Raw genomic sequence first — 49540 nt, forward strand, 5'->3', positions numbered from 1 at the left:
CACCGCCGCCACCATCGTCGACCGCCTCGTCGCCCGCGCCGCCGAACCCGCCCCATCGAAGACCACCGAAGACGCCACTGCCGGCGAACCGGCGTGCCCGACGCGCGGGTGGGACGAGACCGCCGGACCGCTGGCCTCACGCACCCGCCGGCTCGTGACCCGCCACGCCCCCGACGTCGCCGCGACCCGCAGGAAGCAGGCGGTGAAGGACCGGTGCCTGACCCGGCGCGCGATCTCCGAAGCCGCGGACCAGTGGCACGGACTCGTTCCGGTCGAACAGTCGCTGGTCATGTGGCAGGCCGTGGACTCCCTCGCCCGCACCCTCCAAGCAGCCGACCCCGCCCTCACCCTCGACCAGGCCCGCGTCGACGCGATGCAGCAGCTCATCCTCCAGCAGGCCGACGTCACCATCCACCTGCACGCCACCCACCCCGCCGCCCCCGACGCAGCCGGCGCAGCAACCGCCCCTGAGCCGGCCCGCGCCACCACCACCGCGGGACGGGCAGGCGCAACCACCACCTTCGACCCCGCGACGACACGGGCCGACGCCCGCTCGGCCACCGCAACCGCAGCAACCGCTGCCCCTACACCCCCGGATGGGGCGACCGCTGCTTCTGCCGACAGCCGCTCCGCCGCTGCGCCGGCGCCCGTCGGAGCGGACACGCCCACCAACCCGGTGCACCGGCCTCGGACCGGACTGGCCGAGCGGGCCGTCCGCGGGGTCGTCGAGCTCGGCGGGCTCAACCGGCCCGGCACCACCACCGTCGACCTCGACCGGCTCCCCGCCAGCGTGCGCCTGACCGACTCGACCACCTTGGCCTGCCACCCCGACACCGGCGCCCTCCTCACCGGGCACGTGCCGAAGGGCCTCGCACCCACCAGCCGCCGCAACCAGACCGGCGACCCCAAGCAACCGAAGCCGCCAGGAGAGGACGGCGTGGAGCGCTACCGGCCCTCCCCCGCACTGCAACGCCTCGTCCGCCTCCGCGACGGACACTGCCGCTTCCCCGGATGCCGCGTCGCCGCACGCTCCTGCGACCTCGACCACGTCATCGCCTGGCCCACCGGCCCCACCACCGCCACCAACCTCATCTGCCTCTGCCGACGCCACCACCGCGTCAAACAACGACTCGGCTGGACCGTCCGCCTCGACCCCGACGGGGTCGCGCACTGGACCGACCCCGGAGGCCGCCGCACGGCAAGCGCACCCGTCGACCACCTCGACCGCGTCCACCACGACGACGTCCGCACCGCGCCGATGACAGCAGCGGACCTCGGCGCCCTACTGTCGACCCCACCGGCATCGCCGCACTCTCTGGCCGAGCTGACCCTCGCCCGGCTCCTCGAGCTCGCCTCGGTTCCCGTCATCCCGGGCGAGCGGGGGCACGCTCCTTCCCACCCGGCCGCTGTCGGCGCGGTCGAGTGCCACTTCGGACCTTGGAAGGCGGTTGTGGAGGTCGGCATGATCCCGCCGGAACCACCGAGACCGAACCCACCGCCCCCGCCCTTCTGACGTTCGGTCCCTGCCGTGCCGGCGTCTCGACGGCGTCCGACGGCTGCGACGTGCACGGGCGGATGTGAGACCGTGGCGCCGTGCGTGAGACTGCTGCCCGCGAGGCCCTTCAGGCGATGGGCCTGCTGCGAGAGCGGGACGGGCGCGCGTGGCTGGAGCTGAGGACGTCGGGCACGAGCGCCGTCGCCCGCACCGTCGTGCGGTCGCTGGCGTCGTGGGAGGACAGCTTCGACCACGTGAGCCGACTGACCGGCATCACGACCGACGACACGGTCCTCGTGCCGGCGCCGCCGAGCGGGTCGATGTTCGCCTTTGCCCATGCCCACGCAGCCCACGTCGGCGCCGACGTCGTCGCTCTCGACCGCTGGAGTCCTGCCTCGGCGGTCGAGGCCACGACGACCTGCACCGCCGCCCACCTCACCCCGGCCATGCTCGCGACCCTCCTCGACCGCGGCACCGGTCGGCTGCGGACGGTCGTCTGCGCCGGCGCCTCGCTCCCCGAGTCCACGCGGCTCCGGGCGCGAGAAGCGGGCGTCCGGGTCGTCGACTACTACGGTGCGGCGGAGCTGAGCTTCGTCGCCATGCGTGTGGGAGCTCGCCTCGAACCCTTCCCCGAGGTCGACGTCGACGTGCGCGACGGCGTCATCTGGGCGCGCAGCCCCTGGCTCGCCGACGGCTACGCGCCGGGACAGTCCGGCCCGCTGCGCCGCGACGAGGACGGTTTCGCCACCGTCGGCGACCTCGGCCGGTGGGACGCGACGTCCGGGCTCGTCGTCCTCGGTCGCGGCGACGACGTCGTCACCACCGGTGGCGCCACCGTCGTCTGCGCCGACGTCGAGGCAGCGCTGCTGTCGCTGCCGGGCGTCCCCGCGGTCGCCGTCGTCGGCACGCCGCACCCCGACCTCGGCGAGGTCGTCGAGGCCGTCGTCGTCGGGGACAGCCGCCTCGACCCCGCGCACCTCGATCCGGCACACCTGCGCGGGTGCGCTGCCGACCTGCTCGACCGGACCCAGCTGCCTCGACGGTGGCACGTCTGGTCCGACCTCCCCCTCACCGCAGTCGGCAAGATCGACCGAACCGAGGTGCGTGCCCGCCTCCTCTCTACCAGGACGGAGGTCACGACGTGAACGACGACACGCCCGTCATCGTCGCCGCGCGTCGCACCCCCATCGGCACGTCCGGTCTCGCGCTCCGCGCCGTCGACACGACCGGTCTCGCAGCCCCGGTGCTCGAGGCCCTGACGGCAGACACCGACCTCCGGGCGCCGGACCACGTCGTCCTCGGCAACTGCATGGGCGCCGGCGGCAACGTCGCCCGTGTCAGTGCCCTCGCCGCCGGCCTCGGCACGGACGTCCCGGCTCTCACCGTCGACCTCCAGTGTGGCAGCGGGCTCGCCGCGATCACGACAGCCGCGGCGTTCGTGCGCTCCGGCGCCGCTGAGACCGCCTTCGCCGGCGGTGTCGAGAGCGCGAGCACCGCACCGTGGCGCCTCTGGCCACCGCGCGACGGCGTCGAGCCGCAGCGCTACACGCGAGCACCGTTCTCCCCGGCTGAGATCGGCGACCCGGACATGGGCGCGGCCGCCGACGCCGTCGCCGCACGCTGGGGCATCACCCGCGAACGACAGGACGCGTATGCCGTCCGCTCCCACGCGCGCGCCGCCGCCGCTCGCGCACGCGGGGCCTTCGACGACGAGCTCGTCCGCCTCCCCCGGCTCGACCACGACGAACGGGTCCGCGACAACCTCCGCGCGAGCACCCTCTCCCGCCTCCCAGCCGCCTTCACCGACGGCGGCACCGTCACCGTCGGCAACGCCTGCGGCATCAACGACGGCGCGGCCGCTGTCGCGGTGGTGAGCGAGGCGCGGAGGCGGGCGGACGGCATACCGGGTCTGGCCTTGCTCGACTGGACGACGGTCGGGGTGGACCCCAACCTGCCGGGCGTCGGACCGGTCCCCGCAGTCCAAGCGTTGCTGCGGCGCAACGGGATTACCCTCGACGACATAGGCGTCGTCGAGATCAACGAGGCGTTCGCGGCACAGGTCCTCGCGTGCTGCGACGAGCTCGGTCTCGACGAGGAGCGCGTGTGCGTCGAAGGAGGAGCCCTCGCCCTCGGCCACCCATGGGGCGCGTCCGGCGCCGTGCTGGCCGTGCGCCTCTTCAGCCAGATGGTGCGTCGTGACGGACCCGAGCTCGGTCTCGCGGCCATCGCCGTCGGCGGCGGGCAGGGCGTCGCCATGCTCGTCCAGCGCGTCGGCTGAGACCCGGGCTAGCGGACGAGCCAGTAGCCCTGCCCCGGCTCCGTGACGAGGTGCCGTGGGTGGGAGGGATCGGGCTCGAGCTTGCGCCGCAGCTGGTTGGCATAGACCCGGAGGTCGTTCGACTCCCGCCCGTAGGCCGGACCCCACACATCGCGCAGGAGGTCGCGGTGGAGGACGAGGTGCCCCGGCCGACGCGCCAGGACCTCGAGCAGGCTCCACTCGGTCGGCGTGAGCCGCACCTCCTCGCCGGCCACGAGCGCGCGACGCTCGGCGAAGTCGAGGTGGAAGTGCCGGCCGAGCCCGAGGAGAGCCGCCGTCCGGTGCTCCACGTCGGCGGCTGACCGCGCCGTAGGGCCGCGCCGAAAGCGCCGTGCCGGAGCGCTGCGGCGGCCCGTGGCAACTCACGGCAACCGCTGACGTCGAGACGCTCCGCCTTCCTACCGTCATGGGAAAGGTCCGCCCGACCGGCGGCCGACGATCGTGGTAGACAGCGGTGCACGCACTCGACTGGATGGTGGTGGGCCTGTTCTTCCTCGGCATGGTCGCCATCGGCGTCTGGAGCAAGAGGAAGAGCTCGGACTCGGGCGACTTCTTCGTCGGCCGCGGCAAGGTGCCCTGGTGGCTCTCGGGCGTCTCGCACCACGTCTGGGGTCACGACGGAGGCGTGGGAGCGCGCCACGGTGTGACCGCCGCCGTGATGGGTACCTTCGGTCCATGGACCCTACCCCCCGCGACACCGAGCGCGACGACACCGAGCGCGACGAGACCGCGACGGAACGGTTCGACCGCAACTGGGACGAGCTGCTCCAGGAGCTGAGGGTCACCCAGACGGGCGTCCAGATCCTCGCCGGCTTCCTCCTCACGATCCCGTTCCAGCAGAGGTTCGCCGACCTCACGGACGGTCAGCGGACGGCATACCTCGTCGCCCTCGCGACAGCGGTCCTCGCGACGACGCTCCTCGTGGCGCCGGTGAGTGCCCACCGGCTGCTCTTCCGCAAGCGCGCCAAGCAGGAGCTCGTCCGGCTCGCCGACGCGTCCGCGCAGGCAGGGCTCGTGGCGCTCGCCGCCACGATCGTCACCGTCACGTGGCTCATCCTCGACGTCGTCGTCGGCAAAGGGCCCGCACTCGTCGCCGCAGGCCTCGCCCTGCTGCTCTTCCTCGTCAACTGGCTGCTCGTGCCGCTCCTCGTCCGCAGCAGGCTCGACAGGACCTAGGACCCTGTGTCCGTCCCCGGCGCGTCGGAACGATGGGGCCATGGACACCGACACCCGACCCGACCCCGTGCCACTGCCGGAGGGAGGCATGCGCGCGCTGACGACGGAGGAGTCGTGGGACCTCCTGCGGCAAGCGGTCATCGGTCGACTGGCCGTCGTGCACGACGACGCCCCGGACATCTTCCCGGTCAACTACACCGTCGACCACGGGACGATCGTGCTGCGCACCGCAGGCGGCACGAAGTACGAGGCCGCCCGCAACCGCCCGGTCGCCTTCGAGGTGGACGGATACGACCTCGACCGGGCCGAAGCCTGGAGCGTCGTCGCCCGGGGGAAGGCCGTCGAGGTGCGCGACGTCGACGACTCGATCGCCGTGATGTCGCTGCCGCTCATGCCGTGGGCCGAAGGGTCGAAGCCGCACCTCATGCGGCTCGTGCCGGACACCGTCACGGGGCGCCGGATCCGGGTGGTCGGCGGGGCCCGGCGGCCGTGACGCGCTCGACGACCGCGGCCGTCGCGGCTGCCCTGCGGCTCGCCGCCCGCCGCCACGACCGGCCCCTGCGCATCGTCGCCGGAGGCAACGCCTCCGTGCCGTGGACGCTGCTCCGGATCCTCGAGGAGAACGTCGACGAGGTCGAGCTCTTCATGCTCAACGCACCCCACGGCATACCCTCCCGCCCCGGCATCACCTACGTCACGCCGTTCGTCGGACCCGGCATGCGCGGCGCCGCCGGCCTCTCCTACCTGCCCGCACGGCTCTCGCACGTGCCCACCCTGCTGCGGTGGAGCTTCGTGCCGGACGTCGTCCTCGTCACCGTCTCGGCGCCACGTGGTGCCGGGTCGCTGTCGCTCGGCGCGGAGGTCAACATCCTCCCGGCCGCCATCGACGTATGCCGTGCCGCCGGCGGTCTCGTCGTGGCCGAGTCGCGCGACGACGTGCCCTTCACGTTCGGCGACGCCGAGCTCGCCGCCCATGACGTCGACCTCGTGGTCGACGCTCCGGCGGGGTCCGCCACCATGCATGCGCCTCGTAGGCCCTCGCCCGGGGTCGAGCGGATCGGGGCGCACGTCGCCGCACGGGTGGGGTCCGGCGCGACCCTCCAGCTGGGCATCGGCATGATCCCCGACGCCGTCGTACCGCGGCTCACGTCGCTGCGACGGCTCGGCATCTGGAGCGAGATGGTCTCGGACGGCGTCCTCGACCTCGCCGACGCCGGGGCCCTCGACCCCGACCGACCGGTGGTGGCGTCCTTCGCCGCCGGCAGCCCGCGGCTCATGGCGTGGCTGCACGAGAACCGGCGGGTGCAGATGCTGCGCACCGACACCGTCAACGACCCCGGCCGGATCGCGGCGAACCCGGCGATGACGAGCATCAACACCGCGCTCGCCGTCGACCTCTACGACCAGGCGAACGCGACCCACGTGGGCTCGCGGCTGCACTCGGGGTTCGGCGGGCAGTGCGACTTCGTCACCGGCGCGATGGACTCGGTCGGTGGACAGTCGCTCATGGCGCTGCTGTCGTGGCACCCACGCGCGGACGTGTCGTCCATCGTCGGGCTGCTCGAGGGACCGGTGACGTCGTTCCAGCACACCGCGGTGATCACCGAGCAGGGCACCGCCGAGATCACCGGGTGGGACGCGCCGGCCCAGGCACGCCACCTCATCGACGACGCGGCGCACCCGTCGGTGCGCGGCGAACTGTGGGAGGAGGCCGAGGCGCTCGGTCTCGGCCGCGACCGGGGCGCCCCTCGGCCGACGGGACGAAGGGCCTTGTCCCGGCAGGCGTGAACCCAGCAGGCTGGGCACACCTGCCCACACCACACCTGCCCACGGCACCATCCGCCCACGGCACCATCCGCCCATGGCACAGCCCCGCCCACAGGAAGAGGCCCAGATGCTCGTCTCCGAGGTCATGACCTCCCCCGCGAAGTCGCTGTCGCGCGACGCCACCCTTGACGACGCCGTCGAGCTCCTCGGGGGCTCCGGCATCAGCGCGGTCCCGGTGGTCGACGACGACGGTCGCTGCGTGGGCATCGTCTCCGAGGCCGATGTCCTGCACGAGCCCCTGCCCAGGGACCCGCGCGCCCACCTCTGGTCGACGGCGGCGTCGAACACGGCCTCACGCACCCTCGCCGACGTCATGACCCCGGACCCGCAGTGCGTCGGACCGAGCGACGACGCGTCGGAGGTCGCCGCCCTCTTCGCCCGGACGGGGTTCAAGAGCCTGCCCGTCGTCGAGGACGACCGCCTCGTGGGCGTCGTGAGCCGCAGCGACATCCTGCGCGCCATGTCCGTCTCGAACTCGGCGCTCACCGACGCCGTGGGACAGGCGTTCGCCTCGGCGGGTCTGCCGGCGCGTGCGTTCCTCGTGCAGTCCGGCCACGTCACGGTGACGCCGACCGACGACGGCCTCGACGACGCGGCCGTCGCCGTCGTGGCCACCGTCCCCGGCGTGCGGAGCGTCCGGCTCGGGTGAGACCGTCGGGCCCCGAGCCGGACGCGACCGCTCCCCGGTCAGGCGGGGAGCAGCTCCCGGCCGGTGATCGCGTCCGGGCGGATCCGGATCCAGACCGACGTCGCCGGGTCGCCCACCGTCCAGGGCACCCGGTCGTCGGCCTCCAGCGCGGCCTCGACGTCGGCGTCGTAGACCACCGAGGCGATACCCGTCACCGTGACGCTCCACCCCGCGCGGCTCGACACGTCGTAGTCGTCGACCTCGTAGCTCATCGGGTCGTGGTCGGCGGCAGCCTCGATCTTGCTGTTGCCGCTCGTCCTGAAGCAGATGTCGGTGCCGTGCAGCACGTGGTGGACCGGCAGGAGCACGATCTCACCGTCGTGGACGAAGGCCACCCGGCCGATGACCGCACCGCCCAGACGCTCGAGGCACTCGTCGGTGCCCATGACCCGCAGTCCCGTGTGGTCGGTCACGGAGCCGTTGGCGTCGGTGGCGGTCATGACTCCTCCTTCGCGCCGTGCACGACGACGAGCGGGCACGGGCGGTCGCGGTGGATGAGGCCCTGGCTCACCGAGCCGATGAGCAGGCCGACGAACCCTCCGTGCCCCCGGCTGCCGACGACGATGAGCTGCGCGCCCTCCGCCCTGGCCAGGACCGCCTCCACGGGGAGGTTGCGACGCAGCACCGTGGTGACCTCGACCTCGGGGTGCTTGGCGGCCCACGGAGCCACCGTGTCCTCGAGCAGCTTCTGGTGGTGCCGCTCGAGCTCGACGACGTGCTCCTGGCTGAGCCATGCCGTGTCGAAGGCGTCGGGCACGTCGAGGGTCCACGCGTGGACGGCGACGAGCGGGGCGGACAGCGCGGCGGCCCGCTCGACGGCGAAGGCGAGGGCGGCCTCGTTGGCCGGGGAGCCGTCGACGGCGACGACGACGGGCGCGTGCGGGTCGCTCGAACCGGGACGGTCGGCGACGACGACCGGGCACCGTGCGTGCGCGGCGACCTGGGCGGAGGTCGAGCCCGAGACGAGCTCGCCGAGCACGCTGTGCCGGTGGCGCCCGACGACGACGAGCTCGGCGCCCTCCGACGCTTCCACGAGGGTGGCGGCCGGCGTTCCGACCACCGACTCGGTGACGACCTCGCACTCCGACGAGAGCTCGGCGACACGGGCCCGTGCCCGTTCGACGACCTCGTTGTCGAGGTCCTCGGGCCAGGGCGCGGCGGGTCCGAAGCCGGGGGACGTCGACCAGAGCATGCCGCGAGCGACGACGACCTTGAGCGGCCGGCCCAGGCGGTCCGCCTCGCGGACGGCCCACTCCAGGGCGATGTCGCCGTCGGGCGAGTCGTCGAAGCCGACGACGACGGGGCGGACGGTCTCGGTGCTCATGGTTCCTCCTGCGCTGGGTGCGGTGTCCTGCACCTCCAGCGTGGTGAACCCGGCGTCGCCGTCACAGGGCCCTAGGTCCCGTGCCCGCGGTGACGCTCGGCTCAGGACCCGGCGGAACCGTGCTTCGTCACGTAGATGGCCGCCTGCGTCCGGCGCTCCATCCCCATCTTGGCGAGCACCGAGGTGACGTAGTTCTTCACCGTCTTCTCCGCGAGCGACATCGTCTCGCCGATCTGCCGGTTGGTGAGGCCTTCGGCGATGTGCTCGAGGATCCGCCGCTCCTGCGGTGACAGCTCGGCCAGGCGCGGGTCCTCGACGTCATGCCCCCACTGCTTGCGCAGGCGCGCCACGACGCCGTCGTCGAGCAGGGACTCCCCCGACGCGACCCGGCGGATCGAGTCGACGAGCTGCGTGCCGCGGATGTCCTTGAGCAGGTAGCCCGAGGCGCCCGCCATCACCGCTGCACGGAGCGCGTCGTCGTCGTCGAAAGACGTGAGGATGATGCCCGCGACCGACGGGTCGACCGAGCGCACGTCGCGGCACACGTCGATGCCGGAGCCGTCGGGCAGGCGGGCGTCGAGCACCATGACGTCGGGGCGCAGGGCCGGGATCCTCCGCGTCGCCTCTGCCGCCGTCGACGACTCCCCGACGACGTCGAGGTCCTCCTCGACCTCGAGCAGCTCGCGCAGCCCTCGACGCACGACCTCGTGGTCGTCCAGCAGATAGACACGGATCATCGACACCCTCCTCGCGGTTGGCGTCATCGTAGGACGCCGAGCGTCAGAGCGCACCGCTCCTGACGACCGCCACGGGCAGGTCGGCCCGTCGCAGGACCCCCCGGCTCACCGATCCGAGCAGCAGCCCGGCGAAGCCACCTCCACCCCGCGCACCGACGACGAGGAGACCCGCCTCCTGCGACTCGGCGAGGAGCGCGTCGGTCTCGTGCGCCCGAGGCGTGCGTCGCGTCGTCCGTATGCCGGGGTGGGACTGCCGCACGAACCGCTCCGCCTCGTCGACCGCCCACGTCGCGCGCTCGAGCTCCGCCTCGACCCGGTCGGGGCCGTGGCCGAGGCCGCCCCAGAGCTCGTCGAGCCACGGCACGACGTCACGACCCGACCACGCCGAGACGAGGACGAGGTCGGTGCGGGCGGCTGTTGCTGCCGCCGCCGCGAAGGCCACGGCACGCATCGAGGGTCGCGAGGCGTCGACCCCCACGACGACGGGACGCCCCTGCCCCAGCCGGCGCTGGCCCTGGACGACGACGACGGGGCAGCGGGCGTGGGCGCTCAGGGCGAAGGACACCGAGCCCACGCTCGCCGCGGGGTTCTCCAGACGGGTTCGTCGGCCGACGACGACGAGGTCGGCCTCGCCCGAGAGGGCGACGAGCTCGGCCGAGGGGTGCCCCACCGCACCGATGCTGCGGACGTCGAGTCCCGGGTGGGCCGGACGCACATGCTCGACTCCCTGGCTGGCGACCCGGTCGACGGCTCGACGCAACGTCGGGACGTCGGGCCCAGAGGCAGACCCCGGTCCTGCCGACAGCACGGGATCGACCGCGCACGCGACCATGAGCCGGCTCCTGTGCAGCTCGGCCCAGTCCGCCGCCCAGTCCAGCGCGAGACCCGCCTCCGGGGTCGCGTCGTAGCCGACGACGACGGTGCCCGTCGTGGCGCCGGGCACGTCCCGTGGTGGGAGGACGCCGGGGTCGGTCCTGAGATCAGCCATGCGGCCAGCCTGCGGTCGCGCGAACCCTCCCGACAGGGTCCTAGGTCCCGGGCCCGTCGCCGCTGGCCAGCGGCACGCGCCAGTGAACCCGCGTGCCGGCACCGTCGCCCGGCTCGACCGAGAAGGAGCCGCCGCGTCCCTCGGCGCGCCGGGCGAGGTTGCCGAGGCCGGAGCGCGAGACGCCCTCGGGCAGCCCGCGTCCGTCGTCGGTGACGACGACGCTCACGTCGTCGGCCACCTCGACGACGACGTTGACCATCGAGGCGGCCGCGTGACGGGCGGCGTTGCTCAACGCCTCGCGCACGACCGCCAGGAGCTCCGCGGCGACGTCCTCGGGGACGTCGGCGAGCGGCCCGGTCATGCGGAGCTCCGGCGAGAACCCGAGGGTGACGGCGGCGTCACCGCACACCGTCGCGATCTCGGCGCTGAGAGGGCGCCCACCGGGCACCCGGTGGAGGGCGAAGATCGTGTGCCGGATGTCGCTGATGGCGGCGTCGAGCTCGTCGACGGCCCGGTCGAGCTTGGCCCGCACCTCCGGCGTGCTCATCGGCGCCGCCGACTGCAGCGACATGCCCGTCGCGAAGAGGCGCTGGATGACGTTGTCGTGCATGTCGCGCGCGATCCGGTCGCGGTCCTCGAGGAGCTCGGAGCGGGCGCGGTCGGTCCGGGCACTGGCCGCGCCGAGCGACACCGCGAGGCTGCGGCCGAGCAGCTCGAGGTGCGGCACGTGGTCGGTCGGCTCCTCGCGGGCCCACTCGGCGACGAGGACCCCGAGAGGGCTCTCACCGAGTGCGAGCGGCAGCATCGCCCGTGTGCCGCCCTCCGCGCCGGGCTCAATGTGCGCCGGTCCGAGCATGGCCGCGCGGATCCTCGGCTCCCTGAGGACCTCGCCCGGCGCCTCCGCCGGGTCGCCCTCACCCGACGCGGCCGCGACGACGACGTCGGAGCCCTGCCGCAGCGCGACGAAACACGCGTCGGCGCGGGCGAGACGGCATACGGCGTCGGTGACGTCCGCGAGCACCACCTCCTGCGCGGCGCCCTCGAGGAGCGCCTGGGTCGCGTCGCCCAGCACCTCGCCCCAGAGCTGCTGGGTGCGGGAGTGCTCGTAGAGGCGCGCGTTCTCGATCGCCACACCGGCCGCTGCGGCGAGGGCGGAGAGGACCGCCTCGTCGTCACCGCTGAACTCGGGTGCCGACCGCTTGTCGGTGAGGTAGAGGTTGCCGAAGACCTGGTCGCGGATCCGCACCGGCGCACCGAGGAAGCTCGTCATCGGCGGGTGGTTGGGCGGGAAGCCGTAGGAGTCGGGGTGCTGCCCGATGTTGGGCACACGCTGCGCCCGCGGGCTGGCGATGACCATGCCGAGCAGGCCGTGCCCGCGCGGCAACGGACCGATCGCGGCGCGCTGTTCCTCGGTGATTCCGTGCGTGACGAACTCGACGAGCTCCTCACCGCTCGGACCGAGGACACCCAGGGCGCCGTAGGTCGCGTCGACGAGCTCGCAGGCGGCGACGACGATGCGGCGGAGCACCTCGGCGAGCTCGAGGTCCGAGCTCACGGCGATGACCGCGTCGAGGAGCGACCCCAGCCGCTCCTGGGAGACGCGCGCGCTGTCGGCACGAGCCCGCAGCTCCTCGACGAGGTCGTCGAGCTCCAGCGACGAGAGCGGCCAACGCTGCCCCCCGTTCGGGGCGCCCCCGCCGGTCGGTGGCCGCCTCGGCCGTGCTGAACCCGTCACCCGGTGATCGTATGGGGTACGGCGGGTGGCCGTGCCGGATCCACGCCGGAGCGCCCGATGCCGGTGCCGTCCGTCCGCTGGGCCTCAGCCCGCCGCGGGTTCGGGACCTCCGGCCCTGACGGGACGGTCGCCGACTCCGTGGACTGGTGGTGCGGCACTCCGCCGCACCCCAGGAAGGAGCACGACCATGAAGGCACTCGTCTACCACGGGCCCGGACAGAAGGCCTGGGAGGACGTCCCGGACCCCGCGATCACCGACGACACGGACGCCATCGTCCGGGTCGACGCCGTGACCATCTGCGGCACCGACCTGCACATCCTCAAGGGTGACGTGCCCGACGTCACCGACGGTCGCATCCTCGGGCACGAGGCCGTGGGTACGGTCCTCGAGGTCGGGTCCGCCGTGACCCGGGTGAGGCCGGGTGACCGCGTCCTCGTCTCGTGCATCTCCTCCTGCGGGTCCTGCCGCTTCTGCCGCCAGAGCCGCTACGGACAGTGCCTCGGTGGTGGCGGCTGGATCCTCGGCCACCTCGTCGACGGCACCCAGGCCGAGCTCGTCCGCGTGCCCTTCGCCGACACCTCGACCCACCCGATCCCGGACGGCGTGAGCGACGAGGAGGTCCTCATGCTCGCGGACATCGGTCCGACGGGCTACGAGGTCGGCGTGCTCAACGGGCGCGTCTCCCCCGGCGACACCGTCGTCGTGGTGGGCGCAGGGCCGATCGGGCTGTCGGTCATCATGGGCGCCCGGCTCGTCAGCCCGGCGCACATCGTCGCCGTCGACCTCGCCGACTCCCGGCTGGAGGCGGCCAAGCAGTTCGGGGCCGACGTCACGGTCAACCCCTCGCGCGAGGACGCGCTCGAGGTCGTCCGGTCGCTGACCGACGGACTCGGCGCCGACACCGCCGTCGAGGCAGTGGGCGTCCCGGAGTCCTTCGAGCAGTGCTGCGCCCTCGTCCGCCCCGGCGGCACGGTCGCCAACGTCGGCGTCCACGGCTCCCCCGCGGTGCTCCACCTCGAGGACCTCTGGATCAAGGATGTGACGATCACGACCGGTCTCGTCGACACCTTCTCGACGCCGACGCTCCTCCGGCTCGTCGCCGGCCACCAGGTCGACCTCGCGCGGTTCGTCACCCACCGGTTCACGATGGACGAGTTCGAGAAGGCCTACGAGGTCTTCGCCGCGGCCGCCGACACCCGCGCCCTCAAGGTGGTCCTCACCCGCTGACCGGGTGCGGACCACGGCCGACGGGGCACCAGTGGTGGACCGGACCGCGTCCTCGCGGCGGAGGGCGCACCCAGCCCGCGCGGCGCTGCGTCACGCGACGCTCGCCGTGCCGCGCACGACGCCGGACGAGCGGGTCGACGACCTGCTCGCCCGGTTGCGTGGCGACCCCGTGGCGCGTGCCGAGTACGTCGCCGTCTTCGACGCCGAGCGCCTCGTCGGCGTGGTGAGCACGGGCGCCCTCGTCGCGGCCGGTCCGTGTTCCTCCGTCGCCGACGTCATGGACCCGAACCCTCCGACCGTGTCGCCGACGACCGACAGTGAGCCCGCCGCATGGCGGGCGGTCGAGGCGGGCTGGTCGACGGTGGCCGTCGTCGACGAGCGTGGCCGGTTCCTCGGGCTCGTCCCCTCGCAGACGCTGCTCGCCCTCGTGCACTCCGAGCACGACGAGGACCTCGCCCGCCTCGGTGGATTCGGGGGCACCGCCGCGGCCGCTCGCTCGACGAGCCTCGAGCCGGTCTCGCGCCGGTTGCGCCACCGGCTGCCGTGGCTCGTCGTCGGACTGCTGGGAGCCCTGCTCGCCGCCGGTGTCGTGGGTGGCTTCGAGGAGACGCTGCGCGTCAACGTCCTCGTCGCCTCGTTCCTGCCCGGGGTCGTCTACCTCGCCGACGCGGTCGGCACGCAGACCGAGGCCCTCGTCATCCGCGGGCTGTCACTGGGTGTCGGCATCCGACGGGTCGTGCGGCGAGAGGCCCTCACCGGTGCGCTCCTCGGCGCCTTCCTCGGGGCCATCGCACTCGGGGTCGTGGCCGCCATCTGGCGCGACTCCGGCGTGGCGATCGCCGTCGCCCTCGCCATCCTTCTCGCGTCGGTCATCGCCACCGGGGTCGCCATGGCGCTCCCGTGGGTCTTCCACCGCCTCGGCACGGACCCGGCGTTCGGGTCGGGACCACTGGCGACGGTCGTGCAGGACATCATCACGGTCGCGGTCTACTTCCAGCTCGCGACCTGGATCGTCCGCTGACCCCGCGGGAGGCGCCGCGGAGAAGCCGAGGCAGCGCGAGGCCGGTCACGACCGCGACCGCCGTGGCCATGGCGAGGGCCCCCAGCAGTCCCACCGCCACCGAGACGGGCAAGGGCTGGCCGGGTCGCCACAGCGGGGTCGCGAGGAGCATGAAGACGGCGAGCCCGCACGACCATGCGACCGCCGTCCACGGCACCCAGAACCCCGCACGGTCGACGTGCCGTCTCAGCTCGAGCCACTGCGCCGTCCCCAGCGACGCGAGAAGGACCGCAGCGAGGGCCGCCGCGACGAGTGCGAGCACGGCAACCGGCAGCTCGCCGAGCGTCACCGCCGCCGCCATCGGCACCATGACCACGACGTAGGCCAGGGCCGCCGCCACCGACGTCAGCCCGGAGAAGCGCCACACGTCGAGCCTCGGCACCACCGACCGCAGGACGTGCCCCTGCGCTGCTCCCAGCAGCAGCCCTTCCACCGCACCGGCGAGAACGACGGAGGGCACGGCCAGGCGGGCCGGCGAGTCCGCGGTGAGCACGCCGACCACGGCGGGCGCGACGAACCCGGCGAGCTCTCCCGCGACCGTCCAGCGCACCCAGCGCCACTGCAGCGGGCTCACGGCGCCGGCCCTCCCGGGCCGGGTATGCCGTCCGGCCCGGTCGAGCGGTCCCCCTCGCGTGGCGCACGACCGCCGCCCTGCGCCGCACCACCCGGCGGTGACGAACCGTTCATCCTCGCCGACCAGTCCGCGTAGCCCTGCACGGCATACGGGAGGGTCATGAAGATGTGGTCCTCCCCGACGCGGTCGACGAGGCCGGAGCGGCGCAGGTCGTCGCGCAGCTCCTGCTTGACCCGGCTCAGCGCGAGGACGACACCGCGGCGGTCGACCTCCCGGCGCAGCGTCTCGAGGGTGTCCGAGGCGGTGAGGTCGACGGTGACGTTGGCCTCCATGTTGAGCAGCAGCCACCGAGCCGGCGTCGGCGCCTCGTCGACGGCGCGGAGCGCGCGGGTGACGAAGTCGTGGGCGTTCGCGAAGAAGAGCGGCGAGTCGTAGCGGTAGACGACGAGACCCGGGACCGGTCTGGCCGAGGGGTAGTCGTCGACGTCGTGCATGCCGGCGACGCCCGGGACGTGACCGAGGATGCCGTCGTGCGGGCGCGACACCCGGTGCAGCAGGTCGAGCAGCGACAGCACGATGGCGACGAGCACCCCCGGCAGGATGCCGAGCACGAGCACCGACGCGGTCGTGCCGACGGCGAGCAGGCCCTCGGTCCGCCGGAAGGAGAAGATCCGCCGGAACTCGGCCACGTCGACGAGCCGGAGCGCCGCGAAGACGACGAGTGCCCCGAGCGCCGCGGTCGGGAACCTCGCGAGCACGGGGTTGGCGACGACGACGGCGAGGACGACCGTGACGAGTGCGACGAGCGAGTTCACCTGGCTGCGACCGCCGCTCGCGTCGACGATGGCGGTCCGGCTGCCACTGCTGCTCACCGGGAAGCCCTGGGTGACACCGACGGCGACGTTGGTGACGCCGAGGGCGAGCAGCTCCTGCTTGGCGTCGAGCCCGTCCTCGTGGCGCGGCTCGAAGGCGCGCCCGGTGAGGACGTTGTCGGTGTAGGCCACGACAGCGATCCCGAGCGCCGCAGGCAGCAGCGCCCGCAGGTCGGCGATCCCGACGTCGGGAACGGTCGGGACCGGGAGCTCGCGCGGGACCGGGCCCACGACCGCGACCCCACGGGCGTCGAGCGAGAGGAGCACGACGGCGGCGGCTGAGGCGAGCACGCCCAGCAGGGGCACCGGCAGCCTCGGCGCGAACCGTGTGACGACGAGGAGGAAGGCGAGCACCGAGGCGGCCACGAGGACGGTGGGCCGGTGGACGTCGCCGAGCCCCTCGACGACCGACGACACCTGCGCCACGGTGCTCTCTCCCGTCACCTCGAGACCCGTCACCTTGCCGAGCTGGCTCACCACCATGAGGGTCGCCACCCCCGCCATGTAGCCGACGAGCACGGGCCGCGAGAGCAGCTCGGCGAGGAAGCCGAGACGCAGCGCCCACGCGAGCAGGCAGAAGCCGCCGACGAGGAGCGCGAGCCCGGCGGCGAGGGCGGCGTAGCGCCCCGGGTCGCCTCTGGCGAGACCGCCGAGCGCCACCGCCGTCATGAGCGCGGTCGTCGACTCGGGCCCCACGGAGAGCAGCCGGGAGGAGCCGAGGACGGCATACCCCACGATCGCGGTCCCGGCCGCCCACAGACCGGTGACGGGCGGCAGACCGGCGACGCCGGCATACGCCATGACCTGAGGGATGAGGTAGGCCGCGACGGTGACCCCGGCGACGACGTCACCCCGCAGACGCACCCGGTCGCCCAGGATGTCGGTGGCCCGCACGACGGCTCAGAAGAGCCCGACGACGTTGCCGTCGGGGTCGAGGTCGATCGAGGCGGCGGCCGGGTGGCGGGGCAGGCCGGGCATCGTGCGCATCTCGCCGCTGATGGCGTAGACGTAGCCGGCCCCGGCGGCCACGCGGACCTCGCGCACCGGCATCCGCCACCCGCGCGGGTCACCGCGCAGCGTGGGGTCGGACGAGATCGACAGGTGGGTCTTGGCGATGACGACGGGGAAGGCGCCGTAGCCGAGGACCTCGAACCGGGCGAGGTCGCGGGTCGCGACGTCCGAGAAGTCGACGCCCTCGGCGCCGTAGACGTCGGTCGCCACCGCCTCGATCTTGCGACGCAGCGGGGCGTCGAGGTCGTAGGTGGGACGCAGGGCGTGCGCGTCGTCGCACGCCCGAGCCACGACGGCAGCGAGGTCGGTCGCACCCTTGCCACCGTCGAGCACGTGCGTCGAGACCGCGACGCGGGCGCCCTCCTGCTCGGCGGCCTGGGCGATGACGGCGAGCTCGGAGTCGTGGTCGGTCGGGAAGGCGTTGACCGCGACGACCGGCGGGATGCCGAAGCCGCGGACGATCTCGATGTGACGGCGCAGGTTGGCGATCCCGGCCCGCACCGCGTCCGGGTCCTCGTCGAGCATCTCAGCCGGCAGCGGCCGGCCGGCAGCGACCGAGAAGCGGCCCGAGTGCGCCTTGAGCGAGCGGACGGTCGCGACGAGGACCGCCGCGTCGGGAGCGAGCCCCGACACCCGGCACTTGAGGTTGACGAAGCGCTCGGCCCCCATGTCGGACCCGAAGCCGGCCTCGGTGAGCAGGAAGTCACCCGTGTGGATCCCGATGCGGTCGGCGACGACCGACGAGTTGCCCGTGGCGATGTTGCCGAACGGCCCGGTGTGGACGAGCACGGGAGTGTTCTCGGTCGTCTGGAGCAGGTTGGGCATGAGGGCGTCCTTGAGGATGACGGCCATGGCACCTGCCGCACGCAGGTCCTCGGCGGTCACGGGACGGCCGCCGGCCGTGAAGCCGACGACGATCCGTCCGAGCCGTTCGCGCAGGTCCGCGAGCGACGTCGACAGCGCGAGCACCGCCATGACCTCGCTCGCTGCGGTGATGTCGAACCCGGACTGCCGGGGAACCCCGTCGATGCGCGCACCGAGGCCCTCGACGATGCCGCGCAGCGCCCGGTCGTTTACGTCGAGGACGCGGCGCCACGAGATGCTGCGGACGTCGACGTCGAGCTCGTTGCCGTGGTGCAGGTGGCTGTCGAGCATCGCGGCGAGGAGGTTGTGCGCCGCCGTCACCGCGTGGAAGTCGCCGGTGAGGTGGAGGTTGAGCGTCTCCATCGGCAGCACCTGGCTGAACCCGGCTCCCGCCGCCCCGCCCTTGACGCCGAACGTCGGACCCATCGACGGCTGCCGCAGCGCGAGCGTCGCCCGGTGCCCCAGCTGCGAGAGGCCCTGTGCGAGACCGACGGCGGTCGTCGTCTTGCCTTCGCCGAGCGGCGTCGGCGTGATGGCGGTGACGACGACGTAGCGGGCCCGCGGCAGCCCGGCCAGGTCCTGCTCGGCGGCGAGGTGGACCTTCGCGACGTGCCGCCCGTAGGGCTCCAGCCGCTCGAGGGGTATGCCGGCCACCCCCGCGACCGTCTCGATCGGGTCGAGGCGCGCGGCGCGGGCGATGGCGAGGTCGGACGGAGGGGCGACGGTGCTCATGGCACCACGGTCCTCCAGCAACGGTCCGGCGTCACGGGACGAAGGGCCCCCGACTCCCTCACGGCGTGGAGCCCACCCGGGCAGGCCCGCTCGGGCCGTTCCGGTGACGCCCGGCCCGGGTCTAGCCTGCGCACATGTGGACCCGTCGGCATCACGAGGACGCGCCGGTCTCGCACGAGGAGAGTGCAGTCGCCCGCCGCTATCGCTACGTGCTGAGGACGGCCGGCGACCACGTCCTGCGCGACGTCCACCGCGTCGGGGTCACCGCGCTCGACGACGAGGACCGCCAGGTCCTGCTCACGACGATCCAGGCCCAGCTCATGTCCGGGGCGCGCCTCGGGGTGGAACGGGCCGAAGAGATCTCACGGCTGCTGGTGCTCGGTGAGCGGCGCAGGGCCGGGTCGGTCATCGCCCACCTGCCTGCCGACGTCCTCGACCGGCTCGCGACCTCGGTCGTGAGCGAGGCCGAGAGGTCGGGGCTGCTCGAGGCCTATGACGAGTGGGACGGAGCCGACCCGGTGGTGGCGGAGGAGACCGACAGTGGATACCGCTCGGGCTTCGACACGGTCCGCCACTACGACATCGTCCAGGGCCGTGCCGAGGGCGGTTTCAGCACCTAGCCGACCGACGTCCCTCTCGGGTGACGTCGTCCCGAGTCCCCGTGCGCCGTCATGACGTATGCCGTCACTCGTGCGCCATGAGAGCGCCCGGGTGCGCCGCCCGCCATGCCGCCATCGACGCGTCCCACTCGTCCCCGTCGAGTCCGGTGAGCGATGCCGGGAAGAGCCCGTCCTCCTCCTTGGCGATGTGCTCGCGCAGCTCGGCGGCCGCCACGCGCAACCGCTCCCGATCCCGTGGGCTGTCGAGGTCGAGCGCCGCGAGCAGCTGCTCGAGCTCGCGGTGCTCCTGCACGAGGGGTTCGATGTGCGCGAGCCAGAGGGGGTCACGGGCCATGACGGCGAAGAGACCGTTCTCCTCGCCCTGCCAGTGCGACCCGAGCTCGGAGGCGAGCTCGGACACGAGCCGACGCGCCGTGTGAAGGTCGCCTGCGTCCATGGCGCGAACGGCCCCTCCGGACAGGTCGACCGCTCGCTCGTGCTCGGCGATGTAGTCCATGAGCAGAGGCATGTCGCGGCATCCGCAGTAGTGGCACATAGGTCGGCTCCGCTCGGTCGTGGTCCGGTCCCGCCAGCCTAGGACCCGACCCCGACGGACTATGGCTCGGAAGGTGACCCTGCCCTAGCGTCGAGGGGATCAGCATCGGCCACCGCCGACCCACAACGGAGTGGATGATCATGACGAGAACGCAGACCCATCGAGCACGCACGAGTGCTCTGCGGCTGACCGCCCTGGCCGCCGCCGTCGCCCTCACGACCGCCCTGTCCCCGCAGCTCGCGTCCGCGGCACCGTCGGCCGACGCCTGCGCCGACCGGGCCAACAACACCTACCAGAAGCTCCTCGAGTGCGTCACCGTCGAGGGTGTGCGCGCCCACCAGGAGGCGCTGCAGAAGATCGCCGACAACAGCACCGACCCGGTCTACCCCGGCACCCGCGCCGCGGGCACCGACGGCTACGACGACAGCGTCGACTACGTCGCCGGGCTGCTGCGTGACGCCGGCTACCAGGTCACTCTCGACCCGGTCGACGTCACCTTCAACTTCCCGGCCGTGCTGCGCCAGCTCACGCCGGTCGCAGCGGAGTACGAGACCGGTGTCTTCACCGGCAGCGGCTCGGGCGAGGTCGAGGGCAACGTCATCCCGGTGGACCTCAACCTCACGCCGCCGCGCGCCTCCACGAGCGGCTGCGAGGCAGCCGACTTCGCCGGCAAGGACTGGAGCGGTGACAACGACATCGCCCTCGTCCAGCGCGGCACCTGCTTCTTCGGCACGAAGGCCTACTACGCCGAGCAGGCCGGGGCCGAGGCCATCATCATCATGAACCAGGGCAACACGCCCGACCGCGAGGCGCTCATCGTCGCGGACGGGACGAGCATCGACGAGCCGATCCCCGGGGCACCCGGGCCCGTCACCCACGGCATCCCTGTCGTGGGCGCGAGCTTCGCCGATGGTGCCGCGCTCGCCGCCCCCGGCTCGACGGCATACGTGCAGGTCCTCCCGGCGGAGACGCGCAGTGACTACAACGTCATCGCCGAGCTGCCGGGCAAGAACACCGAGAACGTCGTCATGGCCGGCGCCCACCTCGACAGCGTCATCGAGGGGCCCGGCATCAACGACAACGGTTCCGGTTCCGCCGCACTTCTCGAGACGGCGCTCAAGATGGCCGAGCTCACCCCGCAGAACACGATCCGGTTCGGCTGGTGGGCCGCCGAGGAGCAGGGCCTCGTCGGTTCGGCCGACTACGTCAACGGGCTCTCCGCCGCCGAGCGCGACCGGATCGCCCTCTACATGAACTACGACATGGTCGGCTCGCCCAACTACATCTTCATGGTCTACGACGCCGACGAGTCGACGTTCGAGGCTCCTGTGCCCGTCCCCGCGGGCTCGGAAGCGATCGAGGACGTCTACGAGTCCTACTACACAAAGGTCGGTGAGCTCTACGAGGACACCGAGTTCTCGGGTCGCAGCGACTACGAGGCGTTCATCCTCGCCGGCATCCCGTCGAGCGGGCTCTTCACCGGCGCCGAGGTCATCAAGACCGAGGAGCAGGAGGCCATCTGGGGCGGCACCGCAGGTGAGCAGTTCGACCCGTGCTACCACGAGGCCTGCGACACGATCGCGAACAACAGCATGCACGCGCTCGAGGTCAACAGCGACCTCATTGCCTTCGCGATGCTGACCTTCGCCTACTCCACCGAGTCGGTCAACGGCGTGCCCGGCAAGAAGGTCCCCGGACCGGCCTTCACGCTGCCGGCGCCCGCCGGACCGGAGGGCACCTTCGCCGGCGAGGACGGTGGCTTCGGCCACAGCCACGACGGCTGAACCGCGGCCGCTCGACGGCCACACGACGGCCCCCGGCGCAGCTCGCGCCGGGGGTCGTGGCACGCCAGGCCGCGACGCGTCTCCCGGAGTGGGGCTCACGTGGGACCTTCTGCCCTCGCGTGGCGGTTGATGCCGCGGTGCGATGGGGTCGGAGGTGGACGATGACACGACACTTGAGAACAGTCGCCACCGGAGCCGCGGCGCTCCTCGTCCTCGCGGCGTGCGCCGCATCGGGCAACGAGAGCGCGGGCACGGCCTCGGGGCAGCCCGGCTTCTGGCCGGGTCTGTGGCACGGGCTCATCAGCCCGGTGACCTTCCTCGTCTCGCTCTTCCGCGACGACGTCGGGATCTACGAGGTGCGCAACTCCGGAGGGTGGTACGACTTCGGCTTCATGCTGGGGGTCTCGATCTTCTTCGGCGGACCGGCCGGCGCGGGCTCGCGTCGGGCTGGGAGCGGCAGGAGGAGTGACGCCCGATGAGCACGGACCTGCTGTGGCGGCTGAACCGACCGCCGCGCGCGACGACCGTGGTCGGCGGGCTCTACCTCGTCGCCGCCGGCAGCCACGTCGGTCTCGTGTCCGCCGACCCGACGGTCTACGAGGGCTTCGCCGAGCAGGGGCTCCTCGGCTTCGTCCGCTCCGGCTGGGCGGACATCGTCATGGCCCACCCGCGAGCGTGGATCTACCTCCTCGCCCTGGGCGAGGCCACCCTCGGGGCCCTGCTCCTCACCGGCGCGCGTGCATCGCGCGCCGGCTGGGTCGGGGTGCTCGCCTTCCACGCGCTGCTGCTGCTCTTCGGCTGGGGCTTCTGGCTGTATGCCGTCCCCGCCGGCGCGCTGCTCGCGTGGTTCGCGCGTCGCGACCTCCCGGCCCTGACGGGTGGTTCCGGACACGGCGAGGGGGACGGCCCCGAAGGACCGTCCCCCTCTGTGCGTCACCCGGAGGAGCGGGTGGCGGCTGCGCTCAGACCAGGTCGAAGCGGTCGGCGTCCATGACCTTGACCCACGCGGCGACGAAGTCGTGCACGAACTTCTCGCGCGCGTCCTCGCTGGCGTAGACCTCGGAGAGCGCCCGCAGCTGCGAGTTCGAGCCGAAGACGAGGTCGACCGCCGTCGCCGTCCAGCGGACGTCACCGCTGGCGACATCGCGGATCTCGTAGACGTTCTCCGCGTCCTGCGACGCCTTCCACTGCGTGCCCGGGGCGAGCAGGTTGCGGAAGAAGTCGTTGGTGAGGACGCCCGGCCTGTCGGTGAGCACGCCGTGCGCGACGCCACCGTGGTTGTTGCCGAGGGCCCGGAGGCCGCCGACGAGCACGGTCATCTCGGGCGCGGTGAGGCCGAGCATGTAGGCGCGGTCGAGGAGGAGCACCTCGGGCTGGAGCTTCTCGCCCTCGCGGATGTAGTTGCGGAAGCCGTCGGCCCGCGGCTCGAGCACCCGGAAGGACTCGACGTCGGTCTGCTCCTGCGTCGCGTCGGTGCGACCGGCGTGGAACGGCACGGTGACCTCGACACCCGCGTCCTTTGCGGCCTTCTCGACCGCGGCCGAGCCGGCGAGCACGATGAGGTCGGCGAGCGAGACCTGTGCGCCGCCGCGACCGTTGAACTCCGAGCGGACGCCCTCGAGGGCGTCGAGAACCGGTGCGAGACGCTCCGGGTCGTTGGCGGCCCAGCCGCGCTGCGGCTCGAGGTTGATCCGCGCACCGTTGGCGCCACCGCGCTTGTCGGTGGTGCGGAAGCTCGCGGCTGACGCCCACGCCGTCCAGACGAGGTCGGCCGGGTCGATCCCGGCGGAGAGCACGGCCTCCTTGAGCGCGGCGACGTCCGCGTCACCGACGAGGTCGCCCTCGACGGCGGGCACGGGGTCCTGCCACAGCTGGGGCTCTGCGACCCACGGTCCGAGGTAGCGAGAGACCGGACCCATGTCGCGGTGGAGCAGCTTGTACCAGGCCTTGGCGAAGGCGAGGCGGAACTCCTCGGGGTTCTCGAGGAAGCGGCGCGAGATCTTCTCGTACTCCGCGTCGGCGCGCAGCGCGAGGTCCGAGGTGAGCATCGTCGGACGGTGCTTCGTCTCGGGGTCGAAGGCGTCCGGGATGATCCGGTCCTCGGTCTTGGCGACCCACTGCTTGGCGCCGGCGGGGCTCTCACTGAGCTCCCACTCGTATCCGAAGAGGATCTCGAAGTAGCGGTTGCTCCACTGCGTGGGGCGGTCCGTCCACGTCACCTCGAGGCCCGAGGTCATCGCGTCGGGGCCCTTGCCGGTGCCGGCACTGCTGCGCCAGCCCAGCCCCTGCTCCTCGAGCGGTGCACCCTCGGGCTCGGGGCCGATGAGGTCCGGGTCGCCCTTGCCGTGGGTCTTGCCGAAGGTGTGACCACCGGCGATGAGGGCGACGGTCTCCTCGTCGTTCATGGCCATGCGGGCGAAGGTGTCGCGGATGTCGCGGGCCGACGCCACCGGGTCCGGGTTGCCGTTCGGGCCCTCGGGGTTGACGTAGATGAGACCCATCTGGACGGCGCCGAGCGGGTCGGCGAGCTCGCGCTCGCCGGAGTAGCGCTCGTCGCCGAGCCAGGTGTCCTCCGGGCCCCAGAAGATCTCCTCGGGCTCCCAGACGTCCTCGCGACCGAAGGCGAAGCCGAAGGTCTCGAAGCCCATGTCCTCGAGCGCGACGTTGCCGGCGAGGACGAGCAGGTCGGCCCACGAGATCTGCTGGCCGTACTTCTGCTTGACCGGCCACAGCAGGCGGCGGGCCTTGTCGAGGTTCGCGTTGTCGGGCCAGCTGTTGAGCGGGGCGAAGCGCTGTCCGCCGTCGCCGGCGCCGCCACGGCCGTCGTAGATGCGGTAGGTGCCTGCTGCGTGCCAGCTCATGCGGATCATGAGGCCGCCGTAGTGGCCGAAGTCTGCGGGCCACCAGTCCTGCGAGGTGTGCAGGACCTCGGTGATGTCGCGCTTGAGCGCCTCGACGTCGAGCGTCGAGACCGCCTTGGCGTAGTCGAAGTCGGGAGCGAGCGGGTTGCCCTTGGACGAGTGGGCGTGCAGCACCGACAGGTCGAGCTGGTTGGGCCACCAGTCCTTGATGCCGTGCGGGCGACCGCCGGTCTTCGGGGTCGGCGAGTCGATCGCCGGGTTCTCGCTCTCACTGCCCTGGGCCGTCACGGAGTCGTGCATCACGGGGCATCCGCCCTCGGCCTTCCGGTCCACCCCCTGGGGGCTCTCGGGGGTCGGGTCGGCCTGGCTGTCGGTCATCGTGCTTCCTTCCGGCTTGTCACTTCGGTGGGTCTGGTCGGTCGGTGGAACGGATCGGGCGCACCGGTCGGGTGGGCGACCGGCACGGGGTCAGGTGGCCGCGGCGGCGCAGTCGCTGCACGTGCCCCAGTAGACGACCTCGGCCTCGTCGACCACGAAACCATGGCCGCCCGGGGCGGTGAGGCAGGGGACATGCCCGACGGCGCACTCGACGTCGACGATCTCGCCGCACGAACGGCATACGGCGTGGTGGTGGTTGTCGCCGACGCGTGCCTCGTAGCGCGCGTTGGAGCCGGCCGGCTGGATGCGGCGCACGAGCCCGGCGGAGGTGAGCGCACGGAGGACGTCGTAGACCGCCTGGTGCGAGACCGAGCCGTGCTTCTCGCGCACGCGGCCGATGATCGTGTCGGTGTCGAGGTGCGGCTCGTCGGCCAGCACCTCGAGGACGGCGAGACGAGGCCGGGTCACCCGCAGCGAGGCCTGCTGCAGCTCGATCCTCGGGTCCGTCGTCACGCCTGCAGCATCACGCACTTTCTGGAACAAGTCAAGATTGGCGCAACTCCCCGGTGGCGGGACCAAGAGCCCTGTCGGGCCGGCCTCGTCGTTCGTAGCGTCGAAGGCGAAGACCTCGAGAAGGAGGAGGATCCCATGCGACGGCTCCTGGTCCTGGGCGCAGGCACGGCCGGCACGATGGTCGTCAACAAGCTGAGGCGCCGACTGCGAGCGGACGAGTGGGAGATCACGGTCGTCGACCGCGACGACGCGCACCCCTACCAGCCGGGGTACCTCTTCCTCCCGTTCGGCGCCACCGCGCCCGAGGACCTCGTCCGAGCGCGACACGCCTTCATCCCCGACGGCGTCGAGCTCGTCCTCGCTGACGTGGACCGCATCGACGCCGACGAGAACGCGGTCCTCCTCGCCGACGGGCGGAGGCTGTCGTACGACTACCTCGTCATCGCGACCGGGACGACGCCCCGACCGGACCAGACGCCCGGGATGCTCGGCAAGGAGTGGCGACGCAGCGTCTTCGACTTCTACACGTTCGACGGCGCTCGAGCCCTCGCCGCGGCCCTTCCCGCCTTCGACCACGGACGCCTCGTCGTCCACATCACGGAGATGCCCATCAAGTGCCCGGTGGCGCCACTCGAGTTCGCCTTCCTCGCCGACGCCTGGCTGCGCCAGCGCGGCGTCCGCGACCGGGTGGAGATCGTCTACGCCACCCCGCTGTCGGAGGCGTTCACGCAGCCGGTCGCCGCACAGCACCTCGGCGCCATGCTCGAGGAGCGCAAGATTCTCCTCGAGCCGGACTTCATGATCGAGCGGGTCGACGACGAGCGGAAGTCGATCGTGTCCTGGGACGAGCGAGAGATCCTCTTCGACCTGCTCGTGACGGTCCCGCTCAACATGGGCGACGACGTCATCGCACGGTCGGGCCTCGGAGACGAGCTCAACTACGTCCCGGTCGACAAGGGCACGCTGCAGTCCAAGGCCCACGCCAACGTCTTCGCCCTCGGGGACGCCTCGAACATCCCGGCGTCCAAGGCCGGCTCGGTCGCGCACTTCTCGGTCGAGATCTTCGTCGACAACTTCCTCGACCTGGTCGCGGGCAGGCCGATGACCCGCTCGTTCGACGGGCACGCGAACTGCTTCGTCGAGTCGGGCGACGGCAAGGGCCTGCTCATCGACTTCAACTACGACACCCAGCCGCTTCCCGGGCGCTACCCGTTGCCGGTGGTCGGCCCGCTGAGCCTGCTCAAGGAGAGCCGAGCCAACCACCTCGGGAAGCTGGCCTTCCGCTGGGTCTACTGGAACGTCCTCCTCCCGGGACGCCCCCTCCCCCTCCCTGCCCTCATGACCATGGCGGGCAAGGTCGCGCCCCCCGACCGGAGTGCCGCCTCGGCCGGGGCGGGCGCCACGAACCCCTCCACCTCGACACCCCAGGAGTGAGCACCATGCCCGTCACCACGATCGACAACCGCCCCGTGCACGTCAACGACGAGGGCTTCCTCACCGAGCCAGCAGAGTGGGACGAGGCGCTGGGCACGGCGCTGGCCGCCGAGATCGGGATCGAGCTCGGCGATGAGCACTGGAGGGCCATCCGCTTCCTGCGCGACGACTACGCCAGCCACGGCGAGACGCCGACCCTGAGACGGGTGACGGTCGCGGGCGGCATACCGACCAAGGACCTCTTCCGGCTCTTCCCCCAGAAGCCCGCCAAGAAGATGGCCTACGTCGCCGGTCTCCCCAAGCCCCACGGCTGCGTCTGAACGCGGGTCCCCCACCAACGACAGGAAGGTTCGTCATGACCACCACCGACACCGCGCCCGCCATCGTCCCCAGCTTCGACACCCCGGGGAGCGCCGCCCGCAAGCTGGCCATCATCTGCTCCAAGGGAAGCCTCGACATGGCCTACCCCGGTCTCATCCTCGCCAACGCGGCCCTGGGTGAAGGCGTGGAGACGCACATGTTCTTCACCTTCTGGGGCTTCGACATCATCAACAAGAAGACGATGGCCGACCTTCGCTTCACCCCGCTCGGCAACACCGCCACGCACATGCCACAGGGTCTTGGCGGCATCCCCGGGGTGACGCACCTCGCCACGTCGAAGCTCAAGAAGTCGATCGCCGACCTCGACGTGCCGGAGGTGCCGGAGTTCCTCGAACAGATCGTCGCCTCGGGTGGTCACCTCTGGGCCTGCCGGATGTCGGCGGACATGAACCACCTCACGGAGCAGGACCTCTACGACGAGGTCGAGGGCATCATCAGCGCCAGCGACTTCATCGAGAAGACCGAGGGCGCGCAGCTGCTCTTCATCTGACCCGCACCGACCCCCGCGACGTCAACCCAGGCCGGCGCTGTGGTCGGGGACGTAGGTCGTGTGCTCACGCGGAGGGCGCTCGTAGCCGCGCGGCGCGGGTCGGGTGGGAAGCACGAGGGCCGGAGGGGGCACGTCGGCATAGGGGATCGTCGAGAGCAGGTGGGCGATCATGTTGAGCCGCGCCCGCTTCTTGGAGTCCGACTCGACGACGTACCACGGCGCCTCCGGGATGTCCGTGTGCACCATCATCTCGTCCTTGGCGCGGGAGTAGTCCTCCCACCGCGTGATCGACTCCAGGTCCATCGGTGAGAGCTTCCACTGCCTCATCGGGTCACTGAGCCGGGACTTGAAGCGTCGCTGCTGCTCGGCGTCGCTCACCGAGAACCAGTACTTGCGCAGGAGGATGCCGTCCTCGACGAGCAACCGCTCGAAGATCGGGCACTGGTGCAGGAAGCGGCGGTACTCGTGCGGGGTGCAGTAGCCCATGACCCGCTCGACGCCGGCACGGTTGTACCAGGACCGGTCGAAGAGCGTGATCTCACCGGCCGCCGGCAGGTGCTCGACGTAGCGCTGGAAGTACCACTGTGTCTGCTCACGCTCTGACGGTGCGGGCAGGGCGACGATCCGCGCGGTGCGGGGGCTGAGGTACTCGGTGATCCGCTTGATCGTGCCGCCCTTGCCGGCCGCGTCCCGGCCCTCGAAGACCACGACGACCCGCTGCTTCTCCGCCTTGACCCACTCCTGCACCTTGACCAGCTCGGCCTGGAGGCGGAGCATCTCGGCCTCGTAGACCTGTGCGTCCAGCGACCTCGCGGATCGCTCGCGCGGCGACATGGATCGATCGTAGGGGTCGAATCGTGACCCCGTCGCGGCCTCGGCGAACCTCAGGCGGTGACGAGCTCCTCGATCCGGGCGAGCGTGCGCTCCATGTTGCGGCGCGTCGTTCCCGCCATGCGCCGGACCGCCGGGCGGCCCGGCCACGCCTCGGTGCTGATGTCCCACGTCTCGCGCACGAGCGTGCCGCCGTCGACCGGCTCGAGCTCGTAGCGCCAGGTGCGCCCCGTGAAGAGCAGGCTCAGTGGGGCGGGCGCGAGGGTGCGCCATGCGATGCGCTCGTTCTCGACGAGCTCGACGACCTCGTTGCGGGTCGAGTACCTCGCGCCGAGCTTCATGTCCATGCCGAAGGAGTCGCCGAGAGCGAGCCGCCGCCCTCCCGAGCGAGCTCGCATCACCGTGCCGGAGCCGTCGATGTCGAGGTGGCGGGCGGGGTCCACGAGGAGGTCGAAGATCCGCTCGGGCGGAGCAGGGACCAGACGTTCGACGCTCACTCGGTCACGGTTCGTCATGGCGCACAGGCTACGTGCACGCCACGTCTCGGCCGCGAGCGCTCCGGTCGGGAGGTCTCAGCCTCCCGGCGTCGGAGCCGCTACGTATGCCGTGGTCGAGCCGAAGCGGATCGACGTCCGGTGCGGCACGACGAGCGTGTCGCACCCGAGTCCGTCGAGGAGGCGTCTGGCCACCGAACCGTCGATGAGCCCTGCCAGCGTGCCGCCACCGCGTGTTCCCACGACCACGAGGTCGCCGCGTCGGCAACGGTCCCGCAGCGCGACCACGGGATCACCTCGCACCACCTCGACCCGGCAGGGGACGGTCGTCGACGCCAGCAGTGGGCGCAGGGCGTCCCACACCCGGTGGACCTCGGCACACAGGTCGTCCGCCGAGCACGAGGTGGGTACGGCACGCACGACCCTCAGGGGCGTCCCGCGCAGTCCCGCCTCCGCCACCGCCTCGAGCAGCAGGGCGTCAGAGTCTCCGCCGCCACGACCCAAGCCGACGAGGACCTCGGGCTCTCGGGGACCCGGCTCCGCGTGGCGTCCTTCCACCGACGTCGGAGGTCCAACCCCGGCGCCGGCAACGCCTTCCCCATGCGGCAGGAGGATGGGCACCCTGAAGCGCCGCGCCAGCTCACCACTCGTCGAGCCGAGCGAGAACGCCGTCTCGCCCGCGCTGCCGTGCCCGCCGAGCACGAGGAGCCCCGCCCGGTCGACGAGACGCTCGACCTCCGGCGCGTCGATCGACGTGGCCACGACGGTCTCGATCGTCACGCCCGGACCCGAGCGTTCCGCGAGCTCCCGGGCACGAGCGCCGATCGCCACGGCATACGACAACGCTCGGTGCTCGGCCTCCGTCTGGGCCGAGAGGGTCGACCCCGTCGCGCGGATGCGGGCGAGGGTCAGGACCACGAGCGGCCACCCGCGAAGGCGCGCCTCGTGGGCTGCGGCTTCGACGGCTCGTTGGCTCTGCCAGGAGCCGTCTGCCCCGACCACGACGACGTCGAGCTGCTGCTGCTCGGCCACTCGGCTCACCACCCGTCCTCATCCAGGTCGCCCGGTGCGACCACCTCCACGGTGCCCGCCACACCCGTGTCCGCGCCCGGGACCTTGGGCCCTGACCTTGCGGGCACCCGGCGGGCAAGGCTCGTCACGGAGAACGGAGCGCCCGCACCCCGGGTCGCCCACCCCGTGAGAGGAGCACCATGGCCCACGACGCACCCCTGCTCATGTCCTTCGCCGAGGGCGACCGGTCGATGGCCGGCCTGCTCGGCGGCAAGGGAGCGAACCTCGCCGAGATGACCCGGATGGGACTGCCCGTCCCCGCGGGCTTCACGATCACGACCGAGGCCTGCCGCGACTACCTCTCGCACGGCCGGATCCCTACGGCGCTCCCTGACCTCGTGACCGGCGCGCTGACCCGCCTGGAGCGGGAGAGCGGACGCCGTCTCGGGGACGCTGCCGATCCCCTTCTCGTCTCGGTCCGCTCGGGCGCGAGGTTCTCGATGCCCGGGATGATGGAGACCGTCCTCGACGTCGGGCTGACCGACGCGTCGTTGCCGGGACTGGTCGCGCGTGGCGGCGAGCGGTTCGCGTGGGACTGCTACCGACGACTGGTCCTCATGTACGGCCGGACGGTGCTCGGCATCGACCCCGCCTCGTTCGAGAAGGCGGCCGAGGCCGTCACCGGACCCGCCGGACGGGACGAGTCACTCCTCGACGTCGCGGACCTGAAGGCCCTCGTCACCGAGTTCCGGCAGGTGCTCCGGGAACGCACCGGCGACGACCTACCGCAGGACCCGCGCGAGCAGCTCGACCGGTCCATCGAGGCGGTGTTCGCGTCGTGGAACAGCCCGCGCGCCAACGTCTACCGGGCCCACGAGGGGATCGCAGCCGACCTCGGCACCGCCGTCAACGTCATGGAGATGGTCTACGGCAACACCGGCCCGCGATCCGGCAGCGGAGTCTGCTTCACCCGCGACCCGGCCACGGGCGAGGCCCGGCCCTACGGCGACTACCTCCGGAACGCGCAGGGCGAGGACGTCGTCAACGGAAGCCGGGCGACGGTGAGCCTCGCCGATCTCTCGGACCTCGAGCCCACGGCATACGCAGAGCTCCTGGGCCATCTCGACACCCTCGAGCACCACTACCGCGACCTGTGCGACGTCGAGTTCACCGTCGAGAACGGCCGGCTCTGGGTCCTGCAGACCCGCGTGGGCAAGCGGAGCCCGGCCGCGGCGTTCGTCCTCGCCCACGAGATGGCCGAGGAAGGCCTCATCAGCCGCGACGAGGCCCTGCTGCGGGTCAACGGTCTCCAGCTCGAGTCGCTCATGCACCCGCAGTTCGCGCAGACCTCCGAGAGCCGCCTGCTGGCCGAGGGCCTGCCGGCGAGTCCGGGTGCGGCGGTCGGTGAGGCAGTGTTCGAGCCGGCCGACGCGGTACGGCTCGCCGCCGCCGGGACCGCGGTCGTGCTCGTGCGCACGGAGACGAGCGCCGAGGACGTCGACGGCATCCTCGCGTCGGCAGCCGTGGTCACCGCGCGCGGCGGGCTGGCCTCGCACGCCGCCGTCGTCGCCCGGGGTTTCGGGCGCACGTGCGTCACCGGTGTCATGAGCCTCACCGTCGACTCCGCGGCGCGGACGGCACGCACGTCCGACGGCGCGACCATCCAGGAGGGCGACCTGCTGTCGGTCGACGGGACGTCGGGCAAGGTCTTCGCCGGGGCGCTCGCCGTGCGTCCCAGCGAGGTGGCAGGGGCGCTGGAGTCGGACGACCCGGCCGAGGACACCGAGCAGCCGGTCGTGCGAGCCGTGCGCTCGCTGCTCGGGCACGCCGACGCACGCCGGCGGCTCGCGGTTCTGGCCAACGCCGACGTCCCCGCCGACGCCCTTCGCGCTCGTCGGCTCGGCGCCCAGGGCATCGGGCTGTGCCGGACGGAGCACACCCTGCTCGGCGAGCGGCGGGTGCTCGTCGAGCGCTTCGTCCTCGACGACGACCGGGTCTCGGCCCTCGCCGAGATGGAGCGGCTCGCGACCGAGGACTTCACCGGCCTGCTGCGCGCCATGGACTCGCTCCCCGTCGTCATCCGTCTGCTCGACCCGCCACTGCACGAGTTCCTGCCCGGCGTCGAGGCCCTGGCGACCGAGGTGGCGCGGGTCGAGGCGCTCGACGGCGAGGCCGACTCCTCGCTGACGCGCCGACTCCGGGTGGTGCGGTCGTGGCAACAGGTCAACCCCATGCTCGGCCTGCGGGGCGTCCGTCTGCTCGCCGTCTTCCCCGAGCTCGTCGACGTCCACGTCCGAGCCCTGGTGAACGCCGCCGACGCCCTCGTCCGCGAGGGCCTGCACCCTCGACCCGAGATCATGGTCCCCCTCGTGGCCGACGCGGCCGAGCTGAGGGCGGCGCGCACCCGCGTCGAACAGTGCATCGCGCGCACCCGTGGCACGAGGGCCTCGTCCCTGCACATCCCCGTCGGCGTGATGATCGAGCTCCCCCGGGCCGCCCTCACCGCGGCCGCCCTCGCCGAGCACGCGGACTTCTTCTCCTTCGGCACCAACGACCTCACCCAGACCACGTGGGGCGTGTCCCGCGACGACGGCCAGACCGGCTTCCTCACGGCATACCTCACCTCGGGGGTCCTCGCCCACGACCCGTTCGTCCGGCTCGACGAGACAGGCGTCGGTGAGCTCGTCGAGGTGGCGGTCGGCCGGGGTCGCAGCGCGCGTCCGGACCTCGGGCTCGGCGTCTGCGGGGAGCACGCCGGCGACCCGTCGTCGATCTCCTTCTTCGACCGGGTGGGACTGGACTATGTGTCCTGCTCAGCGCCCCGTGTGCCCATCGCCCGCCTCGAGGCCGGTCGGGCCGCGGTGTCCGCCACTGACGTCGTCGGCAGCGACACCCGCTGACGCGGCACGGCATATGAGAAGGCCCCGGTCCGCAGTGCGGTCCGGGGCCTTCGTCTCTCTGGTGGGCGATACTGGGTTTGAACCAGTGACCTCTTCCGTGTCAAGGAAGCGCGCTACCACTGCGCCAATCGCCCGTGAGGGGTACTACTCGAGGTGGAGACGGGATTTGAACCCGTGTAAACGGCTTTGCAGGCCGCTGCCTCGCCTCTCGGCCACTCCACCATTAGGGGCGGCTAAACCCTCCGAGCGGATGACCGGGTTCGAACCGGCGACCTCAACCTTGGCAAGGTTGCGCTCTACCAACTGAGCTACATCCGCGCGACGCCCGAAGTTTCCTTCCTGCGTGCGGAGAGAAACTTAACTGATTCCGAGCGCGAACTCCAAACCGGCTCGGTCAGCGCCCGGAACCGACCCGGATCCGCGGGATGACGAGGGTCTCGTCGTCGTTGACCGGGGTGAGCGGCCGCCTCGCAGCCTCCCGTATGCCGTCCAGCTCCAGGTCGTCGTCGACGTCGCCCTCGCCGGGCCGGCCGTCCTCGTCGAGGCCCTCTTCGGCGTCGCCGCCGGCCGGGCCCGTCGACGTGCCGCGAGCCTCGCGCCGACGCAGCCAGCCCACCACCCGTTGGCGCAGCCCCCGCTCGTCGGACGACGGCCAGAGGTTGCGGATCGCGGCGTTGAGGGCGGCACCGATGAGCACGGCGATGGCGAGCATGTAGAGCCAGATGAGCAGCACGATGGGGGCACTCAGGGGTCCGTAGATCGAGGTGCCGTCGAGCGAGGCCGCGATCGAGCCGCGCACGACGAAGGACGCGACGACCCAGATGAGCAGCGTGAGCACGGCGCCGGGCACGTCGTGCGTCCACGGGCTCCGGACCGGCGTGGACACGTGGTAGAGGCTCGTGAAGGTCGCGATGACGAGCAGCGAGACGACCGGCCAGTAGAGCAGGGTGAGGGCGTCGAGTCGCTCGGGCAGGAACTGGCCGAGGAGCGTCGGGCCGATGAGCACGAGCGGGATGGTGATGATGCCCACGATCAGGGCAACGACGTAGAGCGAGAAGCTGAGCAGTCTCGTGGGGACGATGCCGCGCACGCCCGACTGGCCGTACATGATCGACACGGTGTCGACGAGGACGTTGAGCGCGCGCGAGCCCGACCACAGCGAGAGCACGAACCCGACCGAGATGAGGTCGAACCGGCCCGACGTGAAGACGTCGTCGACCGTCGGCGTGAGCGTCGAGGAGATGACGTCCGTGGTGAGGAAGCGACCGGCATACTCCGTGATCGCGACGCGCACGGTCTCGACGGTGCCGGTGCCCAGCCAGCGACCGACGTAGCCGACGCCGCCGAAGAGGCCGAGGACGAGCGGCGGAAGCGAGAGCAGCGCGAAGAACCCGGCCTCGGAGGCCAGCCCGGTGACGCGGTAGCGCAGGCAGACGCGGATCGTCTCCACCGTGAGGCGGGCCAGCGCCTCGAGGGCAGGGAAGCGTGCCAGCCAGCGCCGCAGGCGTCGCTTCGCGTCGGTCACCCGGTCACGCTAGCCGCCGGGCCGGCACGGACACCCGCGTGACACGGTGCGGCGGCGGACACGAGCGGGTCACATCTGGGCCGCTCCGGCCCGTGCTCGGGCTAGCGTTCGGCCGTGCAGACCTCCGACGTCGTCAACCAGGTGCCGGACTTCGCCGGGCACGACCTCTTCACGACCGATGCCGTCGCCGTCGAGGCGATGAAGAGGTGGGGTGACCCGGCCGACGTCGCCGGTCTCACCGAGCTCGGCGTCCTCGCCGGGAGCCCCGAGGTGCAGGCCTGGGCCGACGACGCGCACCGCGACACCCCGCGGTTGCGCACCCACGACCGCACGGGGCGCCGCGTCGACGAGGTCGACTACGCGCGCAGCTACCACGACCTCATGCGCGTGGCCGCCGGTCACGGTCTCACCGCCGAGCCGTGGACGCGGCCACCCGCCAGCGGCGCGCACCTGCGCCGGGCCGTCGGCTTCGTCACATGGTCGCGCGCCGAGGCGGGTCACCTCTGCCCTGTCTCGATGACGTATGCCGCGGCGCCGGCCCTGCGCTCCACGCCCGCCCTCGCGGACCGATGGGTGCCGCTGCTCGCCTCGCGCGACTACGACCCGGTGCTGCGGCCGCGCGCCGACCGGCGCAGCGCCATCGCAGGCATGGGGATGACCGAGAAGCAGGGCGGCTCCGACGTGCGCGCCAACGTCACCCGGGCCGTCCCGGTGCCGGGCGGGCCCGTCGAGGGTGGCGAGACCTACCGCCTCACCGGGCACAAGTGGTTCTTCTCGGCACCGATGAGCGACGTCTTCCTCGTGCTGGCGACGACATTGGCCGGCGTCACGTGCTTCCTCGTGCCCCGCGTGCTCGACGACGGGACCCGCAACGGCCTTCGGCTGCAGCGCCTCAAGGACAAGCTCGGCAACCGGTCGAACGCCTCGTCCGAGGTCGAGCTCGACGAGGCGTGGGCGGTGCGGGTCGGCGACGAGGGTCGCGGGATCCGGACGATCATCGACATGGTGTCGTCGACGCGTCTCGACTGCGTCCTGGGTTCGACCGCGACGATGCGCGAGTCGGTTGTCCGGGCGGTGCACCACGCCCGGCACCGGTCGGCCTTCGGCGCTCTCCTCGTCGAGCAGCCGCTCATGCGCAACGTGCTCGCCGACCTCGCGCTCGAGGTCGAGGCGGCTGAGCTGCTCGGCCTGCGGATGGCGCACGCCGTCGATGCCGGCGAGGGCGAGCTGGCGCGGATCGGTGTGGCGCTCGGCAAGTTCTGGGTCTGCAAGCGCACGCCACCCGTCGTCGCCGAGGCGCTCGAGTGCCTCGGCGGGGCGGGCTACGTCGAGGAGAACGGCCTCGCCCGCCTCTACCGCGAGGCACCTCTCAACTCCATCTGGGAGGGGTCGGGCAACGTCGGCGCGCTCGACGTCCTGCGGGCGATGACGCGCGAGCCCGCCACCGTCGCCGCCCTCGACAAGGAGCTGTCGGCCGCCCGCGGGCACGACCGCCGCCTCGACCGCGCCATCGACGAGGTGCCCGCGCTCGTGGCGGCTGCCTCGAGCGAGGACGGCGCGTGGCGGGCCCGTCGCATCGTCGAGCACCTCGCCGTGACGCTCCAGGCGGCGCTGCTCACGCAGCACTCCCCCGCCTCGGTGTCCGAGGCGTTCGTCGCGTCGCGGCTCGAGCCGGGCGGCCACGGGGCGACCTTCGGCTCGCTCGACGACGTCGGCGCGGACGAGGTGACGAGCATCCTCGACCGCACCTTCACGTGAGTCGACCGCGGGCGCGAGCAGCCCGGCTCATGGCATGAGCGAGAGCCGCCGCTTCTCCGCCTCGACGTCGAAGTCGGCCTGGGGCCACTGCGGGTCGAGTGCCTCGAGGTGCTCGAGGACGAGGTTCGTCACGGCGAGCCGGGCATACCACTTGCGGTCGGCGGGCACGACGAACCACGGCGCGACCTCGGTCGAGCACTTCTCGATCGCCGCCTGGTAGGCCTCCTGGTAGTCCGCCCAGTGCGCCCGCTCGTCGAGGTCGCCCGGGTTGAACTTCCAGTGCTTGTCCGGTCGCTCGAGCCGCTCGGCCAGGCGCTCCTTCTGCTCGTCGCTCGAGATGTGGAGCATGACCTTGATGATCGTCGTCCCGGACTCGGCGACCGTGGCCTCGAAGTCGTTGATCTGCGCGTAGCGGCGCGACCACTGGCTCGGCGGCACGAGGTCGTGGACCCGGACGATGAGCACGTCCTCGTAGTGCGAGCGGTCGAAGACGCCGATGTCGCCGGGGACGGGCAGCGCCTTGCGGATGCGCCACAGGAACGGGTGCTTCTTCTCCTCGTCGGTCGGCGCCTTGAAGGACGTGATCTCGACGCCCTGCGGGTCGAACGCCCCGACGACGTGGCGCATGATGCCGCCCTTGCCGGAGGTGTCCATGCCCTGGATGAGCAGGAGCACCGAGCGGGTGCCGCCGCCGCGTGACTCGGCGTAGAGCCGCTCCTGGAGCTCGGCGAGCCGTTTCCCAAGGCCGGCCAGCGCGGCCTCGCCGGCGGCCTTGTCGCCGTCGAACCCTGGTGTCGACCGAGGGTCGAGCGCCGCGAGGTCGAAGCCCTCCCCCGCCCTCAGGGCGTCGGTGTATGCCGTGGACGTCGTCGCGCTCTTCGCCATCCCCGCATCCTGTCAGCCGCCGACCCCGCCGTGGGGGCGTCGCGGGGTGACAGACTTCCGGCGTGCGCCTCCTCCTCGAGACCGGCTCGGCCGGCGACGTGCCCGCCCCGATCGACGACGGTGCCCTCGCCAGGCTCTATGCGTGGCCCCACGGCGGAGGTGTCAGGGCGAACTTCGTCTCGACCCTCGACGGCTCCGGTGTCGGCGGCGACGACCGCAGCGGCTCGATCAACACCGAGCCCGACGGCCGTGTCTTCCACTTCCAGCGCGACCTCGCCGACTGCGTCCTCGTCGGCGCGGGCACCGCACGGGCAGAGGGCTACCGGCCCGGCTCGACCCCGATCTTCGTCGTGAGCGGACGCGGCCGACTCCCGGAGTCGCTCGCGTCCGGCGACGGCGAGGTCGTCCTCGTCACCTGCGCCGCGTCGGGCCGCGAGGCGGCCGACGACGTGTGGGTTCTCGGCGAGGAGAGCGTCGACCTCCCCGCCGTCGTCGCCCGCCTCCGAGAAGCCGGTATGCCGTGCATCCTCACCGAGGGCGGACCGAGCCTCTTCCACGACCTCCTCGACGCCGGGCTCGTCGACGAGGTGGCGCTCACGTTCGCGCCACGCATCGTCGGCGGCGACCACACCCGGGTCGTCGCCGGTGCCGGGCTCGGCGGCCCGTCGGGTCTGGACGCCGAGCTCCGGCACCTGCTCGAGGAGGACGGCACCCTCCTCGGACTCTGGCACCTCCCCCGCACCTAACTCACCAATTCCTCCCGTTCCGCACGCCGATTCGCGTACCGAACGGGAGGAATTGGCGAGTTGAGCACGGGCCGGTGGGCGGGTCACTCCGAGGCGAGGAGCTCGAGGGCGCGGAGACGGTTGTCGAGGCCCGGCGCGGCGTTGGTGACCATGAGCTCGTCGGCCTGCGCGTGCTCCGCGAAGCGGGTGAGGTAGTCCCGCACCGCGTCGATGTCGCCGACGGCCGAGTAGGTCATCATGTGCCGGGCCTGCATCCCCACCGGCGAGCCCATGAGCTCGTCGACGGCCGCGTCGTCGAGCCGGCCGGCATACGCAGGGACGCGCGAGGCGAGCGAACGCACGCGTGAGCGGAGCACCGAGGCGGCCAGGGCCTCGGCGTGCTCCTGCTCGTCGGCGACGACGACGTTGAGCGCCGCGATGGCGTAGGGCTCGGCGAGCTGCTCCGATGGCCGGAACTCGCGGCGGTAGACCTCGATCGCCTGCACGAGCGCGTCCGGGGCGAAGTGGCTCGCGAAGGCGTAGGGCAGGCCGAGGCGCGCCGCCAGCTGGGCACCGAAGAGGGAGCTGCCGAGGATGTAGAGGGGCACCTTGGTCCCCCGGCCCGGAATGGCGTTGATCGTCGGCACGAGGCTCTCGTCGGAGAGGTAGCCCTGGAGCTCGAGGACGTCGTCGGGGAAGCGGTCCGACGCCCGCGGGTCCGCGCGCAGGGCGCGCATCGTCACCTGGTCCGTGCCGGGCGCCCTGCCGAGGCCGAGGTCGATCCGGCCCGGGTGGAGCTCTGCGAGGGTGCCGAACTGCTCGGCGATGACGAGCGGTGAGTGGTTGGGCAGCATGACGCCGCCCGAACCGACGCGCAGGCGCTCGGTCCGGGCGGCGACGTGCGCGAGCAGGACCGCGGTCGCCGCCGACGCGATCGAGGGCATGTTGTGGTGCTCGGCGAACCAGAGCCGCTCGAAGCCTCCGAGCGAGTCGGCCTTCTGCGCCAGCACCGTGCTCGCCTCGAGCGCCTCACCGATGGGCTGGTCACGCCCGACGGTGGCGAGGTCGAGCAGCGACAGCCGCGGTCCTGCGGGGCTCACGCGGAGACCGCCACGCGGGCGTCCTCGGTGCGGGTGGCGTCGGCAGCGGACAGCGGCGTGGCCTCGTCCTCGTCGAGCTCGAGCCGCCGGTCCGCGCCGCCGAACGTGTTGGCGTCGTAGACGGACTGGTCGAGCAGGCCGTTGCGCTTGGCCACGATCGTCGGCACGAGTGCCTGGCCCGCGACGTTGGTTGCGGTGCGGATCATGTCGATGATCGGATCGATCGCGAGCAGCAGGCCGACGCCCTCGAGCGGCAGCCCGAGCGTCGAGAGCGTCAGCGTGAGCATGACGACCGCGCCGGTGAGGCCTGCCGTGGCCGCGGACCCGACGATCGAGACGAACGCGATGAGCAGGTAGTCGGTGATGCCCAGGTCGACACCGAAGAGCTGGGCGACGGTGATCGCCGCCAGCGCCGGGTAGATCGCGGCGCAGCCGTCCATCTTCGTCGTCGCGCCGATCGGCACGGCGAACGAGGCGTAGTCACGCGAGACACCGAGGTTGTGGGTGACGACGCGCTGGGTGAGCGGCAGGGTGCCGATCGAGCTGCGCGACACGAACGCGAACTGGATCGCGGGCCAGGCTCCGGCGAAGAACCGCACCGGGTTGAGGCCGTTGGCGCGCGCCACGACCGGGTAGATGACGAGCAGCACGATGGCGCAGCCGAGGTAGACGTCGGCGGTGAAGATCGCGAGCGGGCCGAGCAGGTCCCAGCCGTAGTTGGCGACGGCAGAGCCGATGAGCGCCGCGGTGCCGACAGGCGAGAGCTTGATGACCCACCAGACGAGCTTGCTGAAGATCTCGAGGGCGCTGCGGGTCAGCTCGACGAAGGGGTCGGCCTTGGCACCGACGGCGAGGGCGGCCGCGCCGATGGCGATGCCGAGGATGACGAGCTGGAGGATGTTGAACGACGGGCTCGAGCTGAGCGCGCCACCCTCCTCGGCCGACGTCGAGACCTCGAGCCCGAGGAAGTTCCCCGGCACGATCGAGGTGAGGAAGTCGAGCCAGCTGCCGGTCTTGCTCGGGGCCTCAGCGGCGGCGGTGTCGAGGGTCGCGTTGGCACCCGGGTTCGTCACGAGCCCGAGCGTGATGCCGACGACGACGGACGCGGCCGCGGTGACCGCGAACCAGACGAGCGTCTCGCCGGCGAGCCGCGCGGCGTTGGTCACCTGCCGCAGGTTGGCGATCGAGACGATGATCGCGGTGAGCACGAGCGGGACGACGATGACCTTGAGCAGCTGGACGAAGATGCCGCCGACGGTCTTGAGCGTCTCGGCGAGCCAGGCCTGGTCGAAGGAGCGGGCGACGAGCCCGAGGACGACACCGGCCACGAGGCCGACGAAGACCTGGGCCCAGAAGGGGGCGCGCCGGCGCGGGGCGGCGCCGGTCGCTGCCGCGGGCACGGCGGGATCAGGGGTGGTGCTGGACATGACGGACTCCTGAGGAAGGGGACGTGGGGGGCGGAGGCGGTCAGCCGCGACAGCGGTCGCTGGCGTCCAGCCTCAGGTCCACGTGCAGACGCCGCCAGAGGGCAGGAGTCATCGTCGGGGTACACACAGGGGCGGCAACCGGGGACGTCGCGCGGCTATTCCCGACACGCCGGGACCCACCGTCCTGGGCCGCCCTGTCAGCGGCCACTGCCTGCGTCAGCTCACGAAGTCGCCGACGACGCGCTCCCACCGCTGCGGGTCGGTGTTCCACTCCTTGCAGTGGCGGGCCAGCTGCCACTCCTCGTAGGTCACGAGGTCGGGACGGTGCTGGGCGAGCGCCCGCGACGGACCGACCGGCACGAACTCGTCCTCGGCCGAGTGCACGACGAGCATCGGGTGGCGCAGCTCGCCGGCCCGGCTCACCCAGTCGGTGCGTGCGACGTCGACCGACTCGTGCACCCCGACGAACCGCTTGCCCCACCCCCGGCCCATCATCGAGCGCGACAGGAGGCCGACGCCCCTGGGCAGCCGGTGCAGCCGTGCGTGGTGGTCGAGGACGTCGCCCCAGTCGATGACCGGCCCGTCGAGCACGACCCGCGAGACGACGTCGGCCATCGGCGAGCGGTCGAGGAACTGGAGCACGATCGCCCCACCCATCGACCAGCCGACGAGGACGACCTCCTCGGCACCGGACCGGACGGCATACTCGACCGCCGCCTCGAGGTCGCGCCACTCCGAGAGGCCGAGGTTGTAGCGGCCGTCGGGGCCCGCGGGCACGTCCTCGTCGTTGCGGTAGGTCGGGACGAGCGAGGTCAGTCCGGCGGTGTGCAGCGCGGGCAGCGCCCGCAACGTCTCCTGGCGCAGGGCGCCGCGCCCGTGGACGCACACCGCCCACCTCGTGCCCCGGCCCTCCGGGGACGGCACGAGCCAGGCGGGCATCCGGCCGAGCTCCCCGGGGAAGTCGACGGACTCGGTGCGCAGGCCGAGCGCCTGCTCGGGCGTGCCCGCCCAGTAGTAGCCGTCGAAGCGGGCACCGCCCGGTCGCAGCTCGCCGTGGTCGGTGCCGTGGACCTCGCGCTCGACCGTGCCCGCCGCGGCGTCGGTGGCGGTGATGTCACCGATGCGCGCGTGACCCTCGCCACCGTCGAGCCACAGCCCGTAGCGCCCCGGGACGACGGTCTCGTCGGTCGCCGAGAGCAGCACGCGGCCGTCGCGGACCTCCAGGATCTCGGTGTCGTCCGGCCGCTGCCGCTCGGGGGTGAGCACGCGACGGGCGAAGTATGCCGCCGCCGCCAGCGAGCCGGCCGCGCTCGCGAGCGTCGTCGTCGCCCCCACCGCCGCCGCCGCGACCGCCGCCCGACGCAGGCCGCGCGCCTCAGCCATCGAGCACGTCGGCGAGGTCGTAGGACACCGGCTCCTCGAGCTGGGCGTAGGTGCAGGACTCCGGCTCGCGGTCCTCGCGCCACCGGACGAACTGCGCCGTGTGACGGAACCGCACCCCCTCCATGTGGTCGTAGCGGACCTCGACGACGCGCTCGGGACGCAGCGGCGTGAAGGACAGGTCCTTGCCCGCGGCCCACCGGGACTGAGCCGCGTTCTGCGGCGTCCGGGTGCCCTCCTCCTGCTTGGCCCACGCCCACGGATGGTCGTCGAAGTCGGTGACGAGTGGCTGGAGCTCCTCGAAGAGCTCCCTGCGCCGCGCCATGGGGAACGCGCCGATGACCCCGACGCTCGCGAGCGTGCCCTCGTCGTCGTAGAGCCCGAGGAGCAGCGAGCCGATGAGGTCGTCGCCGCTCTTGTGCGTGCGGTAGCCGGCGACGACGCAGTCGGCGGTGCGCTCGTGCTTGAACTTGTGCATCGTGCGCTTGTCGGGCTCGTAGGTCCCGTCGAGCGGCTTGACCATGACCCCGTCGAGACCGGCCCCCTCGAACTGCTCGAACCACTCGCGCGCCTCGTCGGGGTCGCGGGTGGCCCGGGTGAGGTGGATCGGCGCCTTCACCGACGCGAAGGCCTTCTCGAGCTCGGACCGACGCACCTCGAACGGCTCCCCCATGAGGTCGCGCTCCCCCAGCGCCAGCAGGTCGAACGCGACGAAGCTCGCAGGGGTCTCGGCGGCGAGCTTCTTCACGCGCGACGCCGCGGGGTGGATGCGCTGCTGGAGCAGGTCGAAGTCGAGCCGGTCCTCGCCCGGCCGCACGAGGATGATCTCGCCGTCGACGACGCACCTGTCGGGGAAGTTGGCGAGCACGGCCTCGACGACGTCAGGGAAGTATCGCGTCATCGGCTTCTCGTTGCGGCTGCCGATCTCGACCCGGTCGCCGGAGCGGTAGATGATCGACCGGAACCCGTCCCACTTGGGCTCGTAGCTGACGTCGCCCTCCACGAGCTTCTTGCTCGGTTTGGCGAGCATGGGCGAGATCGGCGGGACGACCGGCATCTCCCACTGCTCGCGCAGGTCGGCGTCGCGCTCGGCCTTGGGCCTCATGTAGTCCTCGTCGGCACGGTCGGCCCGACGCTTGCTCGGCTGCACCCGCGGTGGCTCGCCTGGCATCTTGGGATAGTCCGGCGGGAAGTTGAGCTCGCCGAGCCCGCGCTCGACGTCGGCGTCCCAGAGCGCGAGCGCCGGGGCGATGTCGCCGACGGCCTCCCCCATGTCCGCCCACGCGTCACCCCGGTCGGCGAGGATGCCGGGCACGGTGACCACGGTGAAGTCGCCCGGGCTGACCGAGCCCAGCTCGTCCCACGTCACCGGCATCGACACCGGCGCGCCGGGCAGGGGGCGCGGGCTGTAGGCCGACGCGATGGTGCGGTCGCGGCAGGCCTGGTTGAAGTCGACGAAGACCCGCTCCCCGCGCTCCTCCTTCCACCAGCTGGTCGTGACGAGGTCGGGCAGGCGGCGCTCGAGCTCTCGGGCGATGCCGATGACGCCGTGGCGCACGTCGAGGAACTCGTGGGTGGGGCGGATGCGTGCGAAGACGTGCACGCCGCGGTTGCCCGACGTCTTGGCCCAGCCGGTGAGACCGAGCTCGGTGAGCACCTCCCGCAGCGCGAACGCCGCCTCGACGGCGTCCTCGAACGAGCGGCCCGGCTGCGGGTCGAGGTCGATGCGGAGCTCGTCGGGGTTGTCGTTGTCGGCGGTGCGGACGGGCCACGGGTGGAAGGTCACGGTGTTCATCTGCACCGCCCAGGCGGCCGCCGCGACCTCGTCGACGACGAGCTGGTCGTGGCGCCGCCCTGACGGGTAGCGGCAGGAGACGGTGCGGATCCAGTCGGGCATTCCCTTGGGCGGGTTCTTCTGGTAGAACTCCTCGCCCTCGATCCCTTCGGGGAAGCGCTGGAGCGTGACCGGACGGTCCCCGATCGCGCGCACGAGCGGCTCCCCGACCGAGACGACGTATGCCGCGAGGTCGCCCTTGGTGATCCCCTCACCGGGCCACATGAGCCGGTCCGGGCTGGACAGGCGCACCTCGCGCGTGCCGTCCGGCCCGTCGATCTCCAGCGTCGTCGCACCCGTCATGGGCACACCCTAGTGACGCGCCACGACACCGGAGCCGAACGCGCGAAGGCCCTGCTGACCGGCGCGGACGCCCGGTCGGACCCGCGGCACCCTCCCGGCGCGAGAAGTTTGCCGAATGCTTACCCAGCACTACAGACAAAAGTGTGCAAACGGCATACGGTCTGTGGGTCTCTCCCTGGGACTCCTCCCTGTTCACCCGAAGGGTCTGTACATGTCCGCTCTCACCCGTCGAACGTGCGCCGCCGTCGCCGCACCGCTCGTCGCCCTCCCGCTCGTCGGCGCCACCGCGCTGCTCACGGCCGCCCCGGCCTCCGCCGTCTCCACCACCGTCCTCATCTCCGAGGTCTACGGCGGTGGCGGCAACTCCGGAGCCACCCTGACCCACGACTTCATCGAGCTGTCCAACAAGACGGCAGGGGCGCTCTCGCTCGAGGGATGGTCGGTCCGCTACTGGTCGAGCACGGGCACGACCTTCTCCTCCACGCCGCTCAAGGGCTCGATCGCCGCCAACGGCTACTACCTCATCCAGCAGGCCAAGGGCAGCGGCGGCACCACCGCGCTCCCGACCCCGGACGCCACGGGCTCGGTCGCGATGTCCGGCACCAGCGCACGTGTCGCCCTGGTCAACGGCGCGGGCGAGGTCGTCGACCTGCTCGGCTGGGGTTCGAACGCGGCCTCCTACGAGCGTGCCCCGGCTCCGGCGACGACGAACACGACCTCGGTCGCACGCAAGAGCGCCTTCGTCGACACGGACGACAACTCCGCCGACTTCGCCGTCGGCGCACCGACGCCGCAGACCTCAGGCTCGGGCGGCGGCACCGACCCCGAGCCCGAGCCCCCGACTGCGGCGACGATCGCCGAGATCCAGGGCACCGGCGCCTCCTCGCCGCTCAACGGCAAGCTCGTCACCACCAAGGGCGTCGTCACCGCGGTCTACCCGACCGGTGGGTTCAACGGCTTCTACCTCCAGACGCCGGGCACCGGCGGCACGACAGACGCCACCCCGGGCGCGTCCGACGGCGTCTTCGTCTTCGGCCGCACGAGTGTCGACGTCGGCGACTGCGTCGACGTCGCCGCCACCGTCGAGGAGTACAACGGCCTCACCGAGCTCACCAAGGTGACGGCCGTCGCCCCCGCGACCGACTGCGCGCCCGTGACCCCGACGCCGCTCGCAACGCTTCCGGCCACGGACGCCGAGAAGGAGCAGTACGAGGGCATGCTCGTGCAGCCGCAAGGCACCTACACGATCACGAACAACTACCAGCTCAACCAGTACGGCCAGGTCGGCCTCGCCGTCGGTGACGAGCCGCTGCGCACCGCGACCGACGTGGTCCTCCCGGGTGCGGCGGCCACGGCATACGAGGCGGAGAACAGGAAGAAGTACGTCACCCTCGACGACGGCTCGAGCTGGGACTACATCCGCAACGAGGCAGCTCAGGACTCACCGCTGCCCTACCTCTCGCAGAAGGAGCCGATGCGGACCGCGTCGCAGGTGACCTTCAGCAAGCCGGTCATCCTCGACTACCGCTTCCAGTGGAACTACCAGCCCACCGGCCAGGTCGTCGGGGCGACCGACGCCGACGACCCGGTGACCACCGAGAACGACCGTGAGACCACCGCCCCGGCCGTGGGCGGCAACCTCAAGATCGCCACGTTCAACGTCCTCAACTACTTCACCGACCTCGGCGAGACCGAGGACACCTTCAAGAACTGCCCGTTCTACGCGGACCGCGACGGCACCCCCGTCACGACGAACTTCTGCGAGGTCCGTGGTGCGTGGACGGCCGCGGCCCTCGCGGACCAGCAGGCCAAGATCGTCACTGCGATCAACGGTCTCGGCGCCGACGTCGTCTCCCTCGAGGAGATCGAGAACTCCGCGGGCATCTCCTACCTGCCGGGTCAGTCGCGCGACAAGGCGCTCGCCACGCTCGTGACGGCGCTCAACGAGGCCGGTGGCACGTGGGCCTACGTGGCCTCGCCGCTCGTCACCCCGAGCAACGAGGACGTCATCCGCACCGCGTTCATCTACAGGAAGGACCGGATCCAGGCGCTCGACGCGTCGCAGATCCTCCTCGACCCGGCCTTCGCCAACGCCCGCTACCCGCTGGCGCAGAAGTTCAAGGCGCTCAACGCGGGCAACCCGTTCGTCGTCATCGCCAACCACTTCAAGTCCAAGGGCTCCGGCGTGGATGACGGCACCGGCCAGGGCAACGCGAACCCGTCGCGCATCGAGCAGGCCAGGGCGCTGCGGACGTGGGCGAACACCCAGTTCGCGGACGAGGCCGTCTTCCTCGTCGGCGACTTCAACTCCTACTCCAAGGAGGACCCGGTGCGCGAGATCGAGGCGGGAGGCTTCACCAACCTCGCCGAGCGCTTCGACGCCGGGTCGGCGAGCTACCAGTTCGACGGCCGCCTCGGCTCGCTCGACCACGGCTTCGCCAACGCCAAGGCGCTCAGGATGGTCACCGGCGCCGGCATCTGGGACATCAACAGTGACGAGTCGGTGGCGATGCAGTACTCGCGTCGCAACTACAACGTCACCGACTTCTACACCACCGGACCGTGGTCGTCCTCCGACCACGACCCGCTGCTGATCGGACTCGCCGTCAACGGCCGCGGACCCCGCTGAACGGACGCTGCAGCACCGACCGACGGCCGTGTGATCGCGGCCTGACGTCACCCTGACCTACGCATGGGCCACCAGACCCCCGGGAACGTTCCCGGGGGTCTCGTGGTTGGCTCATGACATGGAGCCTTCGAACCGCACGTATGCCGTCACCAAGACCGATGAGGAGTGGCGCTCCGAGCTGAGCCCCGAGGAGTACGCCGTGCTGCGCCAGGCGGGCACCGAGCGTCCCTACACGGGTGAGTACACCGACGCCAAGACCGAGGGCGTCTACTCGTGCCGCGCTTGTGGTGCCGAGCTCTTCACCTCGGACACCAAGTTCGACAGCCACTGCGGCTGGCCGTCCTTCTACTCCCCTCTCGCCGGCGACTCGGTCGAGTACCTCGAGGACGCGTCGCTGCCCGGCCGCCCGCGCACCGAGGTCCGCTGCGCGTCCTGCGGCAGCCACCTCGGCCACGTCTTCGAGGGCGAGGGCTACGACACCCCAACCGACCAGCGGTTCTGCATGAACAGCATCGCCCTCACCCTCCGCCCCGCCGGCGAGGCCCCCACCGCCTGACCTTGCCCGAAGGGGGACCGTTTTACTCCGTCCCCGCTAAACGGGCCCGGAGCAAGAGAACTGATCTCTTGCTCCGGGCCCGTTTCTCTTGCACGGCGGGTCAGGCGCTATCCGCCAACAGAGCACGACGGACCTTCGCCGAGGCCCGACCCGGGACGTCGAGGTCGAGCCACGTCGCACGAACGAACAGCCAGCCCTCAGCCCGCATGTCGTCCTCGCGCCGCTTCTCACCCCAGAGCACGGCCGGGTCTCCCTCGGCGTACTTCATCCTCCCGTCGATCTCGATGAGCAGGTTCGTCCCCTTGACACGAAAATCCGCGCGTCCGATCACGGAGCCGTCGGCTCGGCGCACGACGAACTGCGACACGACCTGTATGCCGTGTGACGCGAACTCCACACGCGCGCGGCTCTCCGCGACGGACTCGGCCTTGGCGTCGACGTGCGTCATCATCGAGCGAGGCCGGTGCGAGCGCGACCACGTGGCGACGGCATCGACGGCGGCATTGAGCTCCTCCTTCGAGACCAGGCCGCGATGCAGTGCGGCGTCGGCCGAGACGACTCCTTGGACGATGCCGTGGTCCATACACAGCTGCACCAACGCCTCCGCGAGCGGCACACTCGGGCCCCAAGGTCCGTCCACCACGGCGGTGCGCAGCGGCCGGACCCGAAAAGGCTTGGGTCCAGCCTGACGGTCCACGGGACGCAGCAGCTCAGGCTGGTCCAGCGCGAATCCCCACACCGGCAGCCCATGAGCCAGCACGGCCGTCACGCCGGTCAGCACGGCATCCTCATAGAGCAGCTGGGCGCCGGCGGCCATGTGCCCTTGCCACGCTGCGGCACCCGGTTGGACAAGGGCCGCCACGGCATACAGGCCACGCGCCGGATGGCGCACCGCCCCGGAGCGGACGGCCTGGCGCAAGGCCTTGCGGCCCACCCCAGCGGCGTTCGCCTGCTGCGTCGTGAACATGCCCCGCTGGGCGGCGGCGAACCGCGCGATCTCCTGAAGACTCATCCGGGCAGCCTCACCGGACCTGCCTGGGGTTCGACAGGTTTGCCTGCCCTTCCTGTGGACGGAAGCTCCACGTGGTCGGCCCTGTGGACAGGTGCTGCGCAGGACCCGGGCAGGACCCGTGCAGGACCCGCACAAGAGAAACGGTCCCCGAGCAGGAGAACAGTTCCCTTGCTCGGGGACCGTTTTCCGGGGATGGCGGAAAACGGTCCCCGCCAAGGGCGTCAGCGCTGGCGGGCGATGAGGTCGGCGACCTCGACGCGGGGGCCGGTGAAGAACGGCACCTCCTCGCGCACGTGCATCCGGGCCCGCGACGCGCGCAGCTCACGCATGAGGTCGACGATGCGGTGCAGCTCGTCGGCCTCGAAGGCGAGCACCCACTCGTAGTCGCCGAGGGCGAACGACGCGATCGTGTTGGCCCGGACGTCGGGGTAGTCGCGCGCCATCTGCCCGTGCTCGCGCAGCATGTCGCGGCGCTCGGCGTCCTCGAGGAGGTACCACTCGTAGGAGCGCACGAAGGGGTAGACACAGACGTAGTCGCGCGGCTCCTCACCGGCGAGAAAGGCCGGGATGTGGCTCTTGTTGAACTCCGCCGGGCGGTGCAGCGCGGCGTTCGACCACACCGACGACAGGTGCGCGCCGAACGAGGTCTGCAGCAGACGGTGGTAGGCGTCCTGGAGGTCCTCGATGCGCTCGGCGTGCCACCACACCATGAGGTCGGCATCTCCGCGCAGCCCGGCGACGTCGTAGAACCCGCGCACGACCACGTCGCGCGACTCGAGGTCGGCGACGAGCTCCTCGACCTCGGCCGCCATCGCCGCGCGGTCCCCGTCGCCCAGCCGCTCGGTGACCTCGAAGACCGACCACATCGTGTAGCGGATCGTCTCGTTGATCTCGCGCATGCGCGCGGGCGTGGGCTTGCTCGGGACCGGTCGGCCGGACGGGGTGCTCATGGTGTCATTCTCCCGCGCGTCCCTCGAGCGCCCGGAGGTGGGTCAGGACGACGTCGGCGGCGAGGTGCGCCGACCCGATCACGGCCGGGATCCCGACACCGTCGTAGGCCGCCCCGGCCACCGCGAGCCCGCGCACCCCCGCCACGTCGGCGCGCACCCGCTCGACCCGGTCGACGTGCCCCACGGCGTACTGCGGCAGCCCACCACCCCACCGCTGCACGTGGCTGTCGAGGACCTGCAGCGGCCCGGACCCGACCGCCTCCGCGATCTCGAGTGCGGCGAGCGCGACGAGGTCGGCATCGTCCCGCTGGAGCGTCGCGTTCTCCCCCGCCCGCCCCACGGACGCCCGCACGTATGCCGTCCCGTCACCCTCGTCGGCGAGCCACCCCCACTTGGCTGAGCTGAAGGTGCTGGCCTTGATGCCCCGGCCGTCGACCGGGGGCACGAGGAAGCCCGACCCCTCCCAAGCGGCGACCTGCTCGGCCGGGAGCGCCAGCGTGATGACCCCGACCGAGGCCACCTCGACCCCCGCCAGCTCGTCGGCCGCGACCGGGGCGTGCGGACGCAGCAGCCGCGCGGCGGCCGGCGGCGGCACG

At 72.0% G+C, this 49540-nt stretch carries 44 protein-coding genes, 3 tRNA genes and 1 pseudogene; 21 read left to right on the forward strand and 27 right to left on the reverse strand.

The annotated features are described in order from the left end of the window. The 3 genes from N798_RS18390 to N798_RS10375 all read left to right on the forward strand — a co-directional run. Window positions 1–1513: HNH endonuclease signature motif containing protein (locus N798_RS18390; RefSeq protein WP_035948242.1), on the forward strand; the 1513-nt coding region annotated here is incomplete at its 5' end. An 80-nt stretch (window positions 1514–1593) separates the two neighbouring features. Beyond that, on the forward strand, window positions 1594–2640 hold the full coding sequence (locus N798_RS10370; protein WP_156971704.1) for a class I adenylate-forming enzyme family protein: 1047 nt from the start codon (window positions 1594–1596) through the stop codon (window positions 2638–2640). Continuing rightward, window positions 2637–3773, forward strand: coding sequence for a thiolase family protein (locus N798_RS10375; protein WP_035948244.1), 1137 nt, complete (start codon window positions 2637–2639; stop codon window positions 3771–3773). Before N798_RS10370 ends, N798_RS10375 begins: the two co-directional genes overlap by 4 nt. Before the next feature lie 8 nt (window positions 3774–3781). Here the strand turns inward: N798_RS10375 and N798_RS10380 are convergent. Beyond that, window positions 3782–4060: pseudogene (locus N798_RS10380) on the reverse strand (winged helix-turn-helix domain-containing protein); the annotation flags it as partial. Window positions 4061–4487: 427 nt separating this feature from the next. Between N798_RS10380 and N798_RS10385 the strand changes: the two are divergent. From N798_RS10385 to N798_RS10400, 4 genes are all read left to right on the forward strand, one after another. Then, entirely contained in the window at window positions 4488–4988 is a 501-nt protein-coding gene (locus tag N798_RS10385; protein ID WP_035948245.1) for a DUF6328 family protein, read from the forward strand. A gap of 40 nt (window positions 4989–5028) precedes the next feature. Then, a complete protein-coding gene (locus tag N798_RS10390) occupies window positions 5029–5481 on the forward strand; it encodes a pyridoxamine 5'-phosphate oxidase family protein (protein WP_198030740.1) in 453 nt (150 codons plus the stop codon). Then, complete coding sequence (locus N798_RS10395; protein WP_084100493.1) at window positions 5478–6776, forward strand: acetyl-CoA hydrolase/transferase family protein; 1299 nt, start codon at window positions 5478–5480, stop codon at window positions 6774–6776. The genes N798_RS10390 and N798_RS10395 overlap by 4 nt, the downstream gene beginning before the upstream one ends. 73 nt (window positions 6777–6849) lie before the next feature. Next, entirely contained in the window at window positions 6850–7464 is a 615-nt protein-coding gene (locus tag N798_RS10400; RefSeq protein ID WP_084100496.1) for a CBS domain-containing protein, read from the forward strand. A gap of 38 nt (window positions 7465–7502) precedes the next feature. On the opposite strand, the gene N798_RS10405 is transcribed toward N798_RS10400, so the two are convergent. The 5 genes from N798_RS10405 to N798_RS10425 form a co-directional block, all read right to left on the reverse strand. Further along, a complete protein-coding gene (locus N798_RS10405; RefSeq protein WP_035948248.1) occupies window positions 7503–7943 on the reverse strand; it encodes a pyridoxamine 5'-phosphate oxidase family protein in 441 nt (146 codons plus the stop codon). Next, window positions 7940–8827: a universal stress protein gene (locus N798_RS10410; RefSeq protein ID WP_035948249.1), complete on the reverse strand. Its 888-nt coding sequence runs from the start codon at window positions 8825–8827 to the stop codon at window positions 7940–7942. Before N798_RS10410 ends, N798_RS10405 begins: the two co-directional genes overlap by 4 nt. 101 nt (window positions 8828–8928) lie before the next feature. Beyond that, window positions 8929–9564 carry a response regulator gene (locus N798_RS10415; RefSeq protein WP_035948250.1) on the reverse strand — a complete coding sequence of 212 codons (636 nt, stop codon included), beginning with the start codon at window positions 9562–9564 and terminating at the stop codon, window positions 8929–8931. A 43-nt stretch (window positions 9565–9607) separates the two neighbouring features. Continuing rightward, complete coding sequence (locus N798_RS10420; RefSeq protein ID WP_084100499.1) at window positions 9608–10552, reverse strand: universal stress protein; 945 nt, start codon at window positions 10550–10552, stop codon at window positions 9608–9610. A 40-nt stretch (window positions 10553–10592) separates the two neighbouring features. Next, window positions 10593–12287, reverse strand: coding sequence for a sensor histidine kinase (locus tag N798_RS10425; RefSeq protein WP_052117175.1), 1695 nt, complete (start codon window positions 12285–12287; stop codon window positions 10593–10595). Window positions 12288–12474: 187 nt separating this feature from the next. Between N798_RS10425 and N798_RS10430 the strand changes: the two genes are divergently transcribed. Together N798_RS10430 and N798_RS10435 are read left to right on the forward strand one after the other, a co-directional pair. After that, window positions 12475–13515, forward strand: a complete 1041-nt coding sequence (locus N798_RS10430) for a zinc-dependent alcohol dehydrogenase family protein (RefSeq protein WP_035948252.1) — start codon at window positions 12475–12477, stop codon at window positions 13513–13515. A 106-nt stretch (window positions 13516–13621) separates the two neighbouring features. Continuing rightward, the gene (locus N798_RS10435; RefSeq protein WP_198030741.1) at window positions 13622–14536 is read left to right on the forward strand and encodes a magnesium transporter; all 915 of its coding nucleotides are present in this window, start codon (window positions 13622–13624) and stop codon (window positions 14534–14536) included. On the opposite strand, the gene N798_RS10440 is transcribed toward N798_RS10435, so the two are convergent. Genes N798_RS10440 through N798_RS10450 form a run of 3 tightly spaced genes read right to left on the reverse strand, consistent with a single transcriptional unit; the run spans window position 14490 to window position 18628 of the window. Next, window positions 14490–15149, reverse strand: coding sequence for a hypothetical protein (locus tag N798_RS10440; RefSeq protein WP_052117179.1), 660 nt, complete (start codon window positions 15147–15149; stop codon window positions 14490–14492). The genes N798_RS10435 and N798_RS10440 overlap by 47 nt on opposite strands. Then, window positions 15146–16915 (reverse strand): SulP family inorganic anion transporter, encoded by a 1770-nt coding sequence (locus N798_RS10445; protein ID WP_084100502.1) that lies wholly within the window; start codon window positions 16913–16915, stop codon window positions 15146–15148. The genes N798_RS10440 and N798_RS10445 overlap by 4 nt, the downstream gene beginning before the upstream one ends. Before the next feature lie 6 nt (window positions 16916–16921). Beyond that, window positions 16922–18628 (reverse strand): formate--tetrahydrofolate ligase, encoded by a 1707-nt coding sequence (locus tag N798_RS10450; protein ID WP_035948254.1) that lies wholly within the window; start codon window positions 18626–18628, stop codon window positions 16922–16924. A gap of 134 nt (window positions 18629–18762) precedes the next feature. On the opposite strand from N798_RS10450, the gene N798_RS10455 reads away from it, so the two are divergent. Beyond that, on the forward strand, window positions 18763–19248 hold the full coding sequence (locus tag N798_RS10455; RefSeq protein ID WP_035948256.1) for a hypothetical protein: 486 nt from the start codon (window positions 18763–18765) through the stop codon (window positions 19246–19248). Between the two features lie 64 nt (window positions 19249–19312). On the opposite strand, the gene N798_RS10460 is transcribed toward N798_RS10455, so the two are convergent. Further along, on the reverse strand, window positions 19313–19756 hold the full coding sequence (locus N798_RS10460) for a hemerythrin domain-containing protein (protein ID WP_198030742.1): 444 nt from the start codon (window positions 19754–19756) through the stop codon (window positions 19313–19315). A gap of 167 nt (window positions 19757–19923) precedes the next feature. Here N798_RS10460 and N798_RS10465 point away from each other — a divergent pair, with 167 nt between their 5' ends. From N798_RS10465 to N798_RS10475, 3 genes are all read left to right on the forward strand, one after another. Beyond that, on the forward strand, window positions 19924–21567 hold the full coding sequence (locus N798_RS10465; RefSeq protein ID WP_052117192.1) for a M20/M25/M40 family metallo-hydrolase: 1644 nt from the start codon (window positions 19924–19926) through the stop codon (window positions 21565–21567). A gap of 173 nt (window positions 21568–21740) precedes the next feature. Continuing rightward, window positions 21741–22046, forward strand: coding sequence for a hypothetical protein (locus N798_RS10470; RefSeq protein ID WP_229708246.1), 306 nt, complete (start codon window positions 21741–21743; stop codon window positions 22044–22046). Next, window positions 22043–22561 (forward strand): hypothetical protein, encoded by a 519-nt coding sequence (locus tag N798_RS10475; RefSeq protein ID WP_052117181.1) that lies wholly within the window; start codon window positions 22043–22045, stop codon window positions 22559–22561. The genes N798_RS10470 and N798_RS10475 overlap by 4 nt, the downstream gene beginning before the upstream one ends. Here the strand turns inward: N798_RS10475 and katG are convergent. Beyond that, window positions 22530–24806 carry a catalase/peroxidase HPI gene (katG, locus tag N798_RS10480; protein ID WP_035948259.1) on the reverse strand — a complete coding sequence of 759 codons (2277 nt, stop codon included), beginning with the start codon at window positions 24804–24806 and terminating at the stop codon, window positions 22530–22532. The genes N798_RS10475 and katG overlap by 32 nt on opposite strands. A gap of 90 nt (window positions 24807–24896) precedes the next feature. Further along, the gene (locus N798_RS10485) at window positions 24897–25319 is read right to left on the reverse strand and encodes a Fur family transcriptional regulator (RefSeq protein WP_035948260.1); all 423 of its coding nucleotides are present in this window, start codon (window positions 25317–25319) and stop codon (window positions 24897–24899) included. Between the two features lie 135 nt (window positions 25320–25454). Between N798_RS10485 and sqr the strand changes: the two genes are divergently transcribed. The 3 genes from sqr to N798_RS10500 are packed head-to-tail and all read left to right on the forward strand — an operon-like array spanning window position 25455 to window position 27624. Further along, on the forward strand, window positions 25455–26753 hold the full coding sequence (sqr, locus tag N798_RS10490; protein WP_052117183.1) for a type III sulfide quinone reductase, selenoprotein subtype: 1299 nt from the start codon (window positions 25455–25457) through the stop codon (window positions 26751–26753). A 5-nt stretch (window positions 26754–26758) separates the two neighbouring features. Beyond that, the gene (locus N798_RS10495; protein ID WP_035948294.1) at window positions 26759–27073 is read left to right on the forward strand and encodes a TusE/DsrC/DsvC family sulfur relay protein; all 315 of its coding nucleotides are present in this window, start codon (window positions 26759–26761) and stop codon (window positions 27071–27073) included. A 35-nt stretch (window positions 27074–27108) separates the two neighbouring features. Continuing rightward, window positions 27109–27624, forward strand: coding sequence for a DsrE/DsrF/DrsH-like family protein (locus N798_RS10500; RefSeq protein ID WP_035948261.1), 516 nt, complete (start codon window positions 27109–27111; stop codon window positions 27622–27624). 21 nt (window positions 27625–27645) lie between these two features. Here the strand turns inward: N798_RS10500 and ppk2 are convergent, their stop codons facing one another. The 3 genes from ppk2 to N798_RS10515 are packed head-to-tail and all read right to left on the reverse strand — an operon-like array spanning window position 27646 to window position 29990. Continuing rightward, complete coding sequence (gene ppk2 / locus N798_RS10505; protein ID WP_052117184.1) at window positions 27646–28458, reverse strand: polyphosphate kinase 2; 813 nt, start codon at window positions 28456–28458, stop codon at window positions 27646–27648. A gap of 50 nt (window positions 28459–28508) precedes the next feature. Next, the gene (locus N798_RS10510) at window positions 28509–28970 is read right to left on the reverse strand and encodes an SRPBCC family protein (RefSeq protein ID WP_035948263.1); all 462 of its coding nucleotides are present in this window, start codon (window positions 28968–28970) and stop codon (window positions 28509–28511) included. Window positions 28971–29027: 57 nt separating this feature from the next. Further along, the gene (locus tag N798_RS10515; RefSeq protein WP_188450326.1) at window positions 29028–29990 is read right to left on the reverse strand and encodes a universal stress protein; all 963 of its coding nucleotides are present in this window, start codon (window positions 29988–29990) and stop codon (window positions 29028–29030) included. 170 nt (window positions 29991–30160) lie between these two features. Between N798_RS10515 and ppdK the strand changes: the two genes are divergently transcribed. Next, window positions 30161–32860 (forward strand): pyruvate, phosphate dikinase, encoded by a 2700-nt coding sequence (ppdK, locus tag N798_RS10520; protein ID WP_052117186.1) that lies wholly within the window; start codon window positions 30161–30163, stop codon window positions 32858–32860. Window positions 32861–32919: 59 nt separating this feature from the next. On the opposite strand, the gene N798_RS10525 is transcribed toward ppdK, so the two are convergent. From N798_RS10525 to N798_RS10540, 4 genes are all read right to left on the reverse strand, one after another. After that, window positions 32920–32994: transfer RNA gene (locus N798_RS10525), tRNA-Val, on the reverse strand. Window positions 32995–33011: 17 nt separating this feature from the next. Next, a tRNA-Cys gene (locus tag N798_RS10530) sits at window positions 33012–33082 on the reverse strand. A gap of 23 nt (window positions 33083–33105) precedes the next feature. Continuing rightward, a tRNA-Gly gene (locus tag N798_RS10535) sits at window positions 33106–33178 on the reverse strand. Between the two features lie 76 nt (window positions 33179–33254). Beyond that, window positions 33255–34385: a YihY/virulence factor BrkB family protein gene (locus N798_RS10540; RefSeq protein ID WP_035948265.1), complete on the reverse strand. Its 1131-nt coding sequence runs from the start codon at window positions 34383–34385 to the stop codon at window positions 33255–33257. 114 nt (window positions 34386–34499) lie between these two features. On the opposite strand from N798_RS10540, the gene N798_RS10545 reads away from it, so the two are divergent. Next, on the forward strand, window positions 34500–36143 hold the full coding sequence (locus N798_RS10545) for an acyl-CoA dehydrogenase family protein (protein ID WP_035948267.1): 1644 nt from the start codon (window positions 34500–34502) through the stop codon (window positions 36141–36143). Between the two features lie 27 nt (window positions 36144–36170). Here N798_RS10545 and N798_RS10550 read toward each other — a convergent pair whose 3' ends face one another. Beyond that, window positions 36171–37028, reverse strand: coding sequence for a polyphosphate kinase 2 family protein (locus N798_RS10550; RefSeq protein ID WP_035948268.1), 858 nt, complete (start codon window positions 37026–37028; stop codon window positions 36171–36173). Window positions 37029–37090: 62 nt separating this feature from the next. Here N798_RS10550 and N798_RS10555 point away from each other — a divergent pair, with 62 nt between their 5' ends. Beyond that, the gene (locus N798_RS10555; RefSeq protein WP_035948270.1) at window positions 37091–37774 is read left to right on the forward strand and encodes a dihydrofolate reductase family protein; all 684 of its coding nucleotides are present in this window, start codon (window positions 37091–37093) and stop codon (window positions 37772–37774) included. 83 nt (window positions 37775–37857) lie between these two features. Here N798_RS10555 and N798_RS10560 read toward each other — a convergent pair whose 3' ends face one another. The 4 genes from N798_RS10560 to N798_RS17820 form a co-directional block, all read right to left on the reverse strand. Next, window positions 37858–38853 (reverse strand): LLM class flavin-dependent oxidoreductase, encoded by a 996-nt coding sequence (locus N798_RS10560; protein WP_084100508.1) that lies wholly within the window; start codon window positions 38851–38853, stop codon window positions 37858–37860. Then, complete coding sequence (locus tag N798_RS10565) at window positions 38850–40280, reverse strand: dicarboxylate/amino acid:cation symporter (protein WP_052117187.1); 1431 nt, start codon at window positions 40278–40280, stop codon at window positions 38850–38852. Before N798_RS10565 ends, N798_RS10560 begins: the two co-directional genes overlap by 4 nt. Before the next feature lie 216 nt (window positions 40281–40496). Further along, window positions 40497–41663 carry an alpha/beta hydrolase family protein gene (locus tag N798_RS10570; protein WP_035948271.1) on the reverse strand — a complete coding sequence of 389 codons (1167 nt, stop codon included), beginning with the start codon at window positions 41661–41663 and terminating at the stop codon, window positions 40497–40499. Next, window positions 41656–43797: an ATP-dependent DNA ligase gene (locus tag N798_RS17820; RefSeq protein WP_084100511.1), complete on the reverse strand. Its 2142-nt coding sequence runs from the start codon at window positions 43795–43797 to the stop codon at window positions 41656–41658. Before N798_RS17820 ends, N798_RS10570 begins: the two co-directional genes overlap by 8 nt. A gap of 211 nt (window positions 43798–44008) precedes the next feature. Here N798_RS17820 and N798_RS10580 point away from each other — a divergent pair, with 211 nt between their 5' ends. Both N798_RS10580 and msrB read left to right on the forward strand, forming a co-directional pair. Continuing rightward, window positions 44009–46426, forward strand: coding sequence for an ExeM/NucH family extracellular endonuclease (locus N798_RS10580; RefSeq protein ID WP_035948272.1), 2418 nt, complete (start codon window positions 44009–44011; stop codon window positions 46424–46426). Between the two features lie 118 nt (window positions 46427–46544). Next, window positions 46545–46982 (forward strand): peptide-methionine (R)-S-oxide reductase MsrB, encoded by a 438-nt coding sequence (msrB, locus tag N798_RS10585; protein ID WP_035948273.1) that lies wholly within the window; start codon window positions 46545–46547, stop codon window positions 46980–46982. Between the two features lie 100 nt (window positions 46983–47082). On the opposite strand, the gene N798_RS10590 is transcribed toward msrB, so the two are convergent. The 3 genes from N798_RS10590 to N798_RS18395 form a co-directional block, all read right to left on the reverse strand. After that, window positions 47083–47994, reverse strand: coding sequence for a type IV toxin-antitoxin system AbiEi family antitoxin domain-containing protein (locus tag N798_RS10590; RefSeq protein ID WP_035948275.1), 912 nt, complete (start codon window positions 47992–47994; stop codon window positions 47083–47085). Between the two features lie 221 nt (window positions 47995–48215). Continuing rightward, window positions 48216–48944, reverse strand: a complete 729-nt coding sequence (hemQ, locus tag N798_RS10595; RefSeq protein WP_035948276.1) for a hydrogen peroxide-dependent heme synthase — start codon at window positions 48942–48944, stop codon at window positions 48216–48218. A 4-nt stretch (window positions 48945–48948) separates the two neighbouring features. Next, on the reverse strand, window positions 48949–49540 hold a 592-nt coding region (locus N798_RS18395; RefSeq protein ID WP_035948277.1), incomplete at its 5' end, for a protoporphyrinogen/coproporphyrinogen oxidase.

Origin of the sequence: Knoellia flava TL1, assembly GCF_000768675.1 — a bacterium.
Classification (GTDB): Bacteria; Actinomycetota; Actinomycetes; order Actinomycetales; family Dermatophilaceae; genus Knoellia; species Knoellia flava.

Coding starts and splice junctions, on each gene's coding strand:
- N798_RS10455 (WP_035948256.1), top strand. CDS start 18,763: ATGTGGACCCGTCGGCATCACGAGGACGCGCCGGTCTCGCACGAGGAG.
- N798_RS10415 (WP_035948250.1), bottom strand. CDS start 9,564: ATGATCCGTGTCTATCTGCTGGACGACCACGAGGTCGTGCGTCGAGGG.
- N798_RS10500 (WP_035948261.1), top strand. CDS start 27,109: ATGACCACCACCGACACCGCGCCCGCCATCGTCCCCAGCTTCGACACC.
- N798_RS10390 (WP_198030740.1), top strand. CDS start 5,029: ATGGACACCGACACCCGACCCGACCCCGTGCCACTGCCGGAGGGAGGC.
- ppdK (WP_052117186.1), top strand. CDS start 30,161: ATGGCCCACGACGCACCCCTGCTCATGTCCTTCGCCGAGGGCGACCGG.
- N798_RS10475 (WP_052117181.1), top strand. CDS start 22,043: ATGAGCACGGACCTGCTGTGGCGGCTGAACCGACCGCCGCGCGCGACG.
- N798_RS10460 (WP_198030742.1), bottom strand. CDS start 19,756: ATGCCTCTGCTCATGGACTACATCGCCGAGCACGAGCGAGCGGTCGAC.
- N798_RS10420 (WP_084100499.1), bottom strand. CDS start 10,552: ATGGCTGATCTCAGGACCGACCCCGGCGTCCTCCCACCACGGGACGTG.
- N798_RS10405 (WP_035948248.1), bottom strand. CDS start 7,943: ATGACCGCCACCGACGCCAACGGCTCCGTGACCGACCACACGGGACTG.
- N798_RS10580 (WP_035948272.1), top strand. CDS start 44,009: ATGTCCGCTCTCACCCGTCGAACGTGCGCCGCCGTCGCCGCACCGCTC.
- N798_RS10385 (WP_035948245.1), top strand. CDS start 4,488: ATGGACCCTACCCCCCGCGACACCGAGCGCGACGACACCGAGCGCGAC.
- katG (WP_035948259.1), bottom strand. CDS start 24,806: ATGACCGACAGCCAGGCCGACCCGACCCCCGAGAGCCCCCAGGGGGTG.
- msrB (WP_035948273.1), top strand. CDS start 46,545: ATGGAGCCTTCGAACCGCACGTATGCCGTCACCAAGACCGATGAGGAG.
- N798_RS10590 (WP_035948275.1), bottom strand. CDS start 47,994: ATGAGTCTTCAGGAGATCGCGCGGTTCGCCGCCGCCCAGCGGGGCATG.
- N798_RS10465 (WP_052117192.1), top strand. CDS start 19,924: ATGACGAGAACGCAGACCCATCGAGCACGCACGAGTGCTCTGCGGCTG.
- N798_RS10400 (WP_084100496.1), top strand. CDS start 6,850: ATGGCACAGCCCCGCCCACAGGAAGAGGCCCAGATGCTCGTCTCCGAG.
- N798_RS10450 (WP_035948254.1), bottom strand. CDS start 18,628: ATGAGCACCGTCGCCCCTCCGTCCGACCTCGCCATCGCCCGCGCCGCG.
- N798_RS10430 (WP_035948252.1), top strand. CDS start 12,475: ATGAAGGCACTCGTCTACCACGGGCCCGGACAGAAGGCCTGGGAGGAC.
- sqr (WP_052117183.1), top strand. CDS start 25,455: ATGCGACGGCTCCTGGTCCTGGGCGCAGGCACGGCCGGCACGATGGTC.
- hemQ (WP_035948276.1), bottom strand. CDS start 48,944: ATGAGCACCCCGTCCGGCCGACCGGTCCCGAGCAAGCCCACGCCCGCG.
- N798_RS10410 (WP_035948249.1), bottom strand. CDS start 8,827: ATGAGCACCGAGACCGTCCGCCCCGTCGTCGTCGGCTTCGACGACTCG.
- ppk2 (WP_052117184.1), bottom strand. CDS start 28,458: ATGTCGCCGCGCGAGCGATCCGCGAGGTCGCTGGACGCACAGGTCTAC.
- N798_RS10510 (WP_035948263.1), bottom strand. CDS start 28,970: ATGACGAACCGTGACCGAGTGAGCGTCGAACGTCTGGTCCCTGCTCCG.
- N798_RS10550 (WP_035948268.1), bottom strand. CDS start 37,028: ATGGCGAAGAGCGCGACGACGTCCACGGCATACACCGACGCCCTGAGG.
- N798_RS10565 (WP_052117187.1), bottom strand. CDS start 40,280: ATGTCCAGCACCACCCCTGATCCCGCCGTGCCCGCGGCAGCGACCGGC.
- N798_RS10570 (WP_035948271.1), bottom strand. CDS start 41,663: ATGGCTGAGGCGCGCGGCCTGCGTCGGGCGGCGGTCGCGGCGGCGGCG.
- N798_RS17820 (WP_084100511.1), bottom strand. CDS start 43,797: ATGACGGGTGCGACGACGCTGGAGATCGACGGGCCGGACGGCACGCGC.
- N798_RS10495 (WP_035948294.1), top strand. CDS start 26,759: ATGCCCGTCACCACGATCGACAACCGCCCCGTGCACGTCAACGACGAG.